Source organism: Coprobacillus sp., from assembly GCF_984815275.1.
The window spans coordinates 1-57,671 of the sequence record NZ_CFJNYH010000021.1 but is presented as its reverse complement, the minus strand read 5'-3'; the positions used below and the strand labels follow the sequence as shown (position 1 = coordinate 57,671).

The 57,671-nt window shown below is 31.8% G+C and carries 54 protein-coding genes, 7 tRNA genes, 1 pseudogene, 1 riboswitch and 1 other annotated feature (1 of these 64 running past the window's edge); of the genes and pseudogenes, 44 read left to right on the top strand and 18 right to left on the bottom strand.

Features of this window, described 5'->3' with window-relative positions; all coding sequences use genetic code 11:
• The 14 genes from sufB to AC5M21_RS08945 all read left to right on the top strand — a co-directional run.
• Window positions 1-1,050, top strand: the 3' portion of a protein-coding gene (sufB, locus tag AC5M21_RS09010) for a Fe-S cluster assembly protein SufB (RefSeq protein ID WP_008790560.1). The gene continues 357 nt to the left of window position 1, outside the view; the window shows 1,050 of its 1,407 coding nt (coding positions 358-1,407); the start codon falls outside the window, past its left edge; the stop codon is at window positions 1,048-1,050.
• Window positions 1,043-1,585, top strand: coding sequence for a 5-formyltetrahydrofolate cyclo-ligase (locus AC5M21_RS09005; protein ID WP_008790561.1), 543 nt, complete (start codon window positions 1,043-1,045; stop codon window positions 1,583-1,585). Before sufB ends, AC5M21_RS09005 begins: the two co-directional genes overlap by 8 nt.
• 178 nt (window positions 1,586-1,763) lie before the next feature.
• Complete coding sequence (locus AC5M21_RS09000) at window positions 1,764-2,420, top strand: sporulation protein YunB (protein WP_008790562.1); 657 nt, start codon at window positions 1,764-1,766, stop codon at window positions 2,418-2,420.
• Window positions 2,421-2,434: 14 nt separating this feature from the next.
• Window positions 2,435-3,307, top strand: coding sequence for a hypothetical protein (locus AC5M21_RS08995; RefSeq protein ID WP_017143803.1), 873 nt, complete (start codon window positions 2,435-2,437; stop codon window positions 3,305-3,307).
• A 31-nt stretch (window positions 3,308-3,338) separates the two neighbouring features.
• Complete coding sequence (locus AC5M21_RS08990; protein WP_008790564.1) at window positions 3,339-4,790, top strand: methyltransferase domain-containing protein; 1,452 nt, start codon at window positions 3,339-3,341, stop codon at window positions 4,788-4,790.
• A 36-nt stretch (window positions 4,791-4,826) separates the two neighbouring features.
• Window positions 4,827-5,165, top strand: a complete 339-nt coding sequence (locus AC5M21_RS08985) for a GIY-YIG nuclease family protein (RefSeq protein WP_008790565.1) — start codon at window positions 4,827-4,829, stop codon at window positions 5,163-5,165.
• A gap of 19 nt (window positions 5,166-5,184) precedes the next feature.
• Window positions 5,185-5,559 (top strand): MerR family transcriptional regulator, encoded by a 375-nt coding sequence (locus AC5M21_RS08980; RefSeq protein ID WP_008790566.1) that lies wholly within the window; start codon window positions 5,185-5,187, stop codon window positions 5,557-5,559.
• Between the two features lie 118 nt (window positions 5,560-5,677).
• Window positions 5,678-6,685, top strand: coding sequence for an aldo/keto reductase (locus tag AC5M21_RS08975; RefSeq protein ID WP_008790567.1), 1,008 nt, complete (start codon window positions 5,678-5,680; stop codon window positions 6,683-6,685).
• 14 nt (window positions 6,686-6,699) lie between these two features.
• Complete coding sequence (locus AC5M21_RS08970; protein WP_054325666.1) at window positions 6,700-7,848, top strand: aldo/keto reductase; 1,149 nt, start codon at window positions 6,700-6,702, stop codon at window positions 7,846-7,848.
• 9 nt (window positions 7,849-7,857) lie between these two features.
• Window positions 7,858-8,220: a MerR family transcriptional regulator gene (locus AC5M21_RS08965; protein WP_054689276.1), complete on the top strand. Its 363-nt coding sequence runs from the start codon at window positions 7,858-7,860 to the stop codon at window positions 8,218-8,220.
• Window positions 8,221-8,230: 10 nt separating this feature from the next.
• Window positions 8,231-8,785 carry an ECF transporter S component gene (locus AC5M21_RS08960; RefSeq protein ID WP_117769018.1) on the top strand — a complete coding sequence of 185 codons (555 nt, stop codon included), beginning with the start codon at window positions 8,231-8,233 and terminating at the stop codon, window positions 8,783-8,785.
• Entirely contained in the window at window positions 8,754-9,179 is a 426-nt protein-coding gene (locus AC5M21_RS08955; protein ID WP_008790570.1) for a DUF1893 domain-containing protein, read from the top strand. Before AC5M21_RS08960 ends, AC5M21_RS08955 begins: the two co-directional genes overlap by 32 nt.
• Window positions 9,180-9,309: 130 nt before the next feature.
• Window positions 9,310-10,668, top strand: coding sequence for an MATE family efflux transporter (locus AC5M21_RS08950; protein ID WP_008790571.1), 1,359 nt, complete (start codon window positions 9,310-9,312; stop codon window positions 10,666-10,668).
• Window positions 10,669-10,691: 23 nt separating this feature from the next.
• Window positions 10,692-11,789 (top strand): metallophosphoesterase, encoded by a 1,098-nt coding sequence (locus AC5M21_RS08945; protein WP_008790572.1) that lies wholly within the window; start codon window positions 10,692-10,694, stop codon window positions 11,787-11,789.
• A gap of 28 nt (window positions 11,790-11,817) precedes the next feature.
• On the opposite strand, the gene AC5M21_RS08940 is transcribed toward AC5M21_RS08945, so the two are convergent.
• The gene (locus AC5M21_RS08940) at window positions 11,818-12,360 is read right to left on the bottom strand and encodes a manganese efflux pump (protein ID WP_008790573.1); all 543 of its coding nucleotides are present in this window, start codon (window positions 12,358-12,360) and stop codon (window positions 11,818-11,820) included.
• Window positions 12,361-12,515: 155 nt separating this feature from the next.
• On the bottom strand, window positions 12,516-13,181 hold the full coding sequence (locus AC5M21_RS08935; protein WP_302378601.1) for a hypothetical protein: 666 nt from the start codon (window positions 13,179-13,181) through the stop codon (window positions 12,516-12,518).
• A 143-nt stretch (window positions 13,182-13,324) separates the two neighbouring features.
• On the opposite strand from AC5M21_RS08935, the gene AC5M21_RS08930 reads away from it, so the two are divergent.
• Genes AC5M21_RS08930 through AC5M21_RS08915 form a run of 4 tightly spaced genes read left to right on the top strand, consistent with a single transcriptional unit; the run spans window position 13,325 to window position 15,411 of the window.
• Complete coding sequence (locus AC5M21_RS08930; protein WP_008790575.1) at window positions 13,325-13,660, top strand: PadR family transcriptional regulator; 336 nt, start codon at window positions 13,325-13,327, stop codon at window positions 13,658-13,660.
• A 5-nt stretch (window positions 13,661-13,665) separates the two neighbouring features.
• Complete coding sequence (locus AC5M21_RS08925; protein WP_238637659.1) at window positions 13,666-14,307, top strand: DUF3887 domain-containing protein; 642 nt, start codon at window positions 13,666-13,668, stop codon at window positions 14,305-14,307.
• 13 nt (window positions 14,308-14,320) lie between these two features.
• Complete coding sequence (locus tag AC5M21_RS08920; RefSeq protein ID WP_008790577.1) at window positions 14,321-14,671, top strand: hypothetical protein; 351 nt, start codon at window positions 14,321-14,323, stop codon at window positions 14,669-14,671.
• A gap of 2 nt (window positions 14,672-14,673) precedes the next feature.
• Window positions 14,674-15,411, top strand: a complete 738-nt coding sequence (locus AC5M21_RS08915) for a DUF3784 domain-containing protein (RefSeq protein WP_008790578.1) — start codon at window positions 14,674-14,676, stop codon at window positions 15,409-15,411.
• Window positions 15,412-15,444: 33 nt separating this feature from the next.
• Here the strand turns inward: AC5M21_RS08915 and AC5M21_RS08910 are convergent, their stop codons facing one another.
• Complete coding sequence (locus AC5M21_RS08910; protein ID WP_017143800.1) at window positions 15,445-15,576, bottom strand: hypothetical protein; 132 nt, start codon at window positions 15,574-15,576, stop codon at window positions 15,445-15,447.
• Between the two features lie 161 nt (window positions 15,577-15,737).
• On the opposite strand from AC5M21_RS08910, the gene AC5M21_RS08905 reads away from it, so the two are divergent.
• Window positions 15,738-16,910: a PucR family transcriptional regulator gene (locus tag AC5M21_RS08905; RefSeq protein WP_117769017.1), complete on the top strand. Its 1,173-nt coding sequence runs from the start codon at window positions 15,738-15,740 to the stop codon at window positions 16,908-16,910.
• Here AC5M21_RS08905 and AC5M21_RS08900 read toward each other — a convergent pair.
• The gene (locus tag AC5M21_RS08900) at window positions 16,907-17,737 is read right to left on the bottom strand and encodes an alpha/beta fold hydrolase (protein ID WP_008790580.1); all 831 of its coding nucleotides are present in this window, start codon (window positions 17,735-17,737) and stop codon (window positions 16,907-16,909) included. The two genes, AC5M21_RS08905 and AC5M21_RS08900, sit on opposite strands and share 4 nt — an antisense overlap.
• Before the next feature lie 228 nt (window positions 17,738-17,965).
• Between AC5M21_RS08900 and AC5M21_RS08895 the strand changes: the two genes are divergently transcribed.
• From AC5M21_RS08895 to AC5M21_RS08880, 4 genes are all read left to right on the top strand, one after another.
• A complete protein-coding gene (locus AC5M21_RS08895) occupies window positions 17,966-18,904 on the top strand; it encodes an ABC transporter ATP-binding protein (protein ID WP_054689270.1) in 939 nt (312 codons plus the stop codon).
• A gap of 173 nt (window positions 18,905-19,077) precedes the next feature.
• Window positions 19,078-19,302, top strand: coding sequence for a hypothetical protein (locus AC5M21_RS08890; protein ID WP_236916509.1), 225 nt, complete (start codon window positions 19,078-19,080; stop codon window positions 19,300-19,302).
• On the top strand, window positions 19,236-19,649 hold the full coding sequence (locus tag AC5M21_RS08885; protein WP_236916445.1) for an ABC transporter permease: 414 nt from the start codon (window positions 19,236-19,238) through the stop codon (window positions 19,647-19,649). Before AC5M21_RS08890 ends, AC5M21_RS08885 begins: the two co-directional genes overlap by 67 nt.
• Window positions 19,650-19,661: 12 nt before the next feature.
• On the top strand, window positions 19,662-20,609 hold the full coding sequence (locus tag AC5M21_RS08880; RefSeq protein ID WP_117599070.1) for an ABC transporter permease: 948 nt from the start codon (window positions 19,662-19,664) through the stop codon (window positions 20,607-20,609).
• 351 nt (window positions 20,610-20,960) lie between these two features.
• Here the strand turns inward: AC5M21_RS08880 and AC5M21_RS08875 are convergent.
• From AC5M21_RS08875 to AC5M21_RS08815, 13 genes and pseudogenes are all read right to left on the bottom strand, one after another.
• Window positions 20,961-21,034, bottom strand: a tRNA-Gly gene (locus AC5M21_RS08875).
• Between the two features lie 78 nt (window positions 21,035-21,112).
• Window positions 21,113-21,766 (bottom strand): annotated as a pseudogene (locus AC5M21_RS08870) (M15 family metallopeptidase).
• Between the two features lie 158 nt (window positions 21,767-21,924).
• The gene (locus tag AC5M21_RS08865) at window positions 21,925-22,593 is read right to left on the bottom strand and encodes a hypothetical protein (RefSeq protein ID WP_117599068.1); all 669 of its coding nucleotides are present in this window, start codon (window positions 22,591-22,593) and stop codon (window positions 21,925-21,927) included.
• A complete protein-coding gene (locus AC5M21_RS08860; protein ID WP_054689264.1) occupies window positions 22,580-24,010 on the bottom strand; it encodes a sensor histidine kinase in 1,431 nt (476 codons plus the stop codon). Before AC5M21_RS08860 ends, AC5M21_RS08865 begins: the two co-directional genes overlap by 14 nt.
• Window positions 24,007-24,666 (bottom strand): response regulator transcription factor, encoded by a 660-nt coding sequence (locus tag AC5M21_RS08855; protein WP_054325402.1) that lies wholly within the window; start codon window positions 24,664-24,666, stop codon window positions 24,007-24,009. Before AC5M21_RS08855 ends, AC5M21_RS08860 begins: the two co-directional genes overlap by 4 nt.
• 114 nt (window positions 24,667-24,780) lie before the next feature.
• Window positions 24,781-24,854 (bottom strand) — tRNA-Gly (locus AC5M21_RS08850).
• Window positions 24,855-24,863: 9 nt separating this feature from the next.
• Window positions 24,864-24,939: transfer RNA gene (locus tag AC5M21_RS08845), tRNA-Lys, on the bottom strand.
• Window positions 24,940-24,949: 10 nt separating this feature from the next.
• A tRNA-Gln gene (locus tag AC5M21_RS08840) sits at window positions 24,950-25,025 on the bottom strand.
• A gap of 6 nt (window positions 25,026-25,031) precedes the next feature.
• Window positions 25,032-25,115, bottom strand: a tRNA-Tyr gene (locus AC5M21_RS08835).
• A 5-nt stretch (window positions 25,116-25,120) separates the two neighbouring features.
• A tRNA-Thr gene (locus AC5M21_RS08830) sits at window positions 25,121-25,196 on the bottom strand.
• Window positions 25,197-25,207: 11 nt separating this feature from the next.
• A tRNA-Val gene (locus AC5M21_RS08825) sits at window positions 25,208-25,283 on the bottom strand.
• 90 nt (window positions 25,284-25,373) lie between these two features.
• Window positions 25,374-26,654, bottom strand: coding sequence for a glucose-6-phosphate isomerase (locus AC5M21_RS08820; RefSeq protein WP_054325396.1), 1,281 nt, complete (start codon window positions 26,652-26,654; stop codon window positions 25,374-25,376).
• Window positions 26,651-27,028, bottom strand: a complete 378-nt coding sequence (locus tag AC5M21_RS08815; RefSeq protein ID WP_054325397.1) for a CvfD/Ygs/GSP13 family RNA-binding post-transcriptional regulator — start codon at window positions 27,026-27,028, stop codon at window positions 26,651-26,653. Before AC5M21_RS08815 ends, AC5M21_RS08820 begins: the two co-directional genes overlap by 4 nt.
• Before the next feature lie 125 nt (window positions 27,029-27,153).
• Here AC5M21_RS08815 and AC5M21_RS08810 point away from each other — a divergent pair, with 125 nt between their 5' ends.
• From AC5M21_RS08810 to hpf, 5 genes are all read left to right on the top strand, one after another.
• Window positions 27,154-27,378, top strand: a complete 225-nt coding sequence (locus tag AC5M21_RS08810; protein WP_054325398.1) for a NifU family protein — start codon at window positions 27,154-27,156, stop codon at window positions 27,376-27,378.
• A complete protein-coding gene (gene mscL / locus AC5M21_RS08805; RefSeq protein WP_054689258.1) occupies window positions 27,378-27,791 on the top strand; it encodes a large-conductance mechanosensitive channel protein MscL in 414 nt (137 codons plus the stop codon). Before AC5M21_RS08810 ends, mscL begins: the two co-directional genes overlap by 1 nt.
• A 160-nt stretch (window positions 27,792-27,951) precedes the next feature.
• Window positions 27,952-28,077: a hypothetical protein gene (locus AC5M21_RS08800; RefSeq protein ID WP_017143799.1), complete on the top strand. Its 126-nt coding sequence runs from the start codon at window positions 27,952-27,954 to the stop codon at window positions 28,075-28,077.
• A gap of 6 nt (window positions 28,078-28,083) precedes the next feature.
• Window positions 28,084-28,179, top strand: a riboswitch (SAM riboswitch).
• 60 nt (window positions 28,180-28,239) lie between these two features.
• Window positions 28,240-29,382, top strand: coding sequence for a methionine adenosyltransferase (gene metK, locus AC5M21_RS08795; protein ID WP_008790592.1), 1,143 nt, complete (start codon window positions 28,240-28,242; stop codon window positions 29,380-29,382).
• 92 nt (window positions 29,383-29,474) lie between these two features.
• On the top strand, window positions 29,475-30,005 hold the full coding sequence (gene hpf, locus AC5M21_RS08790) for a ribosome hibernation-promoting factor, HPF/YfiA family (RefSeq protein ID WP_008790593.1): 531 nt from the start codon (window positions 29,475-29,477) through the stop codon (window positions 30,003-30,005).
• Between the two features lie 13 nt (window positions 30,006-30,018).
• Here hpf and mnmL read toward each other — a convergent pair whose 3' ends face one another.
• On the bottom strand, window positions 30,019-31,011 hold the full coding sequence (gene mnmL / locus AC5M21_RS08785; RefSeq protein ID WP_008790594.1) for a tRNA modification radical SAM protein MnmL/YtqA: 993 nt from the start codon (window positions 31,009-31,011) through the stop codon (window positions 30,019-30,021).
• Window positions 31,012-31,051: 40 nt separating this feature from the next.
• On the opposite strand from mnmL, the gene AC5M21_RS08780 reads away from it, so the two are divergent.
• From AC5M21_RS08780 to AC5M21_RS08705, 16 genes are all read left to right on the top strand, one after another.
• On the top strand, window positions 31,052-32,833 hold the full coding sequence (locus tag AC5M21_RS08780) for an ABC transporter ATP-binding protein/permease (RefSeq protein WP_236916446.1): 1,782 nt from the start codon (window positions 31,052-31,054) through the stop codon (window positions 32,831-32,833).
• A 2-nt stretch (window positions 32,834-32,835) separates the two neighbouring features.
• Entirely contained in the window at window positions 32,836-34,689 is a 1,854-nt protein-coding gene (locus AC5M21_RS08775; protein WP_008790596.1) for an ATP-binding cassette domain-containing protein, read from the top strand.
• Window positions 34,690-34,732: 43 nt separating this feature from the next.
• Window positions 34,733-34,942 (top strand) — a binding site (T-box leader).
• 34 nt (window positions 34,943-34,976) lie between these two features.
• Window positions 34,977-37,373, top strand: a complete 2,397-nt coding sequence (gene leuS / locus AC5M21_RS08770) for a leucine--tRNA ligase (protein WP_008790597.1) — start codon at window positions 34,977-34,979, stop codon at window positions 37,371-37,373.
• 646 nt (window positions 37,374-38,019) lie between these two features.
• The gene (locus AC5M21_RS08765) at window positions 38,020-39,348 is read left to right on the top strand and encodes a PTS sugar transporter subunit IIC (RefSeq protein ID WP_008790598.1); all 1,329 of its coding nucleotides are present in this window, start codon (window positions 38,020-38,022) and stop codon (window positions 39,346-39,348) included.
• A 67-nt stretch (window positions 39,349-39,415) separates the two neighbouring features.
• Complete coding sequence (locus tag AC5M21_RS08760) at window positions 39,416-41,293, top strand: BglG family transcription antiterminator (protein ID WP_008790599.1); 1,878 nt, start codon at window positions 39,416-39,418, stop codon at window positions 41,291-41,293.
• A 9-nt stretch (window positions 41,294-41,302) separates the two neighbouring features.
• Entirely contained in the window at window positions 41,303-42,850 is a 1,548-nt protein-coding gene (locus AC5M21_RS08755; RefSeq protein WP_108912071.1) for a PTS transporter subunit EIIC, read from the top strand.
• Between the two features lie 72 nt (window positions 42,851-42,922).
• The gene (locus AC5M21_RS08750; RefSeq protein ID WP_008790601.1) at window positions 42,923-44,335 is read left to right on the top strand and encodes a glycoside hydrolase family 1 protein; all 1,413 of its coding nucleotides are present in this window, start codon (window positions 42,923-42,925) and stop codon (window positions 44,333-44,335) included.
• A gap of 556 nt (window positions 44,336-44,891) precedes the next feature.
• A complete protein-coding gene (rpsD, locus tag AC5M21_RS08745) occupies window positions 44,892-45,497 on the top strand; it encodes a 30S ribosomal protein S4 (RefSeq protein ID WP_008790602.1) in 606 nt (201 codons plus the stop codon).
• Between the two features lie 114 nt (window positions 45,498-45,611).
• Entirely contained in the window at window positions 45,612-47,354 is a 1,743-nt protein-coding gene (locus tag AC5M21_RS08740; RefSeq protein WP_008790603.1) for a septation ring formation regulator EzrA, read from the top strand.
• 69 nt (window positions 47,355-47,423) lie between these two features.
• On the top strand, window positions 47,424-48,563 hold the full coding sequence (locus AC5M21_RS08735) for a cysteine desulfurase family protein (protein ID WP_008790604.1): 1,140 nt from the start codon (window positions 47,424-47,426) through the stop codon (window positions 48,561-48,563).
• Window positions 48,564-48,567: 4 nt separating this feature from the next.
• Window positions 48,568-49,764 (top strand): tRNA uracil 4-sulfurtransferase ThiI, encoded by a 1,197-nt coding sequence (gene thiI, locus AC5M21_RS08730; RefSeq protein WP_017143796.1) that lies wholly within the window; start codon window positions 48,568-48,570, stop codon window positions 49,762-49,764.
• A gap of 58 nt (window positions 49,765-49,822) precedes the next feature.
• Window positions 49,823-50,026: an alpha/beta-type small acid-soluble spore protein gene (locus tag AC5M21_RS08725; RefSeq protein ID WP_008790607.1), complete on the top strand. Its 204-nt coding sequence runs from the start codon at window positions 49,823-49,825 to the stop codon at window positions 50,024-50,026.
• A gap of 215 nt (window positions 50,027-50,241) precedes the next feature.
• The gene (locus AC5M21_RS08720; protein ID WP_008790608.1) at window positions 50,242-51,438 is read left to right on the top strand and encodes an acetate/propionate family kinase; all 1,197 of its coding nucleotides are present in this window, start codon (window positions 50,242-50,244) and stop codon (window positions 51,436-51,438) included.
• Window positions 51,439-51,519: 81 nt separating this feature from the next.
• Complete coding sequence (locus tag AC5M21_RS08715) at window positions 51,520-52,443, top strand: DHH family phosphoesterase (protein ID WP_008790609.1); 924 nt, start codon at window positions 51,520-51,522, stop codon at window positions 52,441-52,443.
• On the top strand, window positions 52,436-54,091 hold the full coding sequence (locus tag AC5M21_RS08710) for a CvpA family protein (protein WP_117769015.1): 1,656 nt from the start codon (window positions 52,436-52,438) through the stop codon (window positions 54,089-54,091). Before AC5M21_RS08715 ends, AC5M21_RS08710 begins: the two co-directional genes overlap by 8 nt.
• Before the next feature lie 39 nt (window positions 54,092-54,130).
• Entirely contained in the window at window positions 54,131-57,583 is a 3,453-nt protein-coding gene (locus AC5M21_RS08705) for a tetratricopeptide repeat protein (protein ID WP_117769014.1), read from the top strand.
• Window positions 57,584-57,671 lie beyond the last annotated feature (88 nt).

Here is a 57,671-nt window from a genome sequence, read left to right as displayed (position 1 = left end):
GGTGCTTCTGCACAGTATGAGTCAGAAGTGGTCTATCACAATATGTTAGAAGAAGTGAAAGAAAAAGGTGTTATTTTCTTAGATATTGATAGTGGACTCAGAGAGTATCCGGAAATATTTAAAAAATATTTTGATACTGTTATTCCTTATAATGATAATAAGTTTTCGGCTTTAAATGGAGCAGTTTGGTCTGGAGGATCATTTATATATGTTCCTCCTGGTGTAAAGTTAGACAAGCCATTACAGTCGTATTTTAGAATTAATTCTGAAAGAATGGCACAGTTTGAAAGAACGCTTATTATTGTTGATAAAGGATCTGATATTCATTATGTAGAAGGATGCACAGCACCGTCTTATTCAAAAGATTCTTTACATGCTGGTGTGGTTGAAATTGTTGTGTTGGAAGATGCAAAATGTCGTTATACAACCATTCAAAACTGGTCTAAGAATATTTATAACCTTGTAACACAAAGAGCTAAGGTTGAAAAAAATGGTTCTATGGAATGGGTAGATGGAAATATAGGTTCACTTGTCACAATGAAATATCCAACATGCATTTTAGCAGGCGATGGGTCTAAAGGAACATGTATTACAATTGCTGTGGCAGATGATGTTCAAATTATTGATTCTGGTTCAAAGATGATTCATCTTGGTAAAAATACTTCAAGTCAGATTATTTCTAAATCTATTGCGAGAAATGGCGGTAAAGTCAATTATCGTGGGTTGGTAAGACATTCTAAAAAAGCAATGGATGCAAAAAGTAAGGTAGAATGTGATACGTTAATTCTTGATCCAATATCAACGAGTGACACAATTCCTACCAATATGATGATGAATAATGATTCAATTATTGAGCATGAGGCAACAGTATCTAAAGTTTCTGAAGATCAATTGTTTTATTTGATGAGTAGAGGTCTTACAAAACAACAAGCAACAGAAATGATTGTTATGGGATTTATTGAACCATTCTCAAGAGAATTACCAATGGAATATGCTGTAGAGTTAAATCAGTTGATTAAGCTTGATATGGGAGAAGATAGCATTGGATAAGAAATCCATTCGTCAAATGATGAAAGAAAAACGTCTTTTGTTAAATCAAGAGACGTTTTCTTTATATAATCAAAGTATATATCATCAAGTTATTCATCACCCATATTATCAATCAGCAAAGTTAATAGCTTGCTATGTTTCATTGCAGTATGAAGTTGATACAATATCACTCATAAAAAAAACTCTTGAGACTCATCGTGTATGTGTTCCTAAAGTTCATGGGGATATCATGCATTTTTATGAAATTGAATCTTTAGATGATTTAAAAGAAGGATGTTTTCATGTTTTAGAACCCATAACAACAAAACAAATCCAACCTCAAGATATTGATCTTATGATTGTTCCACTATTAGCTTTTGATCAATTCAAATATCGAGTTGGATATGGTAAAGGCTATTATGATAAATATTTTGCAAGTGGATATCAGGGATATAAATTAGGATTAGCTTTTTCGTTTCAATATATTCATAGTATTGATATTGATCAATATGATTATTGTTTGGATGAAATTATTGTTGAGAATATCTTGGAATAGAGCACATTATTTGAGATGTGTTTTTTTCTATATCATTATATATAAAATATTAAGATATATTTAAAAAGAAATTGAGTTCTTTGAAAAATACTAAGTATCATCATTGTGTTATTTGATTTATTAGATAGGATATAGCATTTTTTGTTTTGTCATTTCATATAATGTTTTGGTGAATGTGATGAAAAAATGGCTTATTGTGATATTGGTGTTTTTCATAATTATTGCCCTGTCTGGTACGGGGATATATATCAAATTGATACCAAGTCTTAAAGAATATGGAAAATTAGAAATTGAAAGATTTAATCAATTGATTATTTCACATTGTTATTTCACAAGTGACTCCCAATATGATAATTTAGTCATTATTGAAAGAGGTGAAGACAATGAGATTGAATTGCTTGATTTTGATATGGTGAAAGTGAATCAACTTGCAACAGCGATTGTTATGGATATAGAGAAAACATATGCTGATTTAGAAGAGGGCACTTATTTAGCAAGTGATGATAGCTATTATCAAAGACGTTTGCAACAGGTTAGTAGGAGTGGGATTATTTCAAATATTCCCATAGCAACTTTATTGAATCTGCCCGCTTTTTCCTTTGTCTCACCAAGTATACCAGTTAGATATAAACATTTATCAAGTGTAGGAAGTTCAATTGTCAAGAATGTTGAGAATTATGGAGTTAACCATGTTATGGTTGAACTCTCTATAGAAATCAATATGAATTTAACAATGGTTTATCCTTTTTTTGAACAATATCATACTCACAGTATTAAAATTCCAGTATTATTAGAAATATTTCAAGGACAAGTTCCTCTCGTATATTCTCAATAGAAAGAAGAATGTCTATGTCTCATATTTTAAAAATGTATTACGGTATTGATGTTTCTCTTAATGAAGATGGATATTTTCATTATCAGAATCAGTTGTATTATTTTTGCTTTGTTCCAGATGTAGGAAAATTTTTAGACACATATCGTTATTATCGATATTTAATGCATATGTGTGGTATTGAGGGTTATTCACTTGTGAAAAATCATAATCAGGATATTGTTTCACAACAGCATATCTTGTTAATGTATCATTCTGGTACATTTGCGTTTTCGTCATATTTGCAAGTTTTTATGCAGCCTCTGCCTTATCAAAAAATGAAGATTAGAGATATAAAAGAACAATGGATTCATAAAATTGATTGCGTCAGAGAACATGTTCAAGACTATGCATATAGTTTCAAACATGATCAAGATATGATATCTTTGATATATTACTATTGTGGGATTGCTGAAAACAGTATTAATATTCTCAATGAAATTCTTATTATTGATCAAGAAGCTTCAATAACTTTATCTTTATCACTCACATATCCAGTTCAAAATTATGTCTATGAAATAGTCAATCCGGCAAACTATACTATTTCAACACGACCTCGTCAAATTGTAAATTTATTAAGAAGTCACTTTATAACTTATCAAAATATTCAAGAATTGTTAGAAAGTCAATATTATGATGTTTATGAAATTATTTATTTATATGCAAGAATTTTATACCCTTCAACCTTTTTTGATCAATTCTTAAAGAAACAATTGAGTACACAAGATATTCAAAATTATTATTTTCATTTAGAAGAAGAAAGAAATATGTATAAGGAAATGATGGATATTTTATCCTTTTATGTCACACTACCTAAAATAAGTTGGATAAATGACAATAATATGGTATAATATATACTAGTTAACTGAAAGGGAAGTATATATGGATTTTGCAACAAATATTAAAAACAATGAACAAATTAGAGAATCTTTAATAGGATTAAAATTACAAGTACAAAAAGAAGCATCAATTCAAAATGATACTGAATTAAAAGATAAACTTATTCATTTATTAAATGATGAAGATCCAAAAGTTAGAAAGAACAGTGCTGTCTTATTAGGACATTATCCAGGTACTGTAGATATTCTATTAGAAGCTTATAAACATGAGAAAACAGATTACGTCAAAGATGCTTATTTAAAAGGGATGAGTATGCAGGATTGTCGCCTGTATTTTCGTGATTTGCAAATGATTCAAAGTCATTTGATGAATTTAGAAGATACAACTCCAAAACATGTTCAAGCTCAGTTAAAGATTTTAAATCCTTTAATTCTGAAAAATCAAATTCATAAAAAGAAAATTATTAAATTAAAACATACACCTGTAGATGTTATATTAACTTCTCTTCCTTATTATCAATTTGTATTATTTGCTGATGTTTTACATTTAAGATATAAACCTGTATCACAAGGTGTCTTGGTGAGAACTGATTCTATTTATGATCTCTTGCCAATTCGTACTTATAAAGATATGTTAATTCCTTTGCAGGGTGCTTCTGGTTTAGATATGTCATTAGAAACAATTATGAATGGTTTTGAAAGATGTAATATTGAAGATATCTTTGATAGATTATATGATGATCATTCTGTTTTCTATTTTAGAGTTGTTGATGCTATGCGTGAAAAGAAACCTCAATTGATTAAAAAGATATCAGAAAAGCTATTTGAACTTTACCCTCAGAAATTGTTGAATGCTACTGAAAATTATGATATAGAAATTGTCATTAAGGAAGTACAAAGAGGAAAAGTCAATGCTTATTTGAGATTAATACATTTGAACAATCCTCGTTTTCAGTATCGTAGAGAGGTGAGTGCAACATCTATGCAATCTTATGTTGCGGCTACAATGGTTCAATTAGCGAAACCATATATGATAGAGGATGCAAAGGTTTTAGATCCTTTTGTCGGAACAGGAACTTTATTAATTGAGCGTTGTTTTGCAAAGTCAGCTCATTTTGTTATGGGAATTGATGTTTATGGGCAAGGAATAGAATCGGCAAGAAAGAATGCGAAATTAGCTGGTCAGAATATTTATTTTGTTCATAAAGATTCATTGCGTTTTGTGAATAATGAGATGTTTGATGAAATCATAACTGATATGCCTACATTTGCTCAAATGAAAGATCAAGAACAATTACAAAATCTATATGATCGATTCTTTGAACGTATTCGTCGTTTGGTCAAACCTGGAGGCTATGTTTTCTTATATACAAGTGAAATATCGCTTGTGAGAAAGAATTTAAGATTACAGGAAGGTTATCTTTCTTTAGAGGAACATTATGAAGTTCCTAGAGGAAAGAACATGTTTTATTTCTTTATTATTAAAGTTAAGTAAGTCCTACATTGTAGGGCTTTTTTCAAAGGAGAATATATGTATTATGTATATATGTTAAGATGTAAAGATAATAGTTTATATACTGGTATAACAACAGATATAAGAAGACGTTATCAGGAACATTTGAATCAAGGGAAGAAATCAGCTAAATATACAAGAGTTCATGGTGTTTTACAGATTGAAGCTTATTGGAGTTGTCAAGATCGCAGGGTAGCATCGCAGTTAGAATACTGGTTAAAAACGCTTGATAAGTCCCAGAAAGAACAGATTATTTTTGATAATCACTATATATCTGTTTATTTACAAGAGAAAATTGACATAGCAGTGTACAAGCGTCAATATGATTTTATTTCACATAAAGTTATGATAAAATAAAGTAAAGGAGATGATTGAATTGACAATTAAGGAAGTCAGTACAATGTATAATATTTCAGCAGATACTTTACGTTATTATGAAAAGATAGGACTTATTGATCCAGTTAAACGTAATGAAAATGGTATTCGTGATTATAAGGAAATAGATTTAAAAAGAATTCAGTTTTTAAAATGTATGCGTTTATCTGGCTTGAGCATTGATATGTTATTACAATATATAGAATTACTTCATCAAGGGGAGCACACGATCCCACAAAGAAAAGAAATTCTAATGAAACAGCGTGAAGTCATCTTATTAAAAATGAAAGAACTTCAAGAGACTTTAGAGCATTTAAATAAAAAGATTGAAACATATGATGATGTTTTATTAGAAATAGAGAAAACAATGTCTTAGAAAGAATAATAAGAAAGAGCGTTTGTATAAAATGTTCTTTTTTGTTATTTTTTTAGAAAATGGCTTGACTTAGAGTTGACTCTAAGTGATATGATAGAAACCATAGGAGATGAAAATAATGGAAAAAGTTATATTGGGGAGAACGGGTATATGTGTTCAAAAAAATGGTTTTGGAGCATTACCAGTTCAACGTGTATCACTAAATGAAGCAAAAATCATTTTGCGTAAAGCTTATGAAAATGGCATTCAATTTTTTGATTCAGCAAGAGCTTATAGTGACAGTGAAGAAAAAATTGGTTTGGCATTAAGTGATGTGAGAGAAAATATTTATATATCAACCAAAACAATGGCAACGACTGTTCAGGCTTTTTGGGAAGATTTAGAAACAAGTTTAAAAATGTTAAAGACAGATTATATTGATATTTATCAATTTCATAATCCATCTTTTTGTCCTAAACCAGGAGATGGAACGGGTTTATATGAAGCAATGCTAGAAGCTAAAAATCAAGGAAAAATTCATTATATTGGTTTAACAAATCATGGCTGGAAGGTTGCAAAGGAAGCTATTGAATCTGATTTGTATGATACACTACAGTTTCCATTTAGTTATTTAGCAAGTGAGAAGGAAGAAGAACTGGTTCGCCTTTGTGAAGAACATAATGTAGGTTTTATATGTATGAAGGCTTTATCAGGAGGGTTAATTACAAGAAGTGATATTGCTTATGCTTATTTGTTACAATATAAAAATGCACTACCAATATGGGGAATTCAAAAAGAAAGTGAACTTGATGAATTTATCTCTTATCAAAAGCAAGCACCAGTTTTAACGAAAGACATTGAAGAAATTATTCAACATGATCGAAAAGAATTGGCTGGTCAGTTTTGCTGTGGTTGTGGATATTGTATGCCTTGCCCACAAGGTATTATCATTAATCAATGTGCTCGTATGTCCTTAATGTTAAGAAGAGCACCTGCTGAAAACTGGCTCTTAGAAAAATGGCAAGCTGAAATGAATAAAATTAAAGACTGTATACATTGTGGGAAGTGTATGACTCATTGTCCCTATGGTTTAAATACACCAGAACTCTTACAAAAAAATTATGAAGATTATCAAACTTTTCTATGAGAGGAAGAAAATATATGGAGTATAAAAGATTAGGAAAAACTGATTTAAAAGTCAGTATTATTGGTTTGGGATGTGAAGGCTTTATGAATAAAAGTGATGATGAGGTGAAAGTTTTAGTTGATAAGGCTCATCAGGAAGGGATTAATTTTATTGATTTCTTTTCGTCTAATCCACAAGGAAGAAGTGCATTTGGAAATGCTATTATTAATCATCGTCAAGATTGGATTATTCAAGGTCATCTTTGTACAACATGGAAAAATGGTCAATATGAAAGAACAAGAAAAATGGATGAAGTGAAATCAGGATTTCAAGATTTGTTAGAGCGTTTACATACTGATTATATTGATGTTGGAATGATTCACTATATTGATGCTCAAAAAGACTTTGATGAAGTTTTTGGTGGTGAAGTGATTGCATTTGCAAAAGAACTTAAAGAAAAAGGAATTATTCGTACAATTGGTATCAGTTCTCATAATCCTTTGATTGCTTTACAGGCAGCACAGACAGGCTTAATTGATGTGATAATGTTTTCTATAAATCCATGTTATGATATGTTACCACCAAGTGAAAATGTAGATGACTTATGGGACGATAAGAATTATCAAAAACCATTATTTCAAATTGATCCTGCGCGTCAGGAGTTATATCAATACTGTGAAAAAGAAAATATTTCATTGACCGTTATGAAAGCTTTTGGCGGTGGTGATCTGCTAGATGAAAAATTATCACCATTTGGAGTCAAGATGACACCATTACAATGTCTTCATTATTGTTTAACAAGACCTGGTGTTGCTTCTGTTATGGCAGGAAGCCATAGTGTCAAAGAATTAAATGAAGCTATAGATTATTGTTATGCAAGTTATGAGCAAAAGGATTTTGCAGAGGTGTTAAGTCGTGTCCCAAAACACAGTTTTATTGGAAATTGTGTATATTGTGGACATTGTGCACCATGTGTAAAAGGGATATCGGTAGCAGATGTTAACAAATTTGCTAATTTATGTACTGCACAACAAGAAATTCCAGAAACAGTACGTGAACATTATGCTGCTTTGGAACATCATGCTTCTGATTGCATTGCATGTGGTAAGTGTTTATCAAATTGTCCATTTGAAGTTAATATTATTCAGAAGATGAAAGATGCAGTTTGGTTATTTGGATACTAAGGAGTGCTTATGAGAATATGCGAGATTAGTGATATGTTTCATTTGACTCAGGATACTTTACGCTATTATGAAAAAATTGGTCTGTTAGATCCTGTAAGTAAAGATAAGAAGGGAAATCGAGATTATCAGCCAAAAGATATTCGACGCTTAGAGTTTATCAGTTGTATGCGTGATGCTGGATTAAGTATTCAAGTTTTACAAAAATATATTGAGCTTTATCAACAGGGTGATGGAACGATTTTAGAACGTAAGAATTTATTAGTGAATGAACGTGATAAATTGATTGAAAAACAATCATTGATTCATAAATCATTAGAGAAATTAAATTATAAGATTGAAAACTATGAAAAAATATTAAATAAAGAAATATAGGAGAATTTTTATGAAAACAAGAAAAATAACATTTGGAGCGATGTGTTTAGCATTATCATTATTATTACCTCAAGCTTTTCATCTCATTGGTATGCAGCAAGCTGGATCAGTTTTCTTGCCAATGCACATTCCTGTTTTTATTGGTGGAATGCTACTAGGACCAATTTATGGTTTGTTTCTAGGCATTTTTGCACCACTTACAAGTTTTGTTGTGACAGGAATGCCTACTGCAGAAAGAGTTTTATTTATGATGAGTGAACTTGCAACTTATGGGATGGTAAGTGGTTTATTATTCCATCATTTCCACTTTTCTAAAAAGAAATTAGGTTCAGTCATGGCACTTCTTCTTTCTATGATTGCTGGTCGTTTGGTTTATGGTTTTGTTATTTCTATTGCAACTTATGTTTTTGGAATTCCTCTAGGTGGGATTCAAGCGGTTATTATGGCAACAATGACAGGATTGCCAGGAATTGTCATCCAATTGTTATTTGTCCCTGCAATTGTTACAATTGTTGATAGAGGAGGATATTTCAATGAACCTGAAACTTTTACAAGAGAAGCTTAATAAAGAAAATTATACACTCATTGCTGATAAGAATGGTGAATATTATACTTCTTATTCAAGGGGGATTGCACCAATCTTAGATCCAATGAAAGATGATCAATCTTTTTTTAAAGGTGCTATTGTTGTTGATAAAGTGATTGGGAAAGCCACTGCTATGTTATTGATTCTATCAGGTGTTGAATTTATTTATGCATATGTTTTGAGTCAAAAAGCAATGGAAATATTAGAACAATACCATGTTCCTTTTGAATATCGAAAACTTGTTGATTATATTGAAAATAGAGATCAAACAGGAATGTGTCCAATGGAAGCAACAGTTTATGACATCAATGATTTAAATGAAGCATTTGAAGCATTAATTCTTAAACAGCAAGCATTAAAAATGAATAGATAAGAGCAGAGTTTGATCATTAAAGAGTGAGAATTTTGGTTTGTGCGTTTGCCTGTTTGAGATGCAGATAAACGCACTTGGATGAATTATAGTGAGTGTATTGAATGCACTTAATATAGGGAAGAGGGGAAATATGTTTCATTTTAAAATTGATTTATTAAAAGACAATATATTAAAGGCTTTATTGTTATTTGCTTTTCCAATTCTGATTGCTAATATTTTTCAACAACTCTACAACACAATGGATACGATGATTGTAGGGAATTTCTTAGGTGATACATCATTAGCAGCAATTAGTGCTTGTGGAGCTGTTTATGAATTGTTAATTGGATTTGCTTTGGGAGTCGGTAATGGACTCTCAATTGTTACAGCGAGAAATTATGGATCAAATGATGAGAATCAGATTAAGAAATCGGTAGCTGGATCAATTGTTATTGGTATTGGCTTGACATTATTAATTATGCTTATTTCTCTTTTGTTTCTATATCCTTTATTACAACTTTTACATACACCTATTCATATTATAGATGAGGCATATTCATATATATTTGTAGTGACCATATTTGTAGGAGTTATGTTTGCTTATAATCTGTGTGCTGGATTGTTGCGTGCGATTGGGAATAGTGTTATGCCTTTGATTTTTTTGATTATTTCATCACTCATTAATGTTGGACTAGATATTTTATTGATTACGCAATTTGCAATGGGAGTTCAAGGGGCAGCAGTTGCTACAGTGATTTCGCAAGCTATTTCAGTTATTCTTTGTATTTTTTATATATACAAAAAAACACCTATCTTGATTCCTTGTAGAGAACATTTTACTGTTGATAAGGGACTTTATAAAGAATTATTAGGACAAGGATTTTCGATGGGCTTTATGATGTCAATTGTTTCAGCTGGGACTGTTATTTTACAAAGTGCTATTAATGATTTTGGTTATCTGATTATTGCTGGTCATGGAACTGCGCGTAAACTCAATTCATTTTGTATGATGCCAGCTGGAACAATAGGACTGGCGTTATCTACTTTTGTTTCTCAGAACAAAGGTGCTAATCAGCAACAAAGAATTCGAGATGGGGTCAGATATGGGAATCTTATTGCTTGTGCATGGGGTGCTCTTATCACAGTGATTTTATTTTTTGGAGCTCCATTACTTGTTCAATTGATTTCTGGTTCTCGTGAACCTACTGTCATTGATAATGCTACTTTGTACTTACGAATAAATGCACCATTCTATGCTGTTTTGGGAATACTGTTAAATTTACGTAATTCTTTACAAGGATTAGGTATGAAAATTATCCCTCTAGTTTCAAGCGTTATTGAATGTTTAGGCAAAATTGTATTTGTTGCTTTATTTATACCTGTTCTCCATTATTTTGGTGTGATTATATGTGAACCAGTGATTTGGTGCTGCATGTGTCTACAACTCGCGTGGTCATTTTATCATAATCCTTATATCAAAGGTGCTAAAAATAATCAAGAAACAGTTTGAAACCCAAGAGAGGAGACAAGGATATGTATTTTATATTTAGAATTCTACCCATCATAATCATGATTCCTTTGGCTATATACTTTTATTTTTTCATAAAACGAATATGTCTCTGTATTTTTCAAAATATAAACAAATGGCATAAAATAATATGTGCATTATTGGCGGTTGTCTTTGTTCTTCCAGCTTCTTCTTTCTTTAGTTTTTGGGCTGTCGTTGTTTTGCATCTCTTTGCATTTGCTATTATTATGGATTGCATTTTTGTTATCTACAAAAAGTTTCATATGACAAATCAAATCTTTTTAAAGGTTTATCAAATAGGGGTTATACCTATATTGTGTTTATTTCTTATGTTAGGATACGGGTATTGGAACATGAAAAATGTTTTGAAGATACATTATAGTGTTACAACTCACAAAACCATAACTCAAGACTATCGTATTGCCTTTCTTTCAGATTTACATTTTGGTAATACAATGAATAAATCAGAACTAGAAAAATATTGTCAAGATATCTCTTTACAGAAACCTGATATTGTCATGTTAGGTGGTGATATTGTTGATGAACATACAACGTATCAAGAGATGAAAGAAGCATTTGAAGTATTGGGACAAATTGAAAATCAATATGGAATTTATTATGTTTATGGAAATCATGATCAAGCTCTTTACTTGAATTCTCCTCATTTTACACCTTCTCAGCTTAAAAAGAGTATTGAAGAGCATCACATTTCTATTCTTTTGGATTCCCAAGTCAATATACAAGATGAAATGACTATCATTGGTCGTCAAGATCGTTCTTTAGGTGAGCGTGAAGACACTCAGCAGTTGATAAAGAATGTTAATCACGAAAATTTTATTTTAATGTTGGATCATCAGCCAGTAGACCTTCAAAAGAATAATGAACTGCATGTTGATTTACAATTATCAGGTCATACTCATGGCGGACAGATGTTTCCTGTGGGCCTTATCACTTCTGTTTTGGGGTTTGGTGAAATGAATTACGGTTACCAAGCAATGAGTGATATGACAGTTATTGTGTCTTCGGGTATAGCAGGCTGGGGATATCCACTAAGAACTGGCTCTCATAGCGAATATGTTATAGTAGATATTGTTAAAGAATAAATGTATCTGAATGTTTTCAGATACATTTTTAAATACACAATTCATAGAATCCCAATAGAAATATTAATAAACCAGAAACTGGTGAAGCATAAGAAGAAATATATTTGGAAAAATAAGTTTTACCAAGCCATTGAGATATGAGTATAAAAACAAAAGATGCACACAGTGTTGCTAAACAGGTGTAAAAGCATGGTAAGCCTGTGATGCTTGCACCAATACCCAAGCCTATGTTGTTTAATGATAATGCAAAACCAAGTAAGAAAGTCTCTTTTAGTGTGATTTTCTTATGAGATTGAAATTGTTTTATATCCTGCTGTTTTTGTAAGATCATACTGATACCTATAACGATGAGGATTAATGATCCAATATGGTTTGCTGTGTTTATAGATAAGAACCGTGTTAATAAACTTCCTAGCATCATAGAAAAGTAAGTACCTATTGTTGACATAAAGGCAATTAATAAATTACTATTGATATCAATAATGGTTTTTTTGAGACTATACGATAAACCAATAACGAGACAATCAATATTGGCTGATAGTGCAAAAAGAATGACAGAGAGTATATGCATAATGAACCTCCTTATTTATACTATGTCAAAAATATAAAATGGACATAAATATATGATAAAATCATGAGGAATTATTATATTTAAAAAAACCTAAATATAATAAAAACTGCTAAACAAATTATTTGTAAATTAGCAGTTTTATAAGAATCATAGGATTAATCTGTAAGTGCATCTCTGTTATCTTCGGGTGTTTCTTGAGGAGTTGTCTCTGGCGTTTCAGTTGGTTGATTCTCTTGTGGTGGCTTTTGTTCTTCAGGGTCTTGAGGAGTGTCTTGAACTGGAGGATCTTGAGTGGGTGTTTTTTCTTGGTCTTGTAACTGATTTTGGAGATTATTAATTTGATTTTGCTGTTTTAAATAATACTGATAAGCGACATATCCACCAACACAAATACCTGCAATAATACATAAACTGATAAAAAAGAGAATAAGTGTTGAAAACCATGAGCGATGCTTTTTTTCTTTAATAACTTTTGTTTTGTTTTTGGTTTTTTTCTTGGTTTTCTTCTTAACCTTTTGCCTTGGCTTTTTACTGTAAGAACGATTTCTTGGTTGTTCTTCCTTACTGGTTTCTATAAGTTTTGTCTGTTGAGGTTTTGTTTTTTTGTGAATCATTGTGGGAATAGGTTCTTCTCTTGTTTCTTTCATTGAATACTGAGGGGAAAAAGAATCTTTAGGTATTTTTGAAATTGTTTCTTTTTTATCAATAATCTTTTTTTCTTCTGAGTGTTTATAGTTTTCATATTGATCTATTTGTGAAAGTGATTGTTGTGTTTGGACAGTCTCTTTTTCATCGTCAAATACAAATCTTTTTTGAGCCATTTTTTTATCACCTCTATGATAGTATTGACTTATAGTATGTCCTAAATATTAACTCTTATAAAATTCATTGACAAGATATTGACTATTTTATATATAAGTATTAGAATGTATTTAGTAATACTAAATAGAATTGAGATGAAAGAATGAATCCAAAATATGAAAGACAATTAAAAAAAGGAGTTTTAGAGATATTGGTCTTAAAATTATTATCACAGAAAAAGATGTATGGTTATCAATTGATTATCGAAATGAAACAATTGAGTCATGAAATGTTTACATTAAGGGAAGGGACGCTCTATCCTATTCTCTATCGATTGGAAGATGATGGTTTGGTTGTAAGTCAATGGAGTGAGCCACAAGGTAAGGAAATTTCAAGAAAATATTATTTAATAACTGATGCAGGTCAAGAAGCATTGGCAGAATTGCGGATATTATGGTCTGAATTTTCAAAGACAGTTACAGATATAATGGGGGAATGATTAAGATGAATAAAGAAAGATATATGTCTGTTTTTAAAAAGAGTCTTGGTTGTAATAAGGAGAAAAAGAATTTAATTTGTGAGGAATTAGATGCAGATATTCAAGAAGCAATGAAAAATGGTGAGAGTTGGTCAGATATTCAAGAAAGATTAGGTGAACCCCATGTTTTAGCTAATGAATTTAATGAGAATTTAGGTGTTAAAAATAGTTCTCCGAAAAAGAAGGTATGGATTTATATTGGTATTGTTGTTATTGGGTTGTTATTAGCAGGGTTCTTTTATATAAACTCATTAATACCACAAGTCAGTAATATAGGTACATCTGGTTATTTTCAGCAGAGTGAAGTTGAAAAACAATCTTTAGACATTGTAGTCAATCTCAGTCAAAGAAACTACCAAGCCATTCATGATATATCTAATCAAGAGTTACAGGGGGCATTGTCACAGGAGCGCTTGGAAACAGCGGTGAATGGGCTAGGCGATATTGGCGAATTTGAAAAGATTACAAGTCAAAATTATGCTGAAGTGACTCAAAAAGGAGAAGTCAATGTAGTAGGAGAACTAGTTGCTTTATATGATCAAAGAAGTGTAACATATACTATTTCTTTTGATAAAGATATGAAACTTTCAGGATTGTATATGAAATAAGGAGAGTGATGATATGCAGTATCTGATTATTGATATCCTTTATTTGGTTTTGATATGGGGAATTTATAAAATACGTCATTCTTCAAATCAAATGATAAGAATGCTGGATAACGGATATGCTTTCTATGAAAGTTTGCCGAAAAGTCAAAAAGAATTTTATTGGAAAAAAGATACACAATTACTGATGGGATTTATGTTGGGCATAGGCATATGTATAAATATTATGTTTTACCAAATTGAACTCGGTGCTTCATTGCTTATTATCATAGGAATATTTTTATTGGGCATTGTGATATCTACGGGGATATATACATATTTATATTTCCGTTTAAAAAGAAAATATATAAAGAATAAGGGTGATTAAAAATGATTATTTGGATTATGATTGTAATTTTTGGAGTTTTGTCAATTGTTTTCTTCATGGGGAAAGGTGCTTTCTTGATTGCGGGCTATAATACAGCAAAAGTTGAGGATAAGTTAAAATATGATGAAAAGAAACTTTGCAGAGTTATAGGTGTTGGTTGTCTTATAGTAACAATTTCCTTATTGCTGGCACAACTTTTTGAAGAGATGGCAGTTTATTTTTGTTCTATTGGTATATTGTTGGGAGTCATTGTTATGTTTGTTGGAACAAGCTTTTTCTGTAATAATAAAGGTGAGAAAAATAATGATAAAACAGGTAAAAAAGGTATCTTGAAAAGCAAAGGATTTTGGAGTGGACTGTTTACAGTTGGTGTGTGTCTTTTTGTAGGAGTGACTTTGTTTACAGGGCATGTAAAAGTTGAATTTTATGATCAGTATTTAAGTGTAGGGTCTGATTCATGGGCAACAAAAACTATTGAAGTTGATTATGAAAATATTGGGAATATTGAGTATGTTTCAGATATTGAGTTAGGCAAGAGAACATTTGGTGTAGGAAGTGCAGTTTTAAATGCTGGACATTTTAAAAATAAGACTTATGGAGATTACAATTTATATGCTTATACAAGTTGTAAAGAATATATTGTTTTGCATACTGAATCTGGCATTGTTGTATTTAATGATAAAGATGAAGCAAAAACCAAAAGTTTATATCAACAAATTGAAGATAAATTAAAAAAATAGGGATACTCGATGTATCCCTGCTTTTTTATTATATTATTTTCTTCTGAAGAATGATAAGAAACGTGTGAAGTTTTCACAATAGTCATATCGTTCACTTTTAATCCATGCTGGATAGATGTCTTCAGATGCATGTGAGATAAGATAATAGTCATAAGTGATATTCATTTTTGTTCCCTCCATTTTTATGATTTATTGTTCTCTTTTTAATACAATTCTATTATATAATATATAAACAAGAATGAAAGAGACAGAAAATATAAAAAAACATTCTTTTTTTGTGCATTAAGCACAAAAGATGTTACAATGAAAGAAAAGAAGGTGAGAACATGGGATTTACAATTGAGGATGCATTGGTCCAAACACAAGATCAGTATTGTTTAACATTACTAGCTGGTAAAGCGGGTTGCAGCAATGCGATTAGCTGGGTACACATGATAGAAGATACAACAATTATTCAACAGTTGTGGGGAAAAGAATTGGCAGTTACAACGGGATTGGGGTTTCAGACACATGATGCTTTATTGGATTTTGTACAATGTCTTGTTAAATATCATAGTGTTGGATTGATTATAAATACAGGGAAATATATTTTTGATATTCCGGATGATATTTTGAGGTATTGTGACGAACAGGATTTTCCATTGTTGACAACACCATGGGAAGTGCATATGGCAGATTTAATTAAGGACTTTAGTATGCGATGTTTAAGCTCTGAGAAAGAAGATCGTCAGATTTCAAAATATTTTCAAGAAACTTTTATAAATCCGCATTTGAGTGCAGAATATCGTCAGCAGCTTATGAGTACATTTGATGTAGATGGCTATTTTCAGATTCTATTAATAGGGATAGAAGATTCAGATCGTTTTGATACCATTGCAAGAAGACGTATAGCATTTCAGTTGGAAATCTGTTTTGAAAAGATTGAGAGCCCTTATAGTTTCTTTTGGTTTGATGGTGCATTTGTTTTGGTTGTCAATAATTTAGAAGTTGATGTTTTAGAAGAGATTGTTGATAAAATGTATAGAAGATCTAAAAAAAGAATGAAAGATATCATTATTCATATTGGTATCGGTACAAGAATGCTTGATTATAAAAATGTTATTTTAAGTTATAAACGTGCCTATGCTGCTCAACAAATGGCACAACAGTTTGATTATCCATTAATGTCATTTGATGAAATGGGGGTTTATCAATTGTTGTTTTTAATTGAGGATCATCAAGTTTTAGAAGATATGTATCATCAATTGTTAAATCCTTTACTAGCTTATGATTATCAGCATCATGGGGAATTGGAGAAAACGCTATATTACTATCTCGTGTATGATGGAAGCCAGCAAGCTATGGCTAAACATCTTTACATGCATAGAAATACGATTAATTATCGGTTGACAAAAATCAAAGAATTGCTAAGTTGTGAACTTTCTACTTTTGAAGAGAAACTTCCCTACATGTTAGCTTTTTATATTAAAAAAATGATAAGCAATCAAAAAGCAGACTAGGTTGTCTGCTTTTCATTATTATCATCTAAAAAATGAATTAATAAATTGTTGAATTCCTCTAAATTATCATAGAAAGCACCATGACCAGCATCTTTTAATGGAAACAATTGGGAAGATGAGATATTTTGATGCATGATCTCAGCCATTTCAAAACGACAAATTTGGTCTTTTGTGCCATGAAAAATAGCTGTAGGAACTTGAATGGATTGGAGGTCACAAAACACATTTTCATCACGTAAAGAAAATAAAGTTTGCATCTGACCAAGACCAGAAGCATCATCACTGATACCTTGCAGCCAATTCATAAATGGATGAGAATGTTTTTTTGCAAAGAAAATACTCCCAAAATATTGATTAAGCTTTGGTCGGTCATGATAACCCAGTTGAATAAGCTTATCTGTATCTTGTACAGATTGGCCATAAGGATTTTGGGGTGATTGACAATAAGTTGGAACAGCAGCATCTAATAAACAGAGTTTAGAGACACCATATCCCTGATAAAGACACATATAACGTGTAACAATCGCTCCACCCATTGAAAACCCTAACAAAGCAAAGTTGTAAAGATTCATTTGATGAATAATAGAAAATAAATCTGTTGCCAATTGATTATAATCATATCCACAGGTTGATTCATCAGATTGCCCAAATCCACGAATATCCATTGTCACAATACGGTAATCATATTGTAATAAGGTGGGAATTTGATATTCAAACATTTTGTGAGATAATGGCCAGCCATGCACAAGAATAATTGTCCTTGAGCCATGAGGGTTATAATCATAAACAGCTAATTTTGTACAGTCATTAGATTGAATATAAAACATAAGGACTCCTTTCTTTCTCATAGTATTCATAAAGGAATGCAATCATTCATAAGAAAATGGAAAATAACATTTCTATTTGTTTCAAAATAAAATAGATGATTAGTTATGAAAATGTGTGTTTGAAATGCCCGCAACCAGTATTTGCAACCAATAGTTTCTCAAAAGGAAAGTAGAGTGTGTAGTGCAATTCATGAAAATACTTTATAGTGGTGACAAGGAGGAAATAGTATGAATAAAATTTTAGAAGTTCAACATATAGAAAAAAGTTATCGTGAAAATAAAGCGGTGAATGATTTGTCTTTTCATGTCAATGAAGGTGAAATTCTTGGCTTGTTAGGTCCTAATGGAGCAGGTAAAAGTACAACAATTAGCATTCTGTCTACAATCTTAAAAAATGATGCTGGCAAGATAAATATATTTAACTTACCATTAGAATCACATATCAATGAAATTAAAGGACAATTAGGTATTGTCCCTCAAGAGATAGCGATTTATGAAGATATTTCAGCATATCGCAATGTTGCTTTCTTTGCATCGTTGTATGGTCTTAAAAAGAATCAATTAGAAGAACGTGTGATGAATGCATTAGCATTTGTAGGATTAGAAGATAAAAAAAATGATGCACCTAAAACATTTAGTGGTGGGATGAAACGAAGATTAAATATTGCTTGTGCAATTGCCCATCAACCCAAATTGTTGATTTTAGATGAGCCGACTGTAGGGATTGACCCACAATCTAGAAATCATATTTTATCTTCATTAAAACGTTTAAAGGAAATGGGGACAACAATTATTTATACAACTCATTATATGGAAGAAGTCGAAGAAATAGCTGATCGTATAGTCATTATGGATAAAGGAACAAAAATAGCTGAAGGAACATTGAAACAGCTTTTAGAAAGATATAAAGATACATTGGTATATAAATTATATTTAGAGAAGTTCTCATCAGATGTTGAAAAACAACTATCAGATATTGATGGTGTTGAAGCGGTGGAACAAACTGAAGATTCGCTCAAGATTACAGTTTCTAAGAATGATGATGCATTAGATAAAATCATTTTGTTATTGGTTCAACAGAACTGTCATATTACAAAAATGGAAACAGAAGAAGGAAATTTAGAGATGGTCTTTTTGGAATTAACAGGAAAGAAGTTGAGGGATTGATGATGAGAGGCTTTTAGACTTTATTTAAACAAACTTTAAATCATCTCTTAACGCCTGGCACTATAGGCATCTTTCTTATCTTTCCAACTGTTTTAATTTCATTAATGGGTTTTTTATTTGAGAATCTGTATAACACATCTTTGGTCAGTTCTTATGATTTTTATGGTGTGACTATGATTATTTTTATTGCTATGATGGGAGCGACTGTTCCTGCGAATATTTTCTTGGAAAAACATCTTAAAAATGCAAATACAAGAATTTTTTATAGCCCAGTATCAAGAGTGAGTGTTTATTCTTCTAAAATATTGGCTTGCTTTCTATTTATGTCATTATGTCTAGCATTCAATATCATTGTCTTTCAGGGGTTTCTTTTGTTAATTTTGGTGGCAATAATATGATCTATGTTATTTTGTTATTAAGTCATTTTGTCTTGTTTCTGACATTACTAAGCAGTGCCATTTGTGTTACTATCCGTAATGAAGAAATGACAAATATAATTTTATCAAACTCAACAGCAGTTTTAGGCTTCCTATCAGGAATATTCTTTCCTATTGCAAGTTTAGGAGCATTCTTTGAGAAAATTGCAAGCTTTTCTCCAATTAAATGGACTGTGGACTGTGTCTTTCAGCTGATTTATGATGGAGTCAGTTCAAATTATTGGTGGATTATTCTTGGACTCCTTGCTTTATCTTTGTTGTTATTGCTGATTGTTCATAGAAATTATCGTCCCCAGGATTATATTTAGGAGGAAAGAATTATGTTAAAACTCATGAAATTAATATTTTATCGTATTAGCCATGATAAAGCGTTTTTAATAGTTTATCTTGTTTTAATTCCAATTGTGATGGGTATTGCTGTTTATTTTACGAACACTATGTCTTATCAAATGCAAATAGGAGTCGTGGGGGATATTGAAACAGTTGTTAATGATGAAATTCAATATATTCCATTAAAAGAGATTCCAAAAAATTCACAGATGGTTTTAAATCAATATGATGCTGTTGTTTATCAGGAAGGACTCAATGTCAAAGTATTATCTACAAAAGGTGAAGAGTATAATCAGGCTATCCAATTGTTGATGAATGGTCAAATAGATTCTCTATCTACTGATAAAGGGCGTGGAACTGCCTCTAATATTCTAGGTTTTTTAATGATGGTTATTTCATTATTGGGAGTTCAGATTTATTCATATTATTTTGATGAAAGAAAAGGGATTAATAAAAGGATACTAGGAACCTCAGTACATTGTTATCAATATATGTTAAGTCATTTTATTGTTGTTTTTAGTTTTCTATTTGTTCCAGCTGTTACTGTGATATGTGGAGCTCTATTTATTTTTGATATCGCATTGTCTATTGCTTTATGGCAATTTGTTCTCACCTTAATGTTGTTATGCTTTTTTGCAACTGCATTTGGCCTTTGGATTAATGTTTTATCAAAAACACTAGAGGAAAGTATGATGCTTGGTAATATGTTTGCTATTGTGGGGACGATTGTTTCAGGTGGATTTGTTCAGGTGACTGATAATGAAATCTTTAATGCAGTTGTTCAGGTTTTTCCTCAAAAACAAATCATGTCATTGTTGTTGTCTCTTGAAAACCATACGGCAGTACCTGTATTAGGAATATTGTATGTTGCTGTTATATCAATTTTATTTATTGTTATAGCCATTATTATTGAAAAGAAAAAATTACCAAATAGATAATGAAAACCTTACTTCATAAAAAAGTAAGGTCTTTTTATTTATTAAGAATTTGGAGGAGTTAAATATTTTATGAAATATATTTGCTTATTACATATTTTGGTTTGCTGCTTGTGATATGTATCTTTGTTTTGTTCTTTCTTTATTCTGCTATTATGTCTAAGATTACTATCTCATCATGATATCAGTATTTATCAGTCCATATCAAAAGACTTACAGACAATGAATATTATCTGATAGACAGACTAATATAATCCAGAGGGCAAAAAATCAAACAGAGCTGGACTCTTGTAATCATTCTCTAGGTTAAGTATAAAATAAAACACTTACAAGAAGTAAGTGTTAATCATCATATGGAGCGGGTGATGGGAATCGAACCCACGTAGTCAGCTTGGAAGGCTGAAGTTCTACCATTGAACTACACCCGCATATACAGAGCATCTCAACTACTGCTTGTATATAATACCATTATAATGAAAATATTGCAAGAGGTTTTGTGAATTTTTTTAAAAATATTTATCCAGATATTCTTCGAGACAAATTCCTTCTTTCATAATTTTTTGAGCATGTTCTTTACCAACGTAACGATAATGCCATGGCTCATATCCAACTTTAGTGATTTGATTTTTATCATTAGGATAACGTAAGATAAAACCATACTTATAACAATTCTGAATAAGTCATTGTTGTTCAGCAGTTCTTTCTTGACTTTCATCTAATTGTTGATTGCTTGTTGCGACAATATCAACAGCTAAGCCCATCTGATGTTCACTTGTGCCAGGTCTTGCTACCCAAAAAGAGGCTTTTTCTTCTGCTTCTTTCTGACTTGAGGATTGCTGCTGGTAAGCAACAACTTCATTGTTGAAAAGTCTTTGCTGCTTATCTTTGGTACGATAAGATGAACAGATGAGGGGACTAAGACCTTGTGCTCTTGCATCATCCATCATTTGCTGGAGATCTGGGTAAGCGCGTTTGTCTATCGATTGGCCATTGCTTAATTTAACCAAATCAATTTGCCAGTTATCTGGAATCTGATTCTGGTAATTAACAAGTGTTAATAATTCATCCTTTTTGGGTTTTGTCTGTTGGGTTTGTTGGGTGGCTTTATGACTAGCAGGTACAGTTGGTTCGTTTTGATCTGTAAAGTAAAAGAAAATCATAAAACTAAAACTTATCAATCCTATACATGTTAGTAAAAAAGCACACCATTTTTTAAGTTTGTACTTCATCTTTGTTCCTCCTTGATCTTTTTTTGTTTATAAAAGTTTACAAAAGAGAAACATCAGAGTTACAAACTTTTGGCATCATATCTGCATCATTAATTGTTTTTTAAATTATTTATACCTATACAAAGGTTCTTTTCATTGGAAATCATATAATAATATCTTTGTATATCTTCTTCAGATATATGTAAATATTGATGTCCAAATACAGAATGGCTTTCTTGACTTGGGACTGTAAAAAATTGATCTGAATAAAATAAATACTGATAGATTGTTTGGGTTTGAGCATCTATCCAAATTTCTATAAAACCATCTTTACTTGAATAAGTGATAATATCAACAACAACAGATTTTTCAGGGTTCGTTGGTTGACTGTATACTCTTGTTATATAACTGTATGAGTTATAGTCATTTTCAAAATCAATAACTGGGAAAATATTGAGTTTTTGTAATTTGTTAAGTTCAACTTGAACATGAGATTTGATGTCATGTATATGAGTGTTGAGTTTTGTTTCTTTTTGACTGACAAGGATAATATTTTGTTCATTTTCTCCATAAAAAGAAGATAAAAGTCCGATTTTCTCTGAAGTGTTTAATTGGCTTGTTTGAAAGGCTTGTTGCGATTTATCGTTAACTTCTTCAATATTTATTGAAGATAAAAGTCTTTCATCATCCCATTTTGAAAGTGCGAAAGGAATAAGTGGGATAAGAATAAGCAAACAAATAGGAGTTAAAAAATAAAAGACATGTTTATATTTTTTCATTGTTTTCACCTTTCTTTAAATGAACAGTTATTGTTGTTCCTATATAAAGAGTGCTGTCAATTGTCATTGTAGCATGATGAAGTTGAAGAATTTGATCAGTAATAGCTAATCCTAATCCAGCACTTCCAGCATTGCGAGAGCGAGATTTATCCACCATATAAAACGCTTCTTTGACTTTATTGAGGTTTTGCGAATCAATACCACATCCATTATCGATAATTTTGACTTCATAATCCTGAAGTGTATTTCTTCCAATAATAGAGATTTGTCCATCTGTTGTTATTGCTTTGCGAGCATTGTCTAAAAGATTGAAAAAAACAGTTTGCATCAAATCAGGTTCAATCCACAAATCACTTTCTTCAATATCCATAGTGAAATTAATGTTTTCTTGATTGATAATTGGTGTAAATGTTTCTTTCACCATTTCAAAGAATACATGGGCTGATATATGATGCATTATGAAATCTTGTTTCTTTAAAACAATTAAATCCATAAGTTTCATTGACATCGATTCTAACCGCTTTCCTTCTTGAACAATAGCATGAGCATAAGTCACGACTTGTTCATCAGTCAATGTTTTAGAGCGAATCATGTCACCATAGCCAATCATTGATGTAAGAGGTGTTTTGAGCTCGTGTGCAAAATTACTCACGAAGATTTCCTGACGTTCTACAGAATCCTGCAAAGATGCAATAGATGTTTTTAAACGTGCAGACATTGTGTTAAAGTCTTTTGTAAATTGTCCAATTTCATCTTCACTAGACACAGGAATATCTTCAATAAAATCTCCATTTGCAATTTCTTTGGTCGCAAGAGAAAGTTTATGGAGTGGTTTCATAAGCCATCTGGTAATCATGAAAATAACAATAGCACTTATACAAGATAACAGAATTGTATAAGTAATGAAGATTTGATATTGATCATTGCGTGTTTGAAAAAGAGAAGAGATATTACGTGAATTTTGAATGTATATATTAACATTGGCAAAGTGAAAAGGACGTAAAGTATGAAGAGTATATTGATTTTTTTCATTAAATATTTTATAGGCTCTCTGATTATCTTCAACTTTATCTATAAAATTATTCTTATCACTGAAACCACCATTTTGATAAATAATCTGTCCTTGTGTATCTCTTAAGCAAAATGAAAGATTACCACTTAGGGTCTGTATTGTTAGTGTTCCGATAGAATTTTGAAGAAGCTTGATAACGAGGGTAGAATCTTCTTGATCATCAATAGGAATGTTGAATTCTCTTTGTAATGAAGAAATATAAATATCATTCTCTTTATAAACACTTTCAATTTCGCGTTCTAACGAATTGTGAAAACTTGATTGAATAAGAAAATATCCTCCAATACTAAAGAAAGTAATGGTTATCAACATAATACTTAGATAGAGCTTCCAAAAGAATTTCATGATTCTCCCTCCAAACGATAACCAATTTTATAAACTGGTACAATTTTGTCTTCAAGTCCTAATTTTTTACGCATTCTTTGAACGTGTAAATCAACTGTTCGACTATCTCCCATATAACATTCTCCCCAAACGCTTTCATAAATACGGTCTCTAAAAAGGGCTATATTTTTGTTTTGAATAAAAAGAATAAGAAGATCGTATTCTTTCACAGTGAGATTGATAATTTGATTATTCTTTTTAACAATTCTCGATAATGTATCAACTGTAACATCGTAAACACTTAAGAATTGAGATGTTTTATGAAATCTTCTCAGGACTGCTTCTACACGTGCTAAGAGTTCTGTGATTTCAAAGGGTTTGATAATATAATCTTCAGCACCAAGTTTTAATCCTTTGACACGCTCTTTGACATCTGCTTTTGCTGTTAAAAAAATGACAGGAATATGAAATGGTTTAATATATTCAATGAGTTCATAGCCATCTATAATTGGTAACATAATATCGAGTAGGATTAAATCAAAATTTTTGTTTTCAATTAGGTCAGCTGCCTGTTTGCCATCATATACACATTGGCACTCATAGCCACTATCAACCAGATTAATTCTTATGAGTTCTGAAATTGTTTTTTCATCTTCAACGACTAATATTTTATTCATAAATTGTTCTCCTCTGTCTCTATTATACATCAAAGTTGCATCATAACTGCATCTCTCCTGACAATCTGAAATAAAAAAACACACTTACATAAAAGTAAATGTGCTATGGATAATTGGAGCGGGTGATGGGAATCGAACCCACGTAGTCAGCTTGGAAGGCTGAAGTTCTACCATTGAACTACACCCGCATATAAGAATGGTGACCCGCAGGCGACTCGAACGCCTGACCCTCTGATTAAAAGTCAGATGCTCTACCGACTGAGCTAGCGGGTCAAATATAAATTGGCTGGGATACCTGGATTCGAACCAGGGAGATGACAGAGTCAAAGTCTGTTGCCTTACCGCTTGGCTATATCCCAATAAGATGGTGGGGAGGGGCGGATTCGAACCACCGAACCGAAAGGAACTGAGTTACAGTCAGCCGCGTTTAGCCACTTCGCTACCTCCCCATTACTGGTGCCGGCTAAAGGACTTGAACCCTCAACCTACTGATTACAAGTCAGTTGCTCTACCAATTGAGCTAAGCCGGCATTTAAAAAAATGGTGGAGGTTAACGGGCTCGAACCGCTGACCCTCTGCTTGTAAGGCAGATGCTCTCCCAACTGAGCTAAACCTCCGTTTTTCTTAGTGCTTACTAATAATACCATAGGACATATTTTCAAGTCAAGACAAAATTCACAAAAATAAAAGAAGTGGTTTCCCACTTCTTAAGCACCAGGCTTTCCTAATAATTGAAACATGTTCTTCTTATAGACTTCAACACCAGGTTGATTAAATGGATTAACATCTAATAAATAAACTGACATTGCACATGCTTTTTCAAAGAAATAAACCATATAACCAAATGAATATGGAGTTAATTCATCTAAAGTAATTTGAATATTTGGAACATTTCCAGTATTGACATGAGCATCAATAGTTCCTTCACAAGCTTTTTTATTGACATAATCAACTGTTTTTCCAGCTAAGTAATTTAAGTTATCTAAATTTCCTGCATCGCTAGGAATTTCTAAATCTGCAACTGGTTTTTCAATCTTAAAGATTGTTTCATATAAAACTTTTGTTCCTTCTTGAATGAACTGACCAAGTGAATGTAAATCAGTTGAGAAAGTTGCACTTGTTGGTAAAATTCCTTTACCTTCTTTACCTTCTGATTCTCCAAATAATTGTTTCCACCATTCAGCAACCATAGCCAATTGTAATTCATAAGTGACAAACATTTCGGCAGGGTATCCCTGTTTTGATAAAACTTGTCTTGCGACTGCGTATTGATAAGCATCATTTGCTGATAAATTAGGAGTATTGTATTTTTCTCTTGCATCAGCAGCACCTTTCATCATGGCATCAATATCAATTCCCGCCATTGCGATAGGGAATAAACCAACTGCAGTTAGGACAGAATAGCGTCCTCCCACATCATCAGGCACAACGAATGTTGTATATCCTTCATTGTTAGCTAGTGTTTTTAATGCACCTTTTTCTTTATCAGTTGTTGCAACAATTCTTCTTTGTGCAACATCTTTTCCTTTTGTTGTTTCTAATAAATCTTTAAAGATTCTAAATGCAATAGATGTTTCTGTTGTTGTTCCTGATTTAGATATAACATTAATCGCAAATTCTTTATCTTTTACATATTCTTTAACTTGAGCTAAATAGTTAGAAGAAAATGTATTTCCAACATAAATAATTTGAACATCATTTGTAGGAAATAATCCGTTTATTGCTTCAATAGCAGCTCTTGCTCCTAAATAAGATCCACCAATTCCACAAACTAATAAAACATCTACTTCTTTTCTAAGTTCTGCTGCTTTGGCTTTGATTGCTTCAGCTTCGGCTTTGTCATAATTAACAGGTAAATCAACCCAACCTAAAAAATCATTACCTTTACCAGTTTTGTTATGGATCATATCATGAATAGAAGCAACTTGTTCTTTATATGTATCCATATTTTCAGCTAATTTTGCTTTTGATAAATCAACTTTAATCATAATTCTTCCTCCTGTGTTATGCCTATGGTTATCCATTCAGGCAATTTCTCTTTTAATGGACTAAATCCTAAAGGTGTTTCTTGTATCTTTTCTCTTTGACTCTTATAAGCTCTTTTGTACTTTCTTTTGGCTGAATGCATTGCTTTTAAAGATAGTTTGGCTTGATGAGTAACTTCATCAATATCAATAACTTTTACACGAATGCTTTCCCCAACATGGACAAAGCTTTCTACACTTCTGACAAACTTATCAGAAATTTCTGAAATATGAATCAAGCCTGATGAATGATCAGGTAAAGATGCAAAAGCACCATAAGGTTGAATTCCAGTAATGGTTACATCAATAATGTCACCGACTTTAACGCGATGTTCCATTTCTAGCCCTCCAATCAAGGTGATTATATCACAATTCACTTTTACAATAAAGTCAAAAGATAGTCATGTGACTTTTATATTTTGAAATTTATGGTATAATATGTAGACGTGAAGGAGGAGTATCCATGAATCAAGAAGAAGAAATTAAAAAAGTTATCCATAAATTGAGACCATATTTACAAAGAGATGGTGGAGATATTGAATTTATAAAGTTTGAAGACGGAATTGTTTATGTCCAGATGCATGGAGCCTGTGCTGGATGTACAATGCTTGATGCAACTCTTAAAGATGGTGTTGAACAAATCTTAATTGAAGAAGTCCCTGGTGTTCTAGAGGTACAAGCGATTTAATGAAAAAATTGATAAGTGAATTTAAAGAGTTTGCAGTTAAGGGAAATGTAATTGATATGGCAGTTGGTGTCATTATTGGGAGTGCTTTTGGTAAAATTGTCTCGTCACTTGTCAATGATATCATTATGCCGATTGTGACTCTGATGACTGGTGCAACTGATTTTTCTGGACTTTCTATTGTTTTGAAGGAACCCGTTGATGGAAGTCAGGGAATTTCTTTAATGTATGGAAGTTTTCTGCAGAATGTTATTGATTTTTTAATTATTGCCCTTGTTATTTTTTTGATGTTAAAGTTTATAGTGAAGATATCTTCATTGCGACAAAAGGAAGAGAAAGAAGATATGAGGGAAGAAAAAGGACCAACGACTGAGGAATTACTTATTGAAATTAGGGATTTGTTAAAAGAAAAATAAAATTGAGACAAATTTGAGAAAAATTGTCAAAAATATGTGTTATAATCTTATTGTGTGAAAATATCTCTTGATTTATAGAGAGTGTTCGCATATAATGTAAAAAGTCTTGATTTGTAGAATAATGTCTCCTTTTTAGGGATAAACTATAAGAGGTGATGTTATGAATACAAGAAAACAGGAGCAGTTAAAAATAGCTGCAATACTATATGATTTAGGATTGGATATGGAACTTATAGAAGCTATGACATCCTTGGATCATGATGAATTAACAAAATTTTATCAATAATAGAAGCTCTTATTCAGAACCACGAGATGAGGATCGACGAAGTGGTGGCAACCCTTAATAAAGAAGGTGCCTGACCTAGCAAGTTTACTTGAACAATAAGAGGAAGCCTTAAAGCTTTCCTCTTGAAAGCTTTTTTTATTGAATGTGGGAGGAAAGAAAAGAATGGAAAAAATACTGTTTACATCTGAATCGGTTTCAGAAGGGCATCCAGACAAAGTTTGCGATCAGATTAGTGATGCAATTTTGGATGCATGTTTAAAGGAAGACCCTTATTCAAGGGTTGCTTGTGAATGCTTCACAACAACTGATTTATTAGTTATTGGTGGAGAAATTACTACCAATGCTAAAGTCAATTATGAAGAGATTGCAAGAGGGGTTTTAAGAAAAATTGGTTATACAAGTGCTGATTTAGGAATTGATTGTGATAATTGTCGTGTTGAAGTTGTGATGGATAGTCAATCAAGTGATATTGCTTTAGGAACAAATGTTGAAGTTGGTGGTGCAGGAGACCAGGGCATCATGTTTGGGTTTGCTTGTAATGAAACAGAAGGATATATGCCTTTGCCTGTTTCTATTGCTCACCATTTGGTTCGTTATGCAACAGAAAAAAGACATGCTGGTGAATTCAAATGGGCTCGTCCTGATATGAAATCTCAGGTAACTGTTGATTACACTGATCCAATGCAACCTCGTATTGATACAATCTTGATGTCTATTCAACATGATGATGATTTTAATGAAGTGGAGTTTAAAGATTATATTCAAAATGTGATTATGAAAGAAGTAGTCAAAAAATATGATATGAACACCGATTATAAAGTTTATATCAATCCTACAGGACGCTTTGTCATTGGTGGTCCTCATGGAGATACTGGATTAACAGGAAGAAAGATTATTGTTGATACATATGGAGGTTCTGCTCGTCATGGTGGTGGAGCATTTTCTGGAAAGGATCCATCTAAAGTAGATAGAAGTGCAGCGTATATGGCAAGATATATGGCTAAAAATATTGTTGCTGCTGGATTATGTGATAAGGTTGAAATTCAATTGTCTTATGCTATTGGTGTTCAAGAACCAACCAGTGTATTTGTTGAAACATATGGAACTGAAAAGATTTCCAAAGATTGTATTTTGAAAGCGATTCAATCTGAATTTAATTTAACACCACAAGGGATTATTGAAACACTTCAATTGCTAAGGCCGATTTATTCTCATACGGCTGTTTATGGACACTTTGGAAGAGGTGATTTAAACTTACCTTGGGAGAATTTAGATAAAGTTGAAGATTTAAAAAAATATTTATAAGCTCCAGTCGGAGCTTTTTGACTTTTTTACATAATAGGAGTGTAATTTACCCAAAATTAATGTATAATATAAGTATCAAAGGAGGAATATTTATGAAAATCATTGTAAGAGGAAAAAACATTGAATTGACTGAAGGAATTGAATCTAAAATCAACAAAAAGTTAAACATGTTAGATAAATATTTTATCATGAGTGACAATGTTGAAGCAAAAGTCTTAATTAGAACTTATCCTTTAGGTCAAAAAATCGAAGTCACAATTCCAACTGAATATGTATTATTAAGAGCTGAAGTTGTTGATCAAGATCTTTACAATGCCATTGATTTAGTTATTGACAAATTAGAAGGACAAATTAGAAAGTACAAAACAAGATTGAGCAGAAAATCTAAAGATAATAAACTCGCATTCAACATTGCTTCTATTGTACCTTTAGAAGATCAGGAAGAAGATATTGTTGTAAAAACAAAAACAATTAGTCCAAAACCTATGGATATGGAAGAAGCTATTATGCAAATGGAATTAATTGGACATTCATTTTTTGTTTATAGAGACACTGAAACAAATTTAATTAGTGTTGCTTATAAACGCCATGATGGTGGATACGGATTGATTGAAACAGAATAAACAATAAAGACCCTCATTCAGGGTCTTTTCTTATGCAACAAAGGGGAATATCAGCATTTTTAATGTTTTCTTTAGTGAGATAGCTCCCTTGAAATATATTCTTTTCTTTCATGAGTTTATCAATATCATTTAATATTGTTACTTTTTTTATTGACCAAAGTGGTTCCACCAAGTCTTGTATAGGTGCGTCGCCAGTTAATCGTTCCACAACAATATGTTCAGGAATATAAGCAAGCTGTTCTACAACTAAGGATATATATTCATCTCTTGAGAGGAGGGGGAATGGTTTGCTTTCATATATATGATGAAGAATTGTGTTTTTGAGGATAAAGAGATTATGAATTTTGATACCTTGAATATCTAATTGTCCTACTGCTTTGGCAGTTTCTAACATCATTTTTCTGGTTTCATAAGGAAGCCCATTGATAATATGGACACAAACATCAATTTTTCGGTTACGCAAACGAGACAGCCCATCTAAAAAAGTTTGATAGTCGTGCCCACGATGAATAAATTGTCCTGTCTGATTATGAATTGTCTGTAAACCCAGTTCAATGTAAAGATCACATTTTTGAGATAACTCATAAAGATAATCACAGACATCTTCATTTAAGCAGTCAGGACGTGTAGCAATGGCCAAACCAACAACGTCTTTTTGTTGAAGAAAGGGCTCAAATGTTGCTTTAAGCTGTTTAACAGGTGCATAGGTGTTGCTGTTGGCTTGAAAATAAGCAATAAATTGACAGTCAGGCCATTTACGACGCATCATAGCAGAGACATTTTCAAATTGTTTCTGTAAAGAATCGTGAACATTACCAGCAAAATCACCAGAGCCACTGTCAGAACAAAAAATACACCCACCAAAGCCACGAGTTCCATCTCTGTTTGGACAGGTAAAACCTGCGTTTAAGGACACTTTTGCAATTTTTTGTTTGTATTTATTTTTTAAAAAATAGTTATATGTATGATAACGCTTGTTATCAAATGAGTAAGGAAAAGTATTCATTATAATCACCAAATGTGATTATAACACAAAGGAGGATATGATGTTAGAATTAAAACATATTTCGAAAAGTTTTCATGATCATCTCATTTTAGACGACATCTCAATAAAGTTGCCAGATACTGGACTGATTGGTATTCAGGGATCAAGTGGGTGTGGGAAGAGTACGTTATTATATATTATAGGTATGTTAGATGGGAATTTTGAAGGTGAGATATTATATGATCATCAAATCATCGATAATCGTGAAGATTTTATTCGTCAACATGTTTCTTATATGATGCAAAATAAAGATTATGTTCCTTCTTTGACAGTTAAAGAAAATATTATTTTATCGTGTCAAGTGAGTGAACTGTCATATTCTTCTCAACAGTTGAAAAAAATTGTCACTCAATTAGGTATTCAAGACTTCATGAATCAATATCCATCACAACTTTCTGGTGGGCAGCTTAAAAGAGTTTCTATTGCAAAAGCACTGTTAAAAGATTCATCAATTATCCTATGTGATGAGCCAACAGGAGCATTGCATGCTTCACAAGCTCAAGAAGTGATGAAACTTTTACAAACAATATCACAAGACGCTTTGGTCATTATTGTTTCCCATGATCCAGTTTTACTTAAAGATTATTGTGATTGTGTTCTGACTCTCAAGAAAGGGAAATTAAATCGAAAAGTTATTAAAAATAAGGCAACTTTATGTAAGGAGAAAAAACATCGTTTGTATTCGCTATGGTTTTATCCAATTCGTCAATTTATATATCAAAGAAACAAGCTTTTGTTTCTTTTTTTATTTCAATGGATTGTTATTGTGGCCTTTTTTATTATTGTGACAGCTATGAATGGAGTATTTGATGCGATTGAAGAAAGTGAGAAAGGATCAGTGTGTGTCAATATGATGACGATTGAGAATAAATCTGGAGAAGTTTTTAAAGAGTTGGTAAGTCATCAAGGTACAAAGGAGGTCACATATGATTATCATTTAGAACGGTTAAATATTTCTTCTCAGCAAAAAGAAGTGAATTGTCTCATTTCTTTTCTTCCTCATCAAACATCTCATATTCTTTTAAAGAGTGGAAGATTACCCAAGGATGATCATGAGATTGTTGTGAGCGAAAGTTTATTTCATAATCTATCTGGTAATAGGAATCTTCATTGGGAATATCAAAGTTTTCAACAAGATATTCATATTGTTGGAGTATTAGAAGACTCTTTTTTTAGTCAAGATGAATTGTATTGTTCACCTAAGGTAAAGGAAAAAATTGATATGTTAAAAAATGAATATGCTTTATTGGTTGAAGCTCAAAGTGGTAAAAATCGTTATCTTTATAATAAGTTTAATCAATCTTATTTTGTTTATAGTGATGTTTTAGAAAGAGTTGAAAATTATCAGGCTTTATTAAGTCTTGCTCGAATGATTGCATATGTTTTTATTGGTATTAGTTTTGTCATATCATTATTATTAATTATGATTGTTGAATCAACAATCTATGTAGAACGTCAACATGATGTTGCTTATTTGTTATCACTTGGATTAAAGAAACACCAGTTATTGTTTCTATCTATAGGGGAAGCGATATGTGTAGGTGGGGTGATTTCAATTGGTGGATGTTTGTTGTCTTTGCTTGTTTATTACTATATCAACCAGGTTTACCACATATCACAATATATTCATTTTGAACTGAAGTTACATAAAATCATATTTTGTCAATGGGATTTGTATGGAATTATTTTTTTAGCTTATTTTTTCATGTGTATATTAGGAATATTAGTACCTATGAAAAAGATGATAACAACTGATATGATTGATGTTTTGAGGGAGGAATAGATATGCTGCAAATTGTTCATATAACCAAACGTTATCATTATCAAAAAGTGCTTGATGATATTTCGCTTGATTTGCCTAAGACAGGAATGATAGCGATTGTTGGTCCATCAGGATGTGGGAAGAGTACATTGCTACATATCATTGGAGGAATAGATCAAGATTTTCAGGGAGATATCAAATGGCAAGAAAGAAGTGTCAAAAAACATTTATCGCATTATTCTCAAAAGCATATTGGTTTTATTTTTCAGCAATTTCATTTGATTATGTGGCTTTCTGTTCATCAAAATATAACGATGTCACAATTTTTCCAAAGGGGTGGTGGAGAAGAAAATTTAGATATTGATGATTTTCAGAATTTAAAGATGTCATCCCTCTCTTTGGGTCAGAGGCAAAGAATTGCTTATTTGCGTGCATGTTATCAGCCAAGTGATATTTTATTATGTGATGAGCCAACGGGATCACTTGATCCAGTTCATGCAGATGAAGTCATGAACCTGTTAAAGGAAGAGTCAAAACGTAGATTGGTCATTGTTGTTTCGCATGATTTAAAGTTGGTTGAAAGGTATAGTGATGAGATTTATACAATGTGTGATGGAAAGATTGAAAGTCATCAATGTTTCCGCCATACACCGTTGACTCAAAATAAGATAGTCTCACGTCATAAAAAAATTTTTCCACTTTTACGATTATCATGGATGTCATTAAAATCTCACAAAGGGCGCTCTTTACAATTAATATTTGGATTAACGATATCTTTTCTATGTATTATTATGACACTCACAATGAGTAGAGGATTGGAAACTCAGATACAAAATTATATATATTCTTTAATTCCTTCTTCATGTATTAGTTTTCAAGCACATAATCATCAATCATTGACACTTGATTTTGTGAATGAATTACAGTCTCAACCCTCTATTACAAGGACACAACTGTATCTTCAGGAGTATGAATTTTTAGGAATCGGTTTTGTTGGTGAAAGGTATCAGGATTCACAGGTTCTTTTTATTGGTGATGATGCTTCGCCTTATCAGGACATACAACTTGATATGGGGCAATATCCTCAAGAGGACCATGAAATCATTGTTTCTCTTTCTACTGCTCAACATTTGTGTAAGGATGAAAGTTTATCAACATTGCTTAATAAGAAAGTTTATGCTTGGTATCAATATCAAAATGAAGTGAAATCAATTGCTTATCAGGTTGTTGGAATTACCAATCAGACGACAGCACTAGATACTCTTTATCAAAGAGAAAATGCCTATATTCATCTTTTAAAAGATGTTTATCAATTTGATGAAAAGGATATACAAAGTGATTTAGGGATGATTTATATTCATAAAGATTATCAGCGTAGTGAAATTATTAAAGAATTGAAAAAGCAGTATCCGGATTATAAGTTTTTAGAAGTTGGAGCGACAACAACTCAAAATATTTCACAATCTATGCAGCAGGTGAGAGTTGTTTTGATGATATTTTCTGGTCTGGCTATATTGTCATCACTTTTTTTAATTGGAGAAGTGATGTTTTTAAATGTTATCCAAAAGAAAAAGGATTTTGCGATTCTGATTTGTTTTGGTGCGAGGCGTTGGCATTTATTAAAGATTGTATTATTTGAATCCTTGGAAATTGTTTTAAGTGCTCAAATGATATGTACTGGATTATATTATCAGTTGTTATCACTTGTTAATGTCATGAGTCAAGAGCTTTTATTGAATAATCATTTGACTTTGTCTTTTGATTATGAATTATTGTTGTTTGTGTATAGTGCTTCTTTTCTTCTTGTTTTCATAAGTCAGTTACCACCATTGCTTTATGTTTTTAGATTGAATACAATTGCTGCTTTAAAAGATTAAAAAGAGTTGAAATTCAAAAATCATATGTTATAATGTTGAATATGTAAAATCAATGAAAAGGAATAGTAGTTGTATGGGTTTCTGCAGAGAGCTTGTGTAAGGTGGAAGCAAGTGAAAAACCGCAATGAACTCGCCTTGGAGATGTAAAGATGAATGGAGTAGTTTTTACCGTATCACTGCGTTAAGGTGTTAAGGGCATGTATATGAAAATATATATGAACTAAGGTGGTAACGCGATAAAGTCGTCCTTAGATGGAGGACTTTTTATATTTTAAGGAGGATGAATTATGCCGTTTGATCACAAACAAATAGAAAAGAAGTGGCAAAAGTATTGGGATGACAACAAAACATTTTATACAGATGTCTGGGATTTTTCTAAGCCAAAATATTATGCTTTAGATATGTTTCCTTATCCATCTGGTCAAGGTTTACATGTTGGTCATCCAGAAGGATATACTGCAACTGATATTATGTCACGTATGAAAAGAATGCAGGGATATAATGTTTTACATCCAATGGGATTTGATTCATTTGGCTTACCTGCTGAACAGTATGCTATTAAAACTGGAAATCATCCAGAAGGGTTTACTTTAGAAAACATTGCAACATTTACAAAACAATTAAAAATGCTAGGCTTTTCTTTTGATTGGGAGAAGTGTGTTTCAACATGTGATCCTGATTATTATAAATGGACACAATGGATTTTTAAACAACTCTATAATGATGGATTGGCTAGAAATGTTGATATTCCTGTGAACTGGTGTGAAGAATTAGGAACTGTTTTGGCTAATGATGAAATTATTGATGGAAAAAGTGAACGTGGTGGGTACCCTGTTGTAAGAAAGAATATGAAGCAATGGGTTATTGATATTCCAAAATATGCTGAGAAATTATTGGATGGCTTAGAGACAATTGATTGGCCTGAATCAACAAAAGAAATTCAACGAAATTGGATTGGTAAATCAATTGGAGCACATGTTGATTTTATGGTTGCTGGACATGATGAAAAATTTACCGTTTTTACAACACGTTGCGATACTTTATTTGGAGCAACTTACTGTGTATTGGCACCAGAACATGAATTGGTTGCTAAAATAACAACGGCTTCTCAAAAAAGTGCTGTTGAAGATTATGTCCAGGCATGTTCAACAAAATCAGAAATGGAGCGTACAGAATTAAATAAGGATAAAACTGGGGTTTTCACTGGAGCTTATGCAATCAATCCAGTGAATCAAAAAGAGATTCCGATTTGGATTTCGGATTATGTTTTGGCTGGTTATGGAACTGGTGCAATCATGGCTGTTCCAGCGCATGATGAGCGTGATTACGAATTTGCAAAGAAATTTGGTATAGATATTATTCCAGTGCTTGAGGGTGGAGATGTTTCAAAAGAAGCATGGACACAAGATGGATTACATATTAATTCTGATTTCTTAAATGGTATGAATAAAGAAGATGCCATTGCAAAGATGACACAATGGCTAAAAGAACATCATTGTGGTCAGCAAAAAATTAATTATCGTTTAAGAGAATGGATTTTTGCTCGTCAGAGATATTGGGGAGAACCTATTCCAATTATTAATTTTGAAGATGGGACATCAGTGGCATTATCAGATGACCAGTTGCCTTTGATTTTACCTCCACTTGAAGATTATTCACCTTCTAAATCTGGTGCTTCACCACTCGATAAAGCGACAGATTGGGTCAATATAGATGTGAATGGTCAAAAAGGAAAACGTGAGACAAGTACAATGCCAGGAAGTGCTGGAAGCAGTTGGTACTATATGCGATATATCGACCCACATAATGATAAAGAAATTGCTGATAGAAAGTTGCTTGACCACTGGTTACCTGTTGATTTATATGTTGGTGGACCAGAACATGCAGTAGGTCATTTATTATACTCTCGTATGTGGAACCGTTATTTGTATGATAAAGGATATTTATCACATCCAGAGCCTTTTCAGAAATTATATCATCAAGGTATGATTTTGGGTGGTAATGGTGAAAAAATGAGTAAATCTAAAGGAAATGTGATAAATCCTGATGATATTGTGAATACATATGGTGCAGATACATTGCGTGTTTATGAAATGTTTATGGGGCCACTAGAAGCAAGTAAACCATGGAGTGAAAGTGGTGTTGATGGAGCAAGAAAATGGTTGGATCGTGTTTATCGCCTAATTATTGAATCAGGTAAGTTAACGGATAATAATGATCATTCATTGGATTTTGTTTATCATCAAACAGTCAAGAAGGTTACAAATGATTATGAGACACTTGGGTTTAATACAGCGATTTCCCAAATGATGATTTTTGTCAATGAAGCATATAAAGCGCCAACACTTTATCGTCCTTATGCTGAAAGCTTGGTTAAAATGTTAAATTGTATTGCACCACATATTTGTGAAGAAATGTGGACATTATTGGGACATGAAGGAACAATTGCTTATGAATCTTGGCCAACGTATGATGAAGCTATGTTAGAACAAGCAACTGTTGAAATGGCAGTACAAGTCAATGGAAAATTACGTTCTAAAATTACAGTGGCTAAAGATGAAGATGATGAAGTTGTAAAAGTAACAGCTTTATCTCAAGACAATGTGAAAACACATACTGATGGAAAAAATATTGTTAAAGTGATTGTTGTTAAGAATAAGATTGTCAATGTCGTTGTTAAATAATGAAATAAAGGTGTTAACAGAAATGTTGACATCTTTTTATTCTTTTTTATCTATTTAAAAGTTGATAGCAATATTCATTATCTTATACTTATGTTGCATCACTAGAGGTACAATGCAAATATTACAGTTACATGAACCATGAAGTTATAGGCTCATTTTTGGCATTCACTCTTTATAATTTGGTTGTCAGTAATGCTTAAATTAATGCAAAAATGGTATAGTAACTGTTTTAATAAAGTGAAAAATTTTTATTTCAGTATAATTTTAAAAATTGAAACTAATGTAGTTAATGTTATGCTAAAATAAGATGTTAGTAAAAAAATGTTTCTTAGTTGGCTTATATTCAAAAGTTTGGGGATTCTTGAGTAAGAACTATTTTAGTGATTTGCTTGCAGGAAATGAGTGATGGATTTGATAAAGACTATTAGCGAAGAGATTAAAAGATAAGAATAATAAAAAAATAGGAAATGAGTTTTATGAATTTAACTTCATAAAAGCTTTGTATAATTGGTTACTCTTATATTAAGTAACTATAAAGAGTCGTTATTAAAAAATGTCAAATTCATATAGAAATTATGGAAAATAATGAAATTTAACTTAAATTAATATGCTGGTATGATTGAGATAAAGAAAGGGAGGAAGAAAAATGAGTAAACTCAAAAATTATTTTGAAGAAAAAATTGTACCTAATATTGATAAGTTTACAAATGCAAGATATGTAAAGATTATTATGGATGGTTTTATGGGTGTAAGTGCATTAACAATTGGAGGATCAATCTTCATGTTAATTCGTTCTTTACCATTAGGGGATTGGTATACAAATTTTTTAACAAGTACAGGCTTGGTAGATATTTTAAACTTTCCTGTTATGATTACGAGTGATTTGATTTCGTTATATTTGGTTATCGCTTTGGGGTATTTTACTGCAAAGTCATTTGGTAAAAATCCTTTTTCAGGAGCGATGATTAGTTTAGGAGCGTTATTATTACTGACTCCATTTGAAACAGCAGCAGTATTAACGGATGCAGTTGGGGCAGAAGTTTCAGGTATTGTAAATAATGTTTTACCAGTTTCATCATTTGGAGCAACTGGATTGTTTTTAGCCATGATTGCAGGAATTGCTGGAGCAAGAATCTATGTTTGGTGTTTAGATAAAAATATCAAGATTAAAATGCCAGCATCAGTTCCACCAAATGTGTCTAATATGTTTGAAACAATGATTCCGGCGGGTTTGGTCTTTATTATATTTATGTTAATAAGAATAGCACTATCTTATACTACATATGGGACTGCTCAAAATTTAATCTATACATTATTACAACAGCCACTAACGAATGTTGATGGAGGATTCTGGGGATTTGTTATTTATACATTAATAGGTCATATTTTATGGTTGTTTGGCGTTCATGGGACAATGGTTACTTATGCAGCTATGGCTCCTATTTATAATGCTATGGCAATGGCTAATCTATCTGCATTTGCAGCAGGAACGGCTTGTCCATATCCAGAGTGGAATTTCTTATGTTATACACTTATTGGAGGAGTGGGGTCAACATTGGCATTAAATCTGTTGATGTTAACCAGAGCAAAGTCATCACAATTTAAAACTTTAGGGAAATTAACAATCGCAACATCACTATTCAATATAAACGAACCTATCATGTTTGGATCGCCAGTTATTATGAATATTAATTTGGCCATACCATTTATTGCCTGTCCTATGGTCAATTTGTTCTTATCATCATTGGTCACAAGAATTGGATTAGTTGCAGCTCCAACAGGCGCCGCTATCAATACATTTATGCCTTTTGGTTTTTATCAGTCACTCAATAATGGTTCATGGACAGGTGTTGTTTGGGCAATTGCTTTAGTTGCAATAGACTTGATTATTTATTATCCATTCTTTAAACGTCAAGATTCAATAAATTTAAAAAATGAAATACAATTAAGTGAACAGGAAGTCGTGAATGAATAAGAGGAGAAAATCCTCTTTTTGTTGCATATAAAATCATGTATAATGGGGAAAAGATGGAGGAAAGCAAATGATGTCACTAGATGAAAGAATAATAAAAATAGTTGAACTTTTAGTGTCTTATGGCAGGCCGGTTACCAGTCAGGAGATTGCAAATATTATAGGTATAAGCAGTCGTACTGTAAGAGAAACAATTCATCAGAATAAAAGTCATTTAAAATTGATTGGAATAGAAATAAAATCACATTTTAAAAGTGGTTATAGCATTTCTATTGAAGACGAATATCGAAATAATTGGAAAACTCTTTTAGATGAGAATAGAAGTATTATACCAAGCGAGACAGAAGATAAAATGACTTATATTATTCAACGGTTTATTTTAGAAGAAGGCTATATAAAATTAGATGATTTATGTGATGAATTGTGGATCAGTCGTTCGACCATGAATAGATTATTTAAAGAAGTGAGAAAGAGATTTGCTTTATATCATCTAACAGTTATTTCAAAGCCCTCTTATGGTTTAAAGTTAGAGGGAAATGAAATAGATAAAAGAATTTGTTTGGTTCATAATTGTATTCAAAAAAGAGAAAGTTCTTTAGAACGTTTTATGGAAGAATATCATATAGATTTACAAAATTGTCAATGTATCAGGCAAGTTGTTTTAAAACATCTCAAAAAATATAATTATAAGTTAACAGATACTGGTTTTCAAAATCTCATTATTCATCTTATAGTTGCAATAAAAAGAATTGAAGAGAAACAATTGATTACGACTTATCCTATTCAAGTTGATAATGTAGGTATTGAATATTTATTAGCTAATGATATTGTCGAAGAACTTCAAAGTTATTTCTCTATCACTTTTCCAAAAGAAGAAGTAGAATATGTAATAATACATCTTTATGGAAAGAAATTAACACAAATGGATGGAGAAACTGCACAAATATCTCATGAAATGGAACAGATGATACAAAAAATCAATCAACAGATTTTAATGAAGCTGGGATATCATTTTGATGGAGATTTTGAATTGTTTACATTATTAGCATTACATATGATGCCTTTAGTAGTCAGAATACAATATGGTCTGAATATGCCTAATCCTATTATAAAGGATATTAAACTGAAAATGGCTGATGCATATGAATGTGCAGTTATTGCTTCACAAGTTATTCAAGATGAATACCATAAACCTATTGCTGAAGGTGAATTAGGGTATCTCGCTTTGCATTACAGTATGGCAATTGAAAGATTGCAAGAACAAACAAAGATGAAAAACATTGTTATTATCTGTTCTTCAGGTATGGGAACATCATCAATATTAAAGAAACGATTGATGAAGAAGTTTGATATTGATGACTCACATATTCAGGTTTATGATGCTCAATCAATACGATCAGTAAATTTAAGTCATATTGATTATATAATAAGTACAGTAAAATTAAATTTAAAGTTAGATAAGCCTATTATATATATGGAAAATATTTTTGATGATATTGAACTACAGGAAAGTCAACATATGAGAAATTTGCAATCATTTATTAAGAAAGATCTTGTTTTATTACAGCAAACATTTCAAACAAAAGAAGATATCTTGAATGATATGTGTCATAAAATTGAGAATATTTATTCATTGCCTTTTTCTTTTCAAAAATTCATAGAGGAAAGAGAGGACTTATCTTCTACAGAAGTTGGAAACTTAGTTGCAATGCCACATCCTTCTTCATTATGCACAGAGCAATCAATTGTCATGATTATGACATTAAAGAAAAGTATTTTGTGGAAAAATAATTATGTTAAATATATATTTCTTGTTTCTGGGAATAAAAACTCTAAAGAAGAATGTGAATTTATTAATGAAAATATTATTGATTTGATTATGAATAATCAATGGCTTCAAGAATTGGATAAGATATCTTCTTATGAGGAGTTGATTCATATTTTATGAAAAAAAATTTTGATTTGTTGTAGTGGAGGGATTACAAGTAAGATTTTTATCAGGAAATTGAATCAATATGTTCAGTTGAATCAGTTGACATATCACTTTTCTTCAATAAGTGATACATTTGTTGATGAATATGCAAGAGAGTATGACATAATCTTGTTTGCACCTCAAACAAAGCCATCACAAGAACAAATAAAATCACTTAATAATATGTGTTCATGCATCAAAATAATTCCTGAAAGTATTTATGCAAGTATGGATTGTCAATTATTGTTTCAGTTCATAGAAAGTCCCATGAAAACAAGTGAGGAAAAACAGTATTTTACTGGGTTTGTTCATGTTATGAGAGATATTTCTAGGCATAGATTTGTCAAAGTATTGGTTAATTCTTCTGTTGCCTTGGGGGCTTTGATGATTGTCCAGGCTTTATTTTCGCTTATTTTGTCTTTGCCTTTAGAGGCTTATCAGAATTTCCTTGATTCATCAGGATTGAAATCCTTTTTTGAAATACCGATTGTTGTATTGTCTAATTCTATAGGGTTGATTTTTAGTTTTGTTGTCGCATATCAATATCGAATTGACAACAAAGATAAACTGTTTGCTGGACTTTTAAGTATGGCTTGTTATTTACTGCTGATACCTATTGATGTTGCTCGTCAGGGAAGTTTGACTAGTATTTATACGGCAATGATTGATTTACAATATATGAATTCTTCTGGTATATTTGTAGCTATGATATCTTCTTTGATATTTTCAAAGATTTATGATTATATTTTGAGGTTGAAATTTTTAAAAGATGACTTGATGAAGATGGCTGTTTCATGTGTTGTTGTATTAACAATCTATTTATGTATAAGATATATTTTTATGTTAACATCGTATCAAAATATATTTGTATATTTTAATCAATTTATCTCAATGCTTTTAAAGCCTATTTCAGAGGGAGTATGGGGATTTGCAGTCTTTATATTTTTATCATCATTGTTATATTTTATAGGTATACATGGACCGCAACTTATCTATACACTCATACTTCCTTTGCATACAACAATATATTATGCAAATATTACTGCTTTTGCTTCAAACTTACCCGCTCCATACCCTTATTGGTTTTTAATGCCTTGGGTATTTATGGGTGGAGTAGGTGCGACTTTAGCTTTAAATGTATTAATGATTATAAAATCTAAACATACATCTACAAAAACTTTAGGTAAACTTGCATTAATGACTTCATTATTTAATATTAATGAGCCGTTGATATATGGGTTTCCAATAGTGTTTAATCCTTTTATGTTTATACCATTTACAAGCATACCCCTTATAAATTTATTGATATGTATTATTTTTATGAAGTTGATTCCAATAGTTCCTTTTCCTACTGGAGCTGAAATAAGTACTTATATGCCATTTGGAGTGGGGGCAATGTTGACTAATAATAGTTGGTTAGGATTGCTATTATGTATAGGAATATTAATTGTAGACATGTGTTTGTACTATCCGTTTTTTATCAATTATGAGAAAAACAATAATCACATCATGTTCAATAAAAATAAAAAATGAGGAAATAAATGATAAGGTCATAGATTTTTTTATACGATATAATTGTCTCGAAAAAGGAGAGTGATTATAAGTATGAAAGAATCTATTTTTGATTCTCATTTTTTATGGGGTGGAGCGATTGCTGCACATCAGGTTGAAGGGGCATATAACGAAGATGGTAAAGAACCATCTACAGCTGATACTTTACTGGTTAATGAAGAAAGGTTTGAACATTATGGAGAATATATCAATCAAAACAAATATTATCCTAGTCATAAAGCAATAGACTTTTATCATTGCTTTAAAGAAGATATCAAACTGTTTGCTGAAATGGGATTTAAAGCATTGCGTACATCTATTGCATGGACACGTATTTATCCAAAGGGGATTGAAGAAAAACCAAATGAAGCTGGATTGCAGTTTTATGATGACTTGTTTGATGAAATGTTAAAGTATAATATTGAACCCATTATCACAATTACTCATTACGAAACACCGCTTTATTTAGCGAGAGAGTATGGAGGATGGAAAAATAGAAAGTTGATTGCTTTGTATGAAAAGTATGCCAGGACGATTTTTGAACGTTATAAAGATAAAGTGAAATATTGGATGAATTTTAATGAAATAAATACCTTAGCTATTATGCCAGCATTAGGTGGAGGATTTCATGAATCCTTTGATGATCCTTCAAGATTTCAAAGGATTTATCAGGCAGCACATCATCAGTTTGTAGCAAGTGCTTTAGCGGTAAAAGCATGTCATGAAATCATACCAGATGCAAAAATTGGCATGATGTTAGCAGGGCAACTCAGTTATCCATATTCATGCAATCCAGATGATGTTTTTGCAAATTTAAAGCAATCAAGACAATCATTGTTTTTTTCTGATGTTATGATGAGAGGAGTATATCCAGCATATACAACAAGAATGTTTGAAGAATTAAATGTTCAATTAGAAATGAAAGAGGGTGATTTAGATATCATTAAAAATAATACATCGGATTATTTAGCTTTGAGTTATTATATGAGCAGTGTCGTGATGAGTGATACTTCACAGTTAAAGAAAATAGGAAATATGTCAATAGGTGTTTCTAATCCATACCTGCAGACAAGTGAGTGGGGCTGGCAAATAGACAGTAAAGGGTTACGAATTTACTTAAATCAATTATATGACAGATATCAAAAACCATTGTTTATTGTTGAAAATGGATTAGGAGCTATAGACATTTTAGAAAATGAAACAGTACATGATACATATCGTATTGATTATATACGAAAGCATATTGAACAGATGAAAGAAGCGATTCAAGACGGTGTTGAACTCATGGGTTATCTTCCATGGGGATGTATTGATTTGGTTAGCTGTTCAACAGGAGAAATGAAAAAACGTTATGGTTTTATATATGTGGACATAGATAATGAAGGACAGGGAAGTTGCAAAAGATATAAAAAAGAATCTTTTGAATGGTATCAAAAGGTTATAGCAAGCAACGGAGAAGAAATATAGGAATAAAAATTCCATTATCAATTTATCCAGAAATAGATTAAATTTATAGGTCTAGAAACTATTGGAATTGTCAATATAGGTTAGTTATATTATTGTTTGTATGTGAAGTTTATCAAGCCATAATAGAAAGGATGTTAGAACGAATGAGAAGTCTTTTGTATGATATATATATTTTAAAATTATGTAAAAAGATCAAAAATCAATAGTATGCTGATGTTGTATTTTCACAAATAATAGAATCACCTTGATGTGAGAATAGTGAAAAGGTATATCGAAAAATTAAAAAAAGCAATGAAATGAATTAAAAGATAGAGGACTCTTCATTGAATACACAGAAAACCTAGGAAATTTCTGAATTATATTGACTTAAAGCATGTTTTATGATATAAATACCTAGTGCAATAAATGATAGCAGCACATAGAGTGTAAGAAATTGCGTTTGTAACATATGGATGTAGAGTATCTGGCTGCAAAGAGAAATACTTAGTACAGACACAACCTCACGGATCTATGCATGTTATTGTTTTAGCAAAATAAAACAATAGGAGGAAATACAATGGCACGTTATACAGGACCACAATGGAAAAAATCTAGACGTTTAGGATTTTCTACATTAGAAACTGGAAAAGAATTATCAAAAAGACCATATGCTCCAGGGCAACATGGACAAAAAAGAAAGAAACCTACAGAATATGGTTTACAATTAGCTGAAAAGCAAAAAGTAAGACATATGTATGGAGTGAATGAAAAACAATTCCGTAATACTTTCTTTAGAGCAAGTAAAATGGATGGAATTACTGGTTATAACTTCTTCTGTTTACTTGAAACAAGATTAGACAATGTTGTTTACAGATTAGGTTTTGCAACAACAAGAAGACAAGCAAGACAATTGGTAAACCATGGTCATATTTTATTAAATGGTGTAAAAACAGATATTGCATCTTGTCAAGTTAAAGTTGGAGATGTTGTTGCAGTTAAAGAAAAATCTAAATCTTTAGAAATCATTAAAACAAGTTTAGCTTCTCAAAACCATGTACCTGGATTTGTTGAAGTTGATGCTGATAAAATGGAAGGTAAATTCATTAGATTACCTGAAAGATCTGAATTAAATCAAGAAATTAACGAATCATTAATCGTTGAATACTATAACAGACTTGGTTAATCATGAAATGGGCACGATGTGTCCATTTTTTCTATCCTTTCTTAGCATAAAATGATGAAATTCGAAAGAATTTATGATAAAATATAAAAGTGTAAAAGAAAGGATTTTGGAAATATGGATAAGATTATGGAGATTATTGAAAAAATTGGAACAAGAAATCTTATTTTCGCTGGTATTGGTCTTGTCGTTCTGATTGTTTTCTTATTTGTGTATAGAGGATTGCGTATAAGAAAATATAGAAAATTAATTGTTGATGTAGAAAATAAAATGAATGCTGTGAAATCATTGCCTTTGCAGTATCGTTTAGGAAGAGTACAAAGTATTTCAAAAAATATGCCAGAAGTTTCAGAACTTTATGAACAATATGCTCAAGAGTTTGAAAGAATTTGTGAGTATCAAAAAAATGAACTTGGAATATTAGTGAATGAAGTAGATGAACAGCTTTTTTATGGTAAATTGCGTAAAGTTTCAAAGAAAATGAAACAATTAGATGAAATGCTTATTGTTTATGAAAAAGATTCTCAAGAATTATTAGAGAAAATTGAAAAGATTACTGAAATTGAAAATGTTCAAAGAATAGAAATTATTCGTGTAAAAGAAATGTATCGGGAAACAATTGATCATTTTGAATCTATACGTTTTAAAGTTGAAGAGTTTGTTCCAAATCTTTTAGATATATTTAATGAAATTGATGATTCATTTGTAAAACTTGAAGGAATGATGAATAATCAGTTATTTGAAGATGCCAAAGAATTTACTAAAGATATTGAAGCAAAGGTGATTTGGGTGAATCAGCGTTTAGAAGATTTGCCAAGTTACATTGCAGTTGTTCGCCAATATATGCCTAAGAAGGTCGCTCATATTCAGGGATTAATTCAAATAATGACTGAAGAAAAATTTTCTTTAAATCAATTAGATGCGTATAATCGTTTAAATATGATTCAAACGACTTTAGAAGAATCTATAGGTCATATTAAAAAATTAGAATTAGATAATATTGGTGAGGTTTTACAGAATTTATCTGATGCGATCGATTCATTAATTCAAGATTTAGAAGGTGAAAAGCGTTCTTTTGATGAATTTAAAGAAAAATGGGATGCAAGTTATACATTGATTACGGAAATTTATGATCAATATAAACAAGTGATGATTGATTATAATCGTATGAGAAGTCTGTATGTTATAGATGATTTGGATATTGTTATTGATGAAAAGTTTCAAGAGTTTGATGCTCTTTTAAGAGAGTCTTATGATTTAGAAGCGGAAATGGTTAAAGGAAATTTCTCTTATTCTCAAATGATAGTTAAGGTTGAAACTATGAAAGATAATGCAGCTGTTCATCAAAGTTATTTAAATGATTTCTTTGTACTAAGAGATCATCTCTATTTACAAGAACAACGTGCAGTTGATGAACTTGAAAATATTAATATAGTTTTATTGGAAATTAAATCTGAAATTAAAAACAAGCATTTACCTATGATTAATGAATCTTACAAAGATTATATTCAGGATTCTTATGATAAGGCTGCACAAATTCAAGCTTATCGCCAAAATAGACCTGTAGAATTATCTGAATTATCAAAACGCGTTGATGGTGCGAGAGATGTTATTTATAAATTGTATGATAATGTACATAACTTAATTGTGACTGCAGAAATGGTTGAAGAAGCTATTGTTTTTGGGAATCGTTATCGTTCAACTTTCTTAGAAGTCAATACTGAATTAACAAAGGCAGAAGTTTTGTTTAGAAATGGTGAATATACTAAAGCTTTATCAACAGCTGTTGATATTATTGAGAAGATTCAGCCTGGTTCTTATGAAGAATTGATAAAAAAATCATCTGAAAAGTCCGTTTAAGGACTTTTTTGCTGGAAAAAAAGAATTGAACATGATATATATACATATATTGAGATATGGAGGGAATATATGATTTATTTAGATTATGTATCAACAACACCATTGGATAAAGAGGTTAATCAAATGTATCAATCGTTATTAAATGATTATTTTGCAAATGCTGATTCATTATATTCACTGGGGTTACAAACAAGTTCATTGATGGAAAAGTCACGAAGTTTGATTGCTGATATGTTAGATGTTAAACCAACAGAGATTTTTTTTACGAGTGGAGCAAGTGAATCTAACAATATTGCGATTAAAGGGTGTGCTTTTCAATATCAAAATAGAGGGAAACATATTATTACTAGTGCAATTGAACATTCAAGTGTATACAATGCTTGTATTCAGTTAAGAGATGTTTTTGGATTTCAGGTAGATTTTATTTCTGTGGATCAAAATGGACGGTTAAATTTAGATGAGTTAAGTCATAAAATTCGTGATGATACAATTTTAGTATCGTTAATGTATGTCAATAATGAAGTTGGTATTATCAATCCTATTCATGAAGTTAGAGAAATCATATCTCAAAAAAATAAGAAAACAAAGTTTCATGTTGATATGGTTCAGGCATTAGGTAAAATACCTATTGATTTATCTGTTGTGGATATGGCAAGTTTTTCGGCCCATAAAATTTATGGATTAAAAGGAAGCGGTGTTCTTTTCAAGAAAGAGTCAACTTCTTTAATTCCATTGATTTGTGGTGGACAGCAAGAATCAGGGCTACGTGGTGGAACATCAAATACAGCTACACATATTATGTTTGCAAAAACATTGCGTTTAGCACTGGAAAATCAAGACAATAAATATCAATATGTTAAATCATTAAATAGATATGTAAGAAATGCATTTATACAAGAGCCTGATATTGTGATAAACACACCAATGGAAGAAAGTTCTCCATATATTTTGAATTTTTCATGTGTTGGATATAAGCCTGAAGTGATTCTCCATGCATTAGAGGCACATGAGTGTTATGTTTCTACAAAAAGTACATGTTCTTCACGTAAGAATGATGTTTCAAGAACGTTAGGGGCTATGGGTGTTCCTATTGAAATTGCTCAAAGTGCTATACGTATAAGTTTTTCACACCATACAAAGCAAGAAGAAATTGATGAATTTTTATATCATCTTTCTTCAACGTTAAAGACAATTAAGAAGCAGAGGTAAATAGATGGAATGTAATCATATTTTAGTCCGTTTTGGAGAACTGACTACAAAAGGAAAAAATCGTAAATTGTTTATTCGTAAATTATGTCAAAATACAAAAGAAATCTTAAATTCATTTCAAAATTTAAAATATGAATTATCTTTTGATCGTATGTATATACTATTAAATGGAGAGGATGCAAAGGCTGTTTGTCGTCAATTAAAAACAGTCTTTGGAATTCATTCTTTTTCGTTGTGTTATCAAGTAAAAAGTGATTTAGAAAGTATAAAAGAAGCATGCCTGCATGTTATTGAAAATAATCCTGGAAATACTTTTAAAATTGATACAAAAAGAAATGATAAAGAATTTCCTATGCAGTCACATGATATTAATACAGCAATTGCTGGACATGTATTTCATCATACATCAAAAGAATTAAAGGTCGATGTTCATCATCCGGATATTCTTGTAAAAGTAGAATTGAGAAAAGAATTCACTTATGTAATGGATAATGTGATTTTGGGTGCAGGTGGATATCCAGTTGGAATTGGTGGTAAAGCTTTATTGATGTTATCTGGAGGAATAGACTCACCTGTAGCAGGTTATTTAACTCTAAAACGTGGTGTTGATATAGAATGTATACATTATGCATCACCACCATATACAAGTGATTTAGCTAGAGAAAAAGTTTTAGATTTGGTTGATGTTTTGAGACATTATACACATGGAAAGATTACTGTACATATTGTCCCATTCACAGAATTGCAATTGGCTGTTTATGAACATTGTGAAGAAAGTTATGCAATGACAGTTATGCGTAGAATGATGTATCGTATTGCTCAGGGAGTTGCTCAAAAAAATAATTGCTTAGCAATTGTAAATGGTGAAAGTATCGGACAAGTTGCTTCGCAAACTTTAGAAAGTATGTCTGTTATTAATGAAGTGATTTCTATGCCAGTACTGCGTCCTGTTGCATGTATGGATAAATTAGAGATCATTGATTTAGCAAATAAAATTGGAACATATGATATTTCGATTCGACCACATGAAGATTGCTGTACAATTTTCACACCTAAACAACCTGCCACAAAGCCAAAAAGTTATAAGGCAAAAGCTTTTGAAGAAAACTGGGACTTTGATAAAATGGTTCAGGACTGTATTGAACAAACAACTTTTATTGTCATAAATAACGATTATAAAAATGTTGAAAATTTATTTTAATTTTTTTGAATAAGATTTCATATCTGACACAAACTAATTGTGTCAGGAGGTGAAAGTTATGAATACAAACTCAAGCAAAAATAAATTAGTAGTTCCTGGTGCTCAAAATGCAATCGATCAAATGAAATACGAAATCGCAAATGAATTTGGTGTTAACCTTGGACCTGATGCAACTTCTCGTGCTAACGGATCTGTTGGTGGTGAAATCACTAAGAGATTAGTTCAAATGGGACAAAATCAAATCGCTGGTAGACAACAATAATCATTGAGATTAAGATACGAAAACCCTAGTCATAATTCATTTATGAGTAGGGTTTTTTCTTAATGATAAAAGCAAATATAAAATGAAAAAGAAGGAATATCTATTTCTTTTTATTGCCAAAATATGTGAAAATTTGATATCGCTTACAATTTCTAGTTGAGTTATTTTGTTTTTTTTTGTACAATATGAATATGTACGTAGGAGGAATGAAATATATGACAAAAGTTATGGCGGTTAACGCTGGAAGTTCATCTTTAAAATTTCAATTATTTAATATGCCAAGTGAGGATGTTATTACTTCAGGAATTGTTGAAAGAATTGGAATGGAGGATGCAATTTTTACGATTAAATATAATGGAGAGAAAAAAACAGATACTTGTTCTATTCCAGATCATCAGGTTGCTGTAGATATGTTATTGAAGGCACTTGTTGAAGAAGGTGTTGTTCAGGAACTGAGTGAAATTAATGCGGTTGGACATCGTATTGTTCATGGCGGAGAATATTTTAATGATAGTGCAGTTGTTGATGAGGATGTTGTAAGCAAAGTGGAGGAACTTTGTGAATTGGCACCTTTACATAATCCAGCACATTTGGTTGGATATCGTGCTTTTAAAGATGCATTGCCTGGAGTGAAACATGTTTTCACATTTGATACAGCTTTTCATCAAACGTTGGATAAAGAAAGATATTTATATGCTTTGCCATTAGAATATTATACTGATTTAAAAGTGAGAAAATATGGAGCTCATGGAACAAGTCATAAATATGTTTCAGAACAAGTCATTGAAATGCTTGGGAAACCAAAAGGTTCTAGAGTTATTGTTTGTCATTTGGGAAATGGTGCTAGTATTTCTGCGGTTTTGGATGGGAAGTGTATTGATACATCTATGGGATTTACACCACTTGCAGGTGTGATGATGGGAACACGTTGTGGTGATGTTGATCCATCAATTATGCCTTACCTATGTAAGAAACTCAATAAGACACCTGATGAAGTTTTGGATATCTATAATAAGAAATCTGGTATGTTGGGAATCTCTGGTATATCTTCAGATTCTAGAGATATTGAAAACGCACTGTTTAAAGAAGGAGACGAGCGTGCTTTATTAACTGGATTGTTATATGCACGAATTGTTTCTAAATATATTGGCGCTTATTATGCTGAATTGGGTGGCTGTGATGCAATTGCTTTTACAGCTGGTGTTGGTGAAAATGCCGCCTATTTAAGACGTATTATTATTGATGATGTATCTAAAGCATTTGGTGTTTTCTTGGATGAGGAATTGAATGCTATTAGAGGACCTGAGAATAGAGTGATTTCTCATCAGTATTCACAAATCAAAGTTATGGTTATTCCAACAAATGAAGAAGTGATGATTGCGAGAGATACAGTAAGGTTACTTGGTTTATAAGAACTCAAAAGAGTTCTTTTTTTCTTCTTTAAGTTCATATTGTAGACATTCTATGGTATTATATTGAGTAAGGTGATAAGAATGGATAAAATATTAGATATAAAAGAAAAATATGATCAAATTGTATTATATAGACATGTGAATCCCGATTTAGATGCATTTGGGTCACAGTTAGGCATGTATTGGACATTGAAGAAATTATTTCCACAAAAAAATATTGTATTACATGGGAATATGGATAGTGATTTGATGCATTTATATCCTGATTTTGAAAAGGGGGAAATTATTAAAGGTCAAACGCTTGGTATTGTTTTGGATACAGCAAATAGAGAGCGTATTGATGGTGATTTATCTGTATGTGATCAAGTCATAAAGATAGATCATCATATTGTTGTTGATACATATGGTGATATCAATATAGAAGTAGAAAGTGCATCTTCATGCAGTGAAATTGTTACTCTATTATTTAAAGAAGCTTGTGTAGAAATACCTATTGAAGCAGCGAATGCTTTGTATTTAGGAATTATTGGAGATAGTAATCGTTTTATGTATAGTTCTACATCTGCAAAGACTTTTGAGGCAGCATCTTATTTGTTAGATGCGGGTATCAATATTGAACAGCTTTATCAAAAATTATATATGCGAAGAAAAACTGACTTAGAAGTTACAAAATTTATTTATAATCATTATCAAGAAGATAGCGGAGTGGCTTGGTATTATTTAAGTACAGAAGATCTTACATGGTTAGATATATCAAGGGAACAGGGGTCTAACTATGTGAATACTCTTGCCAATATAGAAGAATTCCAAGTGTGGTTAGCAGTTACACAAAATGATATTGATCACAACTATCGTGTGAGTATTCGCAGTCGCGGGATAGCGGTGAATGAAATCGCAAATCAATTTCATGGCGGTGGACATATGTATGCAAGTGGGGCAACCTTAAGTTCGCTAGATGAATTAGAAGTATTAGTTGGGAAATTAAAGGAGAAAATCAATGGATAAAATTTTTGAAAAGTTTTTTGGAAGAGTTGTAGAAGGCAATAGAGGTGAGTTCTTCCAGTCAAAAACACCGAAGAAAAATGGGACAATCAAAGCACTGGTTATTACACTTATCTTCTTTTTGGTTGCAGAGTATTTTACACTCTTGCCTATTAATCTAAGATCACCAGACTTCGTCTTTTTCTTTAGTTTTTGTTTGATTATATTTATTGGACTAAGAAGTTTGTTTAATGCTTCTTTTGATAAAATCAATAAATATATCTTAGGAGTTGCAGTTATTTTTATTGCTTATGTATTTATTGGACAGTTAATAAGTTCACCTATTTTTCATGCTTCTCGTTATCAAGAACAATTGAATGTTGATAAAAATGCAGATTTTTATAAAGATAATGAAAAGGTGAACTATCAATCTATACCAGTTGTAGATAAGGATAGTGCACAAAGATTAGGTGATCGTAAAATGGGAGAAATCGTAGATTATGTATCACAGTTTGAAGTAGATGATGAGTATGGACAAATCAACTTTAATGACAAGCCATTTAGAGTGACAACAATCTCATATAGTGATTTGATTAAATGGTTTACAAACCATGGAGAAGGATTGCCAGCATATATTCGTGTTGATATGGTTACACAAGAATCAGAAGTTGTTCGATTAGAAGAAGGAATGAAATATTCACATTCAGATTTATTTTTTAGAAATATTAACAGACATATTCGATTACATTATCCAACAATGATGTTTGAAGAACCATCGTTTGAAATTGATGATGATGGAAAACCATATTGGATTGCACCAGTATATAATTATAAAATTGGATTATTTGGAGGTAAGGATATTACTGGAGCTATTATGGTTAATGCGATTGATGGCAGCAGTCAGTATTATGATATTAAAGATGTTCCGACGTGGGTGGATAGAGTTTATCCTTCTGATTTATTATTAAGCCAATTAGAGAATTGGGGGAAATATACAAATGGATATTTTAATACAATTTTCTCACAAAAGGGTGTTTTAAAACCAACGGATGGTTATAACTATATTGCTTTAGATGATGATGTTTATTTATACACAGGTTTAACTTCTGTATCAAGTGATGCCTCTAATGTTGGTTTTGCTTTGATTAATATGCGTACAAAAGAATCAAAGTATTATGCAATTAGTGGAGCAGAAGAGTTTTCGGCTATGTCTTCAGCTGAAGGGAAAGTACAGAATTTAAAATATACAGCAACTTTCCCAATTCTCATTAATGCTGGAGGACAGCCAACATATTTTATGTCACTAAAAGATGGTGCTGGACTTGTAAAACAATATGCTTTTGTAAGTGTAGAAAACTATCAAATTGTAGCTGTAGGAGACAGTGTGGCAGAGGCAGAAAAACAATATTACAAATTGTTGAGTGATAATGGAAAAGTCAAAGTGGATTTTGAAGCAAAAACAGTCACTGCAAAGATTGAGCGTATTCAGTCAGCTGTTGTTAATGGGAATTCTCATTATTATTTCCGTTTAGAAGGATTGAATAAAAATTTTATAGCTCCAATTTCATTAAATGATGGGTTACCATTGTTAAAAGCTGGTGATACAGTTACAATTGAATATGTAGAAGATGAATCAAATAGTGAAACGGTTTCATCTATAAAAATTAATTAGGGTACTAAGATGTACCCTTTCATTAAAGGAGGGGAACTTATGAATGAGTTGTTAGAAAGATTGAAGATGTATGAGCCATTGTTTAACAGATGGAAAGTAGATTTTATTGCCATGAACTATGATGATATGGCTTGGGTTTATTTAGTAGATGATCATGGTATAGAGAATGAGACAGCATTAATGAAAGTTAAAACATTGACTTGCCCAGAGGAGTTGGTGGAAAGGAATGTGTACGCATTAATGATGAATTATGATGTGATGACTTATCCGGATTTAACAAACTCGCCATATCTTGAAGAAGAACATTATTATGTTGAGAAAGATGGTAAAATCATTGGGGCAGATGTTTGCTTGCTGTCAGTAGTATCTTCCTTAGAGGAAGAAAAAACACCCACTTTTGAAGAAGACTTATTTCAATTAGCACTTATGTATATGAATGGGCGTGGACGAGTTCAAGATGAGTATATGGCTTATCAGCTTTATGAGAAAGCTGCAAAAATGAATCATGCAAAATCAATCTGTTCATTAGGTTATATGAATGAGATTGGTTTAGGTACACCAATGGATAAAGAAAAAGCAGTTGCTTTTTATCGAATGGCTGCTGATTTAGATGATGAAATCGCTTCGTGTAATTATGCTTTTTGTCTTTATGAGGGAATTGGCTGTGAAGTTGATGATGAAAAAGCATTCGAATATTTTGAAAAAGCAGCAGCAAAAGATATGCCTAGAGCATTGTTCTATGTAGGAGAATGCTATTGCTTCGGTAGAGGTGTTGATAAAGATGAAATTAAAGGAATGACGCATTATAAAAAAGCTGCAGACTTAGGTTTTACACAAGCTAAGTATAGTGTTGGATATTGTTATGAATATGGAATAGGAGTTCAGGAAGATTATCATGAAGCAGCAACCTGGTATCAGGAGGCTGCTAATGAAGGATTGGAAAGTGCTCAGTTACAACTGGGATATTTTTATGAAGCTGGAGAGGGTGTTGAACAAGATCCGCAGTTGGCTGTATATTGGTATCAACAAGCCTCTCATCAAAACTATGCACCAGCCCATTGCTATTTAGCGTATTGCTATGAAATGGGTATTGGTATAGAAAAAGATATTGAAAAAGCAAAAGAATATTATTTGAGAAGTGCGGAAATGGGATATCCAAGAGCAATGATGTCTTATGGAAAATTAATTGAAGATGAAAATATGTCTTTGGCTATGGATTATCTAAGACGGAGTGCTGAAACTGGTTATGTCTATGCAATGTGTAAATATTCTTACTACTTAGAAAATGGAATAGGTTGTGATAAGAATGAGGAGTTGGCATTTGAATATTGTCAAAAAGCAGCAGATTTAAATGATTCTGGGGCATTATGCACATTGGGATATTATTATGAGAATGGGATTGGCTGTGAAAAGAATTTAGAGAAGGCGATTGCATATTATCAACAATCTAGTGATGCAGGAAGTTTGCGTGGCATGACAAATTTAGGATATTGCTATGAAGCGGGGATCGGAACAGCAGTTGATGAAAAAAAAGCAGTAGAAATATATCAACAGGCAAGTGATTTAGGCTATGATATTGCACAATGTAATCTTGGATATTGTTATGAAGTTGGAATTGGTGTTGAACAGGATCTTCAACAGGCGAAAAGATATTATGAATTAGCAACTCAGCAAAACAACTTGAGAGGAATGTGCAATCTTGCGTATCTTTATGAAAAAGGTATTGATGGTGCTCCTGATTATGTAAAAGCTAAAGAACTTTATGAACAGGCAGCTGCATATAATTATCCAAGAGGATATGCAAGTCTTGGGTTCCTATATGAAGATGGGCTAGGAGTTGATAAAGATTTGAACAAGGCATTTGAATGTTATCAAAAAGCATCTGAATTAGGGGATCCAATGGCAATGTGTACGTTAGGTTACTACTATGAAAATGGTATTGGGTGTGAGAGAAACTTAGAAAAAGCGTTTGAATATTATCAACGCTCTGCACAAGGTGGTAATCTTCGTGGAATGACAAATTTAGGATATTGTTATGAAGCGGGAATCGGAACATCTGTTGATTTACAAAAAGCAGTAGAAGTTTATCAACGAGCTGCTGAATTAGGGTATGATGTTGCACAATGTAATTTGGGATATTGCTATGAAATGGCTATTGGTGTTGAGAAAGATCTCCAATTGGCTAAGAAATATTATGAACTTGCAGCCCAGCAAAGAAATCCTCGAGCTTTGTGTAATTTGGCTAATCTTTATGAAATTGGTGTTGATGGCGAAAGCAATTTTGCTAAAGCGGTAGAACTTTATGAAGAAGCTGCGGCAATGAATTATACGCGTGCTCTTTGTAATTTAGGTTTGTATTATGAAGAAGGCACTGGCGTTGAACAGAATGATAAAAAAGCTGTAGAATATTATTATAAAGCTGCAGAACTTGGAGATGAAGTCGCACAATGTAATTTAGGATATTGCTATGAAATGGGAATTGGTCTCGAAGTCAATATGCAAAAAGCTTTTGAATACTATCAAATATCTTCTCAAAGTCATTATCCTCGTGCTGTTTCTAATTTAGGGCTGTTTTATGAACTAGGAAAGGCTGGTCCAATTGATGAACAAAAAGCTTTTGAATGTTATCAAATAGCTGCTGATTCTCAATATCCACCAGCTCAGTGTAATCTTGCCTGCTGTTATGAAGACGGAATTGGTACTGATATCGATCTGCAAAAGGCTTTTGAACTTTATAAGGCAGCTGCTCAACGAAATTCAACGAGAGGTTTATATAATGTTGCACGTTTTTTAGAATATGGTATTGGTTGTGATGTTGATTATGATTTGGCGTTTGAAAATTATCAGTCAGCATCTCAAATGGGTTACCTTGATGCTGATATTGCTTTAGGAAATATGTATGAATTTGGACGAGGAGTTTCTCAAGATTATCAGAAGGCTATTGAATACTATTCAAAGGCAGTGGATCAAGATTATTCACGTGGATATTATGCTCTTGCCACTCTATATAAATCAGGACTTGGTGTTGAAAAAGATACCCCTCTGGCGTTAAAATATTATACTATTGCGGCAGATAAAGGTCATGTTTCAGCTATGTATAATTTGGCGGTGTTATATGATTTTGAGGCAGAGGAACAGTATCGGGATATGACAAAGGCAATTCAATATTATCAGGAAGCTGTTGATAAAGGGCATTATGGAGCAATGAATAACTTAGGAGTTTGTTATAAAGAGGAAGATGGAGTACCATTGGATTTTGAGAAAGCTTTCCAATTATTTAAGAAGGCTGCTGATGGTGGTGATTACCATGCATTTATGAATCTTGCTAGAGCTTATACGTATGGACAAGGGACAAAGATTGATCTAGAACAAGCTCAGGTATGGTGTCAAAAAGCAGTGGAAAAAGAAATTGATGGTGCAAGTGAATTGTTATTAGAAATCTCTGAAAAAGCAAAGAAGAAAAAAGGTTTTTCAATATTTAAAAGACATTAATAATGAAGAAAAGAGCAATAAGGTGAGAAAATGGGCTCTGTGTCAAGAGTGGAGGATAAAGGAATAACTATTGAAAAATAGGGATTCC

Coding starts and splice junctions, on each gene's coding strand:
- AC5M21_RS08970 (WP_054325666.1), top strand. CDS start 6,700: ATGGAGTATAAAAGATTAGGAAAAACTGATTTAAAAGTCAGTATTATT.
- AC5M21_RS08760 (WP_008790599.1), top strand. CDS start 39,416: ATGATGTCACTAGATGAAAGAATAATAAAAATAGTTGAACTTTTAGTG.
- AC5M21_RS08995 (WP_017143803.1), top strand. CDS start 2,435: ATGTCTCATATTTTAAAAATGTATTACGGTATTGATGTTTCTCTTAAT.
- AC5M21_RS08715 (WP_008790609.1), top strand. CDS start 51,520: ATGGATAAAATATTAGATATAAAAGAAAAATATGATCAAATTGTATTA.
- AC5M21_RS08750 (WP_008790601.1), top strand. CDS start 42,923: ATGAAAGAATCTATTTTTGATTCTCATTTTTTATGGGGTGGAGCGATT.
- AC5M21_RS08885 (WP_236916445.1), top strand. CDS start 19,236: ATGTCTAGCATTCAATATCATTGTCTTTCAGGGGTTTCTTTTGTTAAT.
- AC5M21_RS08720 (WP_008790608.1), top strand. CDS start 50,242: ATGACAAAAGTTATGGCGGTTAACGCTGGAAGTTCATCTTTAAAATTT.
- AC5M21_RS08910 (WP_017143800.1), bottom strand. CDS start 15,576: ATGAATATCACTTATGACTATTATCTTATCTCACATGCATCTGAAGAC.
- AC5M21_RS08925 (WP_238637659.1), top strand. CDS start 13,666: ATGAATAAAGAAAGATATATGTCTGTTTTTAAAAAGAGTCTTGGTTGT.
- AC5M21_RS08855 (WP_054325402.1), bottom strand. CDS start 24,666: ATGAATAAAATATTAGTCGTTGAAGATGAAAAAACAATTTCAGAACTC.
- AC5M21_RS08780 (WP_236916446.1), top strand. CDS start 31,052: ATGTTAGAATTAAAACATATTTCGAAAAGTTTTCATGATCATCTCATT.
- AC5M21_RS08935 (WP_302378601.1), bottom strand. CDS start 13,181: ATGGCTCAAAAAAGATTTGTATTTGACGATGAAAAAGAGACTGTCCAA.
- AC5M21_RS08905 (WP_117769017.1), top strand. CDS start 15,738: ATGGGATTTACAATTGAGGATGCATTGGTCCAAACACAAGATCAGTAT.
- AC5M21_RS08880 (WP_117599070.1), top strand. CDS start 19,662: ATGTTAAAACTCATGAAATTAATATTTTATCGTATTAGCCATGATAAA.
- mnmL (WP_008790594.1), bottom strand. CDS start 31,011: ATGAATACTTTTCCTTACTCATTTGATAACAAGCGTTATCATACATAT.
- AC5M21_RS08820 (WP_054325396.1), bottom strand. CDS start 26,654: ATGATTAAAGTTGATTTATCAAAAGCAAAATTAGCTGAAAATATGGAT.
- AC5M21_RS08920 (WP_008790577.1), top strand. CDS start 14,321: ATGCAGTATCTGATTATTGATATCCTTTATTTGGTTTTGATATGGGGA.
- AC5M21_RS08930 (WP_008790575.1), top strand. CDS start 13,325: ATGAATCCAAAATATGAAAGACAATTAAAAAAAGGAGTTTTAGAGATA.
- AC5M21_RS08900 (WP_008790580.1), bottom strand. CDS start 17,737: ATGTTTTATATTCAATCTAATGACTGTACAAAATTAGCTGTTTATGAT.
- AC5M21_RS08985 (WP_008790565.1), top strand. CDS start 4,827: ATGTATTATGTATATATGTTAAGATGTAAAGATAATAGTTTATATACT.
- mscL (WP_054689258.1), top strand. CDS start 27,378: ATGAAAAAATTGATAAGTGAATTTAAAGAGTTTGCAGTTAAGGGAAAT.
- AC5M21_RS08860 (WP_054689264.1), bottom strand. CDS start 24,010: ATGAAATTCTTTTGGAAGCTCTATCTAAGTATTATGTTGATAACCATT.
- AC5M21_RS08810 (WP_054325398.1), top strand. CDS start 27,154: ATGAATCAAGAAGAAGAAATTAAAAAAGTTATCCATAAATTGAGACCA.
- AC5M21_RS08865 (WP_117599068.1), bottom strand. CDS start 22,593: ATGAAAAAATATAAACATGTCTTTTATTTTTTAACTCCTATTTGTTTG.
- AC5M21_RS08975 (WP_008790567.1), top strand. CDS start 5,678: ATGGAAAAAGTTATATTGGGGAGAACGGGTATATGTGTTCAAAAAAAT.
- AC5M21_RS08710 (WP_117769015.1), top strand. CDS start 52,436: ATGGATAAAATTTTTGAAAAGTTTTTTGGAAGAGTTGTAGAAGGCAAT.
- thiI (WP_017143796.1), top strand. CDS start 48,568: ATGGAATGTAATCATATTTTAGTCCGTTTTGGAGAACTGACTACAAAA.
- AC5M21_RS08775 (WP_008790596.1), top strand. CDS start 32,836: ATGCTGCAAATTGTTCATATAACCAAACGTTATCATTATCAAAAAGTG.
- AC5M21_RS08915 (WP_008790578.1), top strand. CDS start 14,674: ATGATTATTTGGATTATGATTGTAATTTTTGGAGTTTTGTCAATTGTT.
- AC5M21_RS08950 (WP_008790571.1), top strand. CDS start 9,310: ATGTTTCATTTTAAAATTGATTTATTAAAAGACAATATATTAAAGGCT.
- AC5M21_RS08965 (WP_054689276.1), top strand. CDS start 7,858: ATGAGAATATGCGAGATTAGTGATATGTTTCATTTGACTCAGGATACT.
- AC5M21_RS08945 (WP_008790572.1), top strand. CDS start 10,692: ATGTATTTTATATTTAGAATTCTACCCATCATAATCATGATTCCTTTG.
- AC5M21_RS08960 (WP_117769018.1), top strand. CDS start 8,231: ATGAAAACAAGAAAAATAACATTTGGAGCGATGTGTTTAGCATTATCA.
- hpf (WP_008790593.1), top strand. CDS start 29,475: ATGAAAATCATTGTAAGAGGAAAAAACATTGAATTGACTGAAGGAATT.
- AC5M21_RS08990 (WP_008790564.1), top strand. CDS start 3,339: ATGGATTTTGCAACAAATATTAAAAACAATGAACAAATTAGAGAATCT.
- AC5M21_RS08765 (WP_008790598.1), top strand. CDS start 38,020: ATGAGTAAACTCAAAAATTATTTTGAAGAAAAAATTGTACCTAATATT.
- AC5M21_RS08800 (WP_017143799.1), top strand. CDS start 27,952: ATGAATACAAGAAAACAGGAGCAGTTAAAAATAGCTGCAATACTATAT.
- metK (WP_008790592.1), top strand. CDS start 28,240: ATGGAAAAAATACTGTTTACATCTGAATCGGTTTCAGAAGGGCATCCA.
- AC5M21_RS08940 (WP_008790573.1), bottom strand. CDS start 12,360: ATGCATATACTCTCTGTCATTCTTTTTGCACTATCAGCCAATATTGAT.
- AC5M21_RS08705 (WP_117769014.1), top strand. CDS start 54,131: ATGAATGAGTTGTTAGAAAGATTGAAGATGTATGAGCCATTGTTTAAC.
- AC5M21_RS08955 (WP_008790570.1), top strand. CDS start 8,754: ATGAACCTGAAACTTTTACAAGAGAAGCTTAATAAAGAAAATTATACA.
- AC5M21_RS08895 (WP_054689270.1), top strand. CDS start 17,966: ATGAATAAAATTTTAGAAGTTCAACATATAGAAAAAAGTTATCGTGAA.
- AC5M21_RS08725 (WP_008790607.1), top strand. CDS start 49,823: ATGAATACAAACTCAAGCAAAAATAAATTAGTAGTTCCTGGTGCTCAA.
- rpsD (WP_008790602.1), top strand. CDS start 44,892: ATGGCACGTTATACAGGACCACAATGGAAAAAATCTAGACGTTTAGGA.
- AC5M21_RS08740 (WP_008790603.1), top strand. CDS start 45,612: ATGGATAAGATTATGGAGATTATTGAAAAAATTGGAACAAGAAATCTT.
- AC5M21_RS08815 (WP_054325397.1), bottom strand. CDS start 27,028: ATGGAACATCGCGTTAAAGTCGGTGACATTATTGATGTAACCATTACT.
- leuS (WP_008790597.1), top strand. CDS start 34,977: ATGCCGTTTGATCACAAACAAATAGAAAAGAAGTGGCAAAAGTATTGG.
- AC5M21_RS08890 (WP_236916509.1), top strand. CDS start 19,078: ATGATTATTTTTATTGCTATGATGGGAGCGACTGTTCCTGCGAATATT.
- AC5M21_RS09000 (WP_008790562.1), top strand. CDS start 1,764: ATGAAAAAATGGCTTATTGTGATATTGGTGTTTTTCATAATTATTGCC.
- AC5M21_RS08735 (WP_008790604.1), top strand. CDS start 47,424: ATGATTTATTTAGATTATGTATCAACAACACCATTGGATAAAGAGGTT.